The 57,671-nt window shown below is 43.1% G+C and carries 48 protein-coding genes and 5 pseudogenes (1 of these 53 running past the window's edge); 34 read left to right on the forward strand and 19 right to left on the reverse strand.

The window, feature by feature from the left end; genetic code table 11:
- The 3 genes and pseudogenes from CWO13_RS23765 to torT all read right to left on the reverse strand — a co-directional run.
- Positions 1-176 (reverse strand): annotated as a pseudogene (locus tag CWO13_RS23765) (helix-turn-helix domain-containing protein); the annotation flags it as partial.
- Positions 177-270: 94 nt separating this feature from the next.
- Positions 271-726: a methylglyoxal synthase gene (locus CWO13_RS07500; RefSeq protein ID WP_017064778.1), complete on the reverse strand. Its 456-nt coding sequence runs from the start codon at positions 724-726 to the stop codon at positions 271-273.
- A gap of 60 nt (positions 727-786) precedes the next feature.
- The gene (gene torT / locus CWO13_RS07505) at positions 787-1,734 is read right to left on the reverse strand and encodes a TMAO reductase system periplasmic protein TorT (RefSeq protein WP_243655950.1); all 948 of its coding nucleotides are present in this window, start codon (positions 1,732-1,734) and stop codon (positions 787-789) included.
- On the opposite strand from torT, the gene CWO13_RS23810 reads away from it, so the two are divergent.
- Complete coding sequence (locus CWO13_RS23810; protein WP_243655949.1) at positions 1,679-1,843, forward strand: hypothetical protein; 165 nt, start codon at positions 1,679-1,681, stop codon at positions 1,841-1,843. The genes torT and CWO13_RS23810 overlap by 56 nt on opposite strands.
- A gap of 64 nt (positions 1,844-1,907) precedes the next feature.
- A complete protein-coding gene (gene torS, locus CWO13_RS07510; RefSeq protein ID WP_108020055.1) occupies positions 1,908-4,925 on the forward strand; it encodes a TMAO reductase system sensor histidine kinase/response regulator TorS in 3,018 nt (1,005 codons plus the stop codon).
- Between the two features lie 174 nt (positions 4,926-5,099).
- Here torS and CWO13_RS07515 read toward each other — a convergent pair whose 3' ends face one another.
- From CWO13_RS07515 to CWO13_RS07525, 3 genes are all read right to left on the reverse strand, one after another.
- Positions 5,100-7,454, reverse strand: coding sequence for a fatty acid cis/trans isomerase (locus CWO13_RS07515; protein ID WP_048660374.1), 2,355 nt, complete (start codon positions 7,452-7,454; stop codon positions 5,100-5,102).
- Between the two features lie 200 nt (positions 7,455-7,654).
- Positions 7,655-9,319: a VRR-NUC domain-containing protein gene (locus CWO13_RS07520; RefSeq protein ID WP_108082709.1), complete on the reverse strand. Its 1,665-nt coding sequence runs from the start codon at positions 9,317-9,319 to the stop codon at positions 7,655-7,657.
- Between the two features lie 57 nt (positions 9,320-9,376).
- Positions 9,377-10,615 (reverse strand): L-lactate MFS transporter, encoded by a 1,239-nt coding sequence (locus tag CWO13_RS07525; RefSeq protein ID WP_102431516.1) that lies wholly within the window; start codon positions 10,613-10,615, stop codon positions 9,377-9,379.
- A 594-nt stretch (positions 10,616-11,209) separates the two neighbouring features.
- Between CWO13_RS07525 and CWO13_RS07530 the strand changes: the two genes are divergently transcribed.
- Positions 11,210-11,590: a hypothetical protein gene (locus CWO13_RS07530; RefSeq protein WP_048660371.1), complete on the forward strand. Its 381-nt coding sequence runs from the start codon at positions 11,210-11,212 to the stop codon at positions 11,588-11,590.
- Positions 11,591-11,770: 180 nt separating this feature from the next.
- Here CWO13_RS07530 and CWO13_RS07535 read toward each other — a convergent pair whose 3' ends face one another.
- Entirely contained in the window at positions 11,771-12,115 is a 345-nt protein-coding gene (locus CWO13_RS07535; RefSeq protein ID WP_017060876.1) for a YajD family HNH nuclease, read from the reverse strand.
- 275 nt (positions 12,116-12,390) lie between these two features.
- On the opposite strand from CWO13_RS07535, the gene yghU reads away from it, so the two are divergent.
- Together yghU and CWO13_RS07545 are read left to right on the forward strand one after the other, a co-directional pair.
- Positions 12,391-13,248 carry a glutathione-dependent disulfide-bond oxidoreductase gene (gene yghU, locus CWO13_RS07540; protein WP_108082710.1) on the forward strand — a complete coding sequence of 286 codons (858 nt, stop codon included), beginning with the start codon at positions 12,391-12,393 and terminating at the stop codon, positions 13,246-13,248.
- Between the two features lie 180 nt (positions 13,249-13,428).
- Positions 13,429-13,752 (forward strand): DOPA 4,5-dioxygenase family protein, encoded by a 324-nt coding sequence (locus tag CWO13_RS07545; RefSeq protein WP_108082711.1) that lies wholly within the window; start codon positions 13,429-13,431, stop codon positions 13,750-13,752.
- Positions 13,753-13,921: 169 nt separating this feature from the next.
- Here CWO13_RS07545 and fruA read toward each other — a convergent pair whose 3' ends face one another.
- From fruA to fruB, 3 genes are read right to left on the reverse strand one after another with little or no spacing between them, the layout of a single operon-like run.
- Positions 13,922-15,664, reverse strand: coding sequence for a PTS fructose transporter subunit IIBC (gene fruA, locus CWO13_RS07550; RefSeq protein ID WP_108082712.1), 1,743 nt, complete (start codon positions 15,662-15,664; stop codon positions 13,922-13,924).
- A 15-nt stretch (positions 15,665-15,679) separates the two neighbouring features.
- On the reverse strand, positions 15,680-16,657 hold the full coding sequence (gene pfkB, locus CWO13_RS07555) for a 1-phosphofructokinase (protein WP_108082713.1): 978 nt from the start codon (positions 16,655-16,657) through the stop codon (positions 15,680-15,682).
- A gap of 9 nt (positions 16,658-16,666) precedes the next feature.
- Complete coding sequence (gene fruB / locus CWO13_RS07560; RefSeq protein WP_102431520.1) at positions 16,667-17,800, reverse strand: fused PTS fructose transporter subunit IIA/HPr protein; 1,134 nt, start codon at positions 17,798-17,800, stop codon at positions 16,667-16,669.
- A 384-nt stretch (positions 17,801-18,184) separates the two neighbouring features.
- On the opposite strand from fruB, the gene cra reads away from it, so the two are divergent.
- Entirely contained in the window at positions 18,185-19,189 is a 1,005-nt protein-coding gene (cra, locus tag CWO13_RS07565) for a catabolite repressor/activator (RefSeq protein ID WP_108082714.1), read from the forward strand.
- Positions 19,190-19,294: 105 nt separating this feature from the next.
- On the opposite strand, the gene CWO13_RS07570 is transcribed toward cra, so the two are convergent.
- The 4 genes from CWO13_RS07570 to nirB form a co-directional block, all read right to left on the reverse strand.
- Positions 19,295-21,085, reverse strand: coding sequence for a bifunctional protein-serine/threonine kinase/phosphatase (locus CWO13_RS07570; RefSeq protein WP_108020048.1), 1,791 nt, complete (start codon positions 21,083-21,085; stop codon positions 19,295-19,297).
- Positions 21,086-21,249: 164 nt separating this feature from the next.
- Positions 21,250-22,719: a NarK family nitrate/nitrite MFS transporter gene (locus CWO13_RS07575; protein ID WP_048660355.1), complete on the reverse strand. Its 1,470-nt coding sequence runs from the start codon at positions 22,717-22,719 to the stop codon at positions 21,250-21,252.
- Between the two features lie 143 nt (positions 22,720-22,862).
- Positions 22,863-23,207 (reverse strand): nitrite reductase small subunit NirD, encoded by a 345-nt coding sequence (gene nirD / locus CWO13_RS07580; RefSeq protein WP_108082715.1) that lies wholly within the window; start codon positions 23,205-23,207, stop codon positions 22,863-22,865.
- Between the two features lie 138 nt (positions 23,208-23,345).
- On the reverse strand, positions 23,346-25,928 hold the full coding sequence (nirB, locus tag CWO13_RS07585) for a nitrite reductase large subunit NirB (RefSeq protein WP_108082716.1): 2,583 nt from the start codon (positions 25,926-25,928) through the stop codon (positions 23,346-23,348).
- A gap of 473 nt (positions 25,929-26,401) precedes the next feature.
- On the opposite strand from nirB, the gene CWO13_RS07590 reads away from it, so the two are divergent.
- From CWO13_RS07590 to CWO13_RS07660, 15 genes and pseudogenes are all read left to right on the forward strand, one after another.
- Positions 26,402-28,984, forward strand: coding sequence for a molybdopterin oxidoreductase family protein (locus CWO13_RS07590; RefSeq protein ID WP_108082717.1), 2,583 nt, complete (start codon positions 26,402-26,404; stop codon positions 28,982-28,984).
- A gap of 387 nt (positions 28,985-29,371) precedes the next feature.
- Positions 29,372-30,046 carry a hypothetical protein gene (locus CWO13_RS07595; RefSeq protein WP_108082853.1) on the forward strand — a complete coding sequence of 225 codons (675 nt, stop codon included), beginning with the start codon at positions 29,372-29,374 and terminating at the stop codon, positions 30,044-30,046.
- A gap of 355 nt (positions 30,047-30,401) precedes the next feature.
- Positions 30,402-30,860, forward strand: coding sequence for a hypothetical protein (locus CWO13_RS07600; RefSeq protein WP_107898817.1), 459 nt, complete (start codon positions 30,402-30,404; stop codon positions 30,858-30,860).
- A 316-nt stretch (positions 30,861-31,176) separates the two neighbouring features.
- Positions 31,177-31,803 (forward strand): hypothetical protein, encoded by a 627-nt coding sequence (locus CWO13_RS07605; RefSeq protein ID WP_108082718.1) that lies wholly within the window; start codon positions 31,177-31,179, stop codon positions 31,801-31,803.
- Positions 31,796-33,118 (forward strand): hypothetical protein, encoded by a 1,323-nt coding sequence (locus CWO13_RS07610; RefSeq protein WP_258186369.1) that lies wholly within the window; start codon positions 31,796-31,798, stop codon positions 33,116-33,118. The genes CWO13_RS07605 and CWO13_RS07610 overlap by 8 nt, the downstream gene beginning before the upstream one ends.
- Before the next feature lie 405 nt (positions 33,119-33,523).
- Entirely contained in the window at positions 33,524-34,015 is a 492-nt protein-coding gene (locus CWO13_RS07615) for a GNAT family N-acetyltransferase (RefSeq protein ID WP_017106677.1), read from the forward strand.
- A gap of 88 nt (positions 34,016-34,103) precedes the next feature.
- A complete protein-coding gene (locus CWO13_RS07620) occupies positions 34,104-34,460 on the forward strand; it encodes a DUF6404 family protein (RefSeq protein WP_102413573.1) in 357 nt (118 codons plus the stop codon).
- A gap of 59 nt (positions 34,461-34,519) precedes the next feature.
- Positions 34,520-34,843 (forward strand): hypothetical protein, encoded by a 324-nt coding sequence (locus tag CWO13_RS07625; protein ID WP_108082719.1) that lies wholly within the window; start codon positions 34,520-34,522, stop codon positions 34,841-34,843.
- A 66-nt stretch (positions 34,844-34,909) separates the two neighbouring features.
- The gene (locus CWO13_RS07630) at positions 34,910-35,248 is read left to right on the forward strand and encodes a DUF952 domain-containing protein (protein WP_108082720.1); all 339 of its coding nucleotides are present in this window, start codon (positions 34,910-34,912) and stop codon (positions 35,246-35,248) included.
- A 108-nt stretch (positions 35,249-35,356) separates the two neighbouring features.
- Positions 35,357-36,196 (forward strand): GNAT family N-acetyltransferase, encoded by an 840-nt coding sequence (locus tag CWO13_RS07635; protein WP_108082721.1) that lies wholly within the window; start codon positions 35,357-35,359, stop codon positions 36,194-36,196.
- A 28-nt stretch (positions 36,197-36,224) separates the two neighbouring features.
- A complete protein-coding gene (locus CWO13_RS07640; protein ID WP_102479341.1) occupies positions 36,225-36,995 on the forward strand; it encodes a GNAT family N-acetyltransferase in 771 nt (256 codons plus the stop codon).
- 21 nt (positions 36,996-37,016) lie between these two features.
- A complete protein-coding gene (locus tag CWO13_RS07645; protein ID WP_102442411.1) occupies positions 37,017-37,430 on the forward strand; it encodes a nucleotide triphosphate diphosphatase NUDT15 in 414 nt (137 codons plus the stop codon).
- 93 nt (positions 37,431-37,523) lie between these two features.
- The gene (gene def, locus CWO13_RS07650; RefSeq protein ID WP_108082722.1) at positions 37,524-38,027 is read left to right on the forward strand and encodes a peptide deformylase; all 504 of its coding nucleotides are present in this window, start codon (positions 37,524-37,526) and stop codon (positions 38,025-38,027) included.
- 223 nt (positions 38,028-38,250) lie between these two features.
- Entirely contained in the window at positions 38,251-38,673 is a 423-nt protein-coding gene (locus tag CWO13_RS07655; protein ID WP_108082723.1) for a GNAT family N-acetyltransferase, read from the forward strand.
- 164 nt (positions 38,674-38,837) lie between these two features.
- A pseudogene (locus CWO13_RS07660) lies at positions 38,838-39,602 on the forward strand (hypothetical protein).
- A gap of 62 nt (positions 39,603-39,664) precedes the next feature.
- Here the strand turns inward: CWO13_RS07660 and CWO13_RS07665 are convergent.
- Positions 39,665-39,952 (reverse strand): hypothetical protein, encoded by a 288-nt coding sequence (locus tag CWO13_RS07665; RefSeq protein ID WP_108082724.1) that lies wholly within the window; start codon positions 39,950-39,952, stop codon positions 39,665-39,667.
- Positions 39,953-41,055: 1,103 nt separating this feature from the next.
- Here CWO13_RS07665 and CWO13_RS07670 point away from each other — a divergent pair.
- The 8 genes and pseudogenes from CWO13_RS07670 (at position 41,056) to CWO13_RS07720 (ending at position 48,184) form a co-directional block, all read left to right on the forward strand.
- A complete protein-coding gene (locus CWO13_RS07670) occupies positions 41,056-42,612 on the forward strand; it encodes an RNA-directed DNA polymerase (protein WP_108082725.1) in 1,557 nt (518 codons plus the stop codon).
- A gap of 782 nt (positions 42,613-43,394) precedes the next feature.
- Entirely contained in the window at positions 43,395-43,886 is a 492-nt protein-coding gene (locus CWO13_RS07685) for a TIR domain-containing protein (protein ID WP_108082727.1), read from the forward strand.
- 156 nt (positions 43,887-44,042) lie between these two features.
- A complete protein-coding gene (locus CWO13_RS07690; RefSeq protein ID WP_108082728.1) occupies positions 44,043-45,104 on the forward strand; it encodes a hypothetical protein in 1,062 nt (353 codons plus the stop codon).
- Positions 45,105-45,241: 137 nt separating this feature from the next.
- Positions 45,242-45,673 carry a DUF2845 domain-containing protein gene (locus CWO13_RS07695; protein WP_108082729.1) on the forward strand — a complete coding sequence of 144 codons (432 nt, stop codon included), beginning with the start codon at positions 45,242-45,244 and terminating at the stop codon, positions 45,671-45,673.
- Between the two features lie 137 nt (positions 45,674-45,810).
- Positions 45,811-46,479, forward strand: coding sequence for a hypothetical protein (locus tag CWO13_RS07700; protein ID WP_108082730.1), 669 nt, complete (start codon positions 45,811-45,813; stop codon positions 46,477-46,479).
- Between the two features lie 233 nt (positions 46,480-46,712).
- The gene (locus tag CWO13_RS07710; protein WP_102432414.1) at positions 46,713-47,033 is read left to right on the forward strand and encodes a hypothetical protein; all 321 of its coding nucleotides are present in this window, start codon (positions 46,713-46,715) and stop codon (positions 47,031-47,033) included.
- An 89-nt stretch (positions 47,034-47,122) separates the two neighbouring features.
- Positions 47,123-47,386, forward strand: a pseudogene (locus CWO13_RS07715) (MerR family transcriptional regulator); the annotation flags it as partial.
- 126 nt (positions 47,387-47,512) lie between these two features.
- Positions 47,513-48,184, forward strand: coding sequence for a hypothetical protein (locus tag CWO13_RS07720; RefSeq protein ID WP_108082733.1), 672 nt, complete (start codon positions 47,513-47,515; stop codon positions 48,182-48,184).
- A 229-nt stretch (positions 48,185-48,413) separates the two neighbouring features.
- Here CWO13_RS07720 and CWO13_RS07725 read toward each other — a convergent pair whose 3' ends face one another.
- Positions 48,414-49,283, reverse strand: a complete 870-nt coding sequence (locus tag CWO13_RS07725; RefSeq protein ID WP_058118981.1) for a LysR substrate-binding domain-containing protein — start codon at positions 49,281-49,283, stop codon at positions 48,414-48,416.
- Between the two features lie 106 nt (positions 49,284-49,389).
- Between CWO13_RS07725 and CWO13_RS07730 the strand changes: the two genes are divergently transcribed.
- From CWO13_RS07730 to CWO13_RS07740, 3 genes are read left to right on the forward strand one after another with little or no spacing between them, the layout of a single operon-like run.
- Positions 49,390-49,725, forward strand: coding sequence for a carboxymuconolactone decarboxylase family protein (locus CWO13_RS07730; RefSeq protein ID WP_102431748.1), 336 nt, complete (start codon positions 49,390-49,392; stop codon positions 49,723-49,725).
- On the forward strand, positions 49,716-50,120 hold the full coding sequence (locus tag CWO13_RS07735; RefSeq protein ID WP_102431749.1) for a tautomerase family protein: 405 nt from the start codon (positions 49,716-49,718) through the stop codon (positions 50,118-50,120). The genes CWO13_RS07730 and CWO13_RS07735 overlap by 10 nt, the downstream gene beginning before the upstream one ends.
- A complete protein-coding gene (locus CWO13_RS07740; protein WP_102431750.1) occupies positions 50,117-50,614 on the forward strand; it encodes a DUF4865 family protein in 498 nt (165 codons plus the stop codon). Before CWO13_RS07735 ends, CWO13_RS07740 begins: the two co-directional genes overlap by 4 nt.
- Positions 50,615-50,810: 196 nt before the next feature.
- Here CWO13_RS07740 and CWO13_RS07745 read toward each other — a convergent pair.
- A pseudogene (locus tag CWO13_RS07745) lies at positions 50,811-52,054 on the reverse strand (ISL3 family transposase).
- A 496-nt stretch (positions 52,055-52,550) separates the two neighbouring features.
- Here CWO13_RS07745 and CWO13_RS07750 point away from each other — a divergent pair.
- Positions 52,551-53,462 carry an alpha/beta fold hydrolase gene (locus CWO13_RS07750; RefSeq protein ID WP_108082734.1) on the forward strand — a complete coding sequence of 304 codons (912 nt, stop codon included), beginning with the start codon at positions 52,551-52,553 and terminating at the stop codon, positions 53,460-53,462.
- Here the strand turns inward: CWO13_RS07750 and CWO13_RS07755 are convergent.
- Together CWO13_RS07755 and CWO13_RS07760 are read right to left on the reverse strand one after the other, a co-directional pair.
- Positions 53,440-54,483, reverse strand: a complete 1,044-nt coding sequence (locus tag CWO13_RS07755) for an AraC family transcriptional regulator (protein ID WP_102431681.1) — start codon at positions 54,481-54,483, stop codon at positions 53,440-53,442. The genes CWO13_RS07750 and CWO13_RS07755 overlap by 23 nt on opposite strands.
- Before the next feature lie 254 nt (positions 54,484-54,737).
- Positions 54,738-55,024, reverse strand: a pseudogene (locus CWO13_RS07760) (helix-turn-helix domain-containing protein); the annotation flags it as partial.
- 756 nt (positions 55,025-55,780) lie between these two features.
- Here CWO13_RS07760 and CWO13_RS07765 point away from each other — a divergent pair.
- A protein-coding gene (locus CWO13_RS07765) for an Ig-like domain-containing protein (protein ID WP_108082735.1) crosses the window boundary here: on the forward strand, positions 55,781-57,671 show its 5' portion. Its footprint extends 1,004 nt past the window's final position; the window shows 1,891 of its 2,895 coding nt (coding positions 1-1,891); it begins with the start codon at positions 55,781-55,783; its stop codon lies beyond the right edge, outside the window.

A 57,671-nucleotide genomic window follows, 5' to 3' on the forward strand; every position in this document is an offset into this window, starting at 1 on the left:
GTAGCAGCATGCTTAGTTGGTAAAAATGAATCAGTGCCATGGATGGCAAAAACTTGAGCCCAATACCGTATCTGTCTTGAAGAAATTGAATATTGTTTTGCTAAGTAGAGAGATGACGTGCCATCTAAGTATTGCTTAGCAATGATACATTTTAGCTCTCGGCTATATTTGGACATAAAAAGACCCCCAATAATTGGTGTCCAACTATTGGGGGTCAGTTCATTGTGCAGGCTTTTTAGTATGTAACGTATGATTCAGTCAAACTAAGCGTTAAGTACGTTCAGCAAGATACGCTTCGTAATCTGGGATTTCGATGATCACTTCTTCTTCAAGCAGTGAAGAGTTAAATAGGAAGTTAGCGGTAGCGCGGTTGGTTGCTACAGGAATGTTCCAAACACTTGCGATACGAAGCAGTGCTTTTACATCTGGGTCGTGTGGTACAGCATTAAGTGGATCCCAGAAGAAAATCAGCATATCGATTTTGCCTTCAGAGATAAGCGCGCCAAGTTGTTGGTCACCGCCCATAGGGCCGCTGATCATGCTCTTGATTGCTAAGCCTGTCTCTTTACTCAGCAGAGAACCAGTCGTGCCCGTTGCGTAAAGGAAGTGCTTTTGTAGTTTTTCTTTGTTCTCTTTGACCCATCTTAGTAGCTCAGGTTTGAAGTGGTCATGAGCGACCAAAGCGATATGCTTGTGCGTTGGCATAGTGCGCGTCGTTTTTTGCATGAATGTTCCCTAAATTGTTGTTTCGTTTTTATTGTTTTGAGTTCTTCAGCCAATATAGCACTAAGGATTCACACTGAATACCGGACGAAACTCAGAAGGTGACAATGAGTCGGCGATAATTTGATCTTTGAGTGTTGCTGGTGTCAGCGCCTCGATAATCGGTGCGCTGTGTTGCTCGTAAGGTTGACCGCGTAAGTAACTCGTGGCTTGTTTTACCGACAAGCGACCTTGCTCAACCATTTTATCTGTTGGTGCAAAAAGTACCTTGTTACGAAGTAAACCACGGTAGGTTCCGTGACTTAAGTAACTCGAAATTAACCCAATCTCTTCTGTTTTATCGGCCGCTCGTAGCTCACTGATCGCTGCTTCAATCGCGACGGCACTTCCCACAATATATTTAATATCCGGCTGCTCAATGACTTGCTGTACTAGGTTTCTCTGTAGTTCTTTATCGTTATCTGCCCAATAGCTGATCGCAATTTTGATATCGCTCGACTTGATCGCATCATAAAAGCCAAGTGCAACAGGCTTTGTACCGCCACTTGCTTGAGGGCCAAGTAGCAGGGCGATAGGCGTTTCGCCGGATCCCTTTGGGTGTCTCTTTGACAAAAACTCGCCGACTTGAAACCCCATTTGATACCAGTCGACACCGACGGTGCCTTTCAATACCTTTTGTTGCTCTTCATTGACGGTTAACTCATTGACTGTCGCAAACACAGGCGTTGAGCCAACCCAATCAGTAAGGTTGTCATGGTAAGCATCAGGTGAAACTGTGCCAAGAATAATGGCATCGGCTCCCCATTGTGTGCAAAGCACCAGTTGCGAGGCTTGTTTGGCCACGTTGGGGTAACCGCCAGCTTCCAAAACTCTTAGTTCCACTTGCTGCTTTTCTGCTTCAGAGATCATTCCATAGTTTACCGACAACCAATAAGAGTCTTTGAGGTGCGGATAAATGGCACAAATTTTCTCTTTGTGTGATGTGGCTTCGGCGGGTTTTATTGGGCTCAAAGGCTCGCTAGCACTTGCGACAGTAGTCACTGAGGCCAATAGTGAGAAAAGAATTTTTGAAGCGAAAGATCTAGATAGCATGAATTGCCGTTTTATTGGTTTTAGATAAGAAACACTGCAAAATATAGCGTATTCTGCATGGGTAAAGAAGAACGTTTTAAGGTTTAGAGTTTATGTTGTTAGCTTCAGCGAGTATTGGACGCAAGCTGCTGGCCTCATTCTTAGTGATGGCACTGTTGGTTCTATTGTCTGCATTGATTGGTGTTTCTGGTTTTAGCTTTGTAGCAAAAACCGAAAGAAACGTCGTTGATTCGGCGCTTCCTGCCATGATCGAAGCTCGTCAGGTTTCTGAGTTGAGTAACCGTATTATTTCGTCAGTACAAACGCTTTCTAATGCGAGAAATGAAGCACAAAGAAAAAAGGCTGGCACAGTACTATTCGACCAACTTGAGTCGCTTCTTCAGCATATCAAAGATCTTGGTGTCGATAGTTTCGATTCTCAACTTCTTAACAAACTCGAAAATAATGTTCAAAGCGTTATTAACACTCTGGCTGAGTTGGGTGTGTCGGTTGAGCGTAAGCTTTGGTTAAACAAAGAGCTGTCGTCTCGTGTCGAAGAGATGCGCTTACTTGCCGAAGAGCTAGAGCAGTTGACGCGAACCCAAGTTTTGAACACGGCTACCATCGCGGTTGCTAACGTAACGCACATCTATGACCTGCTAGAAACCAAAGAAACGGATAAAGCCTACCAAGCCTTAGATGCGCTTGTAGAGGTTGACCTTGATTTGTCAGAGCGTCTGCATGAATTGCATTTGCTGGCGTTCAAAATGCTTAACCAAATTGAAGAAACGCAAACCGTTACCAACGTTGAGCGTATTCATCAAATCCAATCTGAGTTTGAATCCAATCTAAGGATCATGGCACGCCGTGTTAAAGCGGTCGAAGATCCTACTCGTTCAGCGCAGATGTCTCAGCTACTTGAAGAGCTCAGAAAACGCCAAGTCGTGTTCGATATTTCATTAGAACAATATGAGAACACCAAAAAGTCAGAGTTTCTGATGCAAAATACGCTGGAGTTGTTCTCTCAATTGAATACAACAGTTAACCAACTGGTTGATGATTCGAACCGAAGCACCAAAAAAGCGGTTGATGAGCTGACCAGCACGTTGAATCTTGCTCAATGGTCACTGTCTGTGATTTCGGTTATTGGTTTGGTTATCGTCGCATTTATCGTGTGGCGAGTGGTGTATATCTCAGTCGTGAAACGCCTTACTGAATACTCATCGGCCTTGATGTCTATCGCACAAGGTCGCCTGAATATTGATATCTCGGTTAAGGGTAATGATGAGTTGGCTCATATGGGCGAGGCGATCATCACTGCTAGAAATACCGCGCAGGCGCTGCAAGTGGTTGCGGTGGGTGAAGCAAAGGCGAAACGCGAACTTGAAGAGCACAAAGAACACTTAGAAGAGTTGGTCACAGACCGAACCTATCAGCTGCAGAAGACCAATGAGAAGCTAAATATCGAGGTGGGCAATCACGCTAAGGCTCGCAACGCCGCAGAACAAGCAAGCCGAGCAAAGTCCGCTTTCCTTGCGACGATGAGTCATGAAATACGAACGCCGATGAACGGTGTATTAGGTACTGCAAGATTGCTCAAAGATACAGGGCTAGACCCGTTGCAATCCGGCTATGCTGACATCATTAACCGCAGCGGTAAGAACCTACTCGCGATTTTGAATGACGTGTTGGATTATTCCAAGATAGAAGCGGGGCATCTGGAAATCCGCACGGCGTCGTTTGACCTTCATCAGATGGTTCAAGATACCTACCAATTGATGGAAGGGCGTGCCGCTGAGAAGAAGCTGAATTTTGATTTCCATATTGAAAGTGACGTGCAACGCTATTGGCGTGGTGACGTAACTCGAATCAGCCAAATCTTGAATAATTTGGTCGGTAACGCGATTAAGTTTACAGAAAGTGGCTCGGTCGATATCTTTATCAGCTTAGATATCGAAGATGAAAATCGAGTGATGTTTGAAGTGTCAGATACTGGTGTCGGAATTGACACAAGCGAGCAAGCTTGTCTGTTTGATGCCTTTACCCAAACCGACAGCGGTCGCAACAAAACGGGTGGCACAGGGCTTGGGTTAGCGATCAGTAAAAGCATCATGTTGGCAATGAACGGGGATATTGGCGTTCATTCTGAAGAAGGCGAGGGCAGCCAGTTCTGGTTCTCACTGCCACTTGAAGCCGGTGAGAAAATTGAAACGAAAGTACCGGTCATTGAAGCTTGTATTCGAGCTAAAGTACTTCTGATTGAAGACAACCCTGTAAACTGCATCGTTGCTGAAGGCTTTTTGCATAATCTAGGCCACGAGGTCGTGATTGCGACAACTGGACAAGAAGGGAGAGCCATATTCAGTGAGCAAGAGTTTGATATTGCGCTGGTGGACATTAACTTACCGGACTGTGATGGCGTCGAGCTAATTCAACAGCTCAAAGACGATGCGAACCAGCAGAAAAATGAAGAAGGCGTGATACGCGAAGTACCACCAATGATCGCAGTATCGGCTCATGTGTTCAACGAGGAAGTCGAGAGTTATTTAGCCTCAGGGTTTGATGGTTTCTTGCCTAAACCGCTAGAAAAGGAAGCACTTTCTCAGCTCATCGTTGCTCAACTCGATGGTAAAACACTATTGTTGCCACAGCCCGATCCAAATGATGCTGTGTGTAAGCAAAATGGTAACCGTGTTATTAAGGGGAACAGTGATGAATTGTACTCGACACAGATGGTTGAACTTTTGGCTAAGCACACTACTATAACTGACTCTCAAGATGAAGGAGACGCTCCGGTGAAACTGATTGATTCCAAAGTGATAGAGGGTGACCTATCGATTCTTGGTTTAGAGAAAATGAAGCAAATCGTTGTGCTTTTCGAGGAGAGCAGCAACCTTACTTTGAATGAATTAGTCGAGGCGAGTGAAGCCGATAATGGACGAGAAGTGAAGTCTTTGGCGCACAAGCTTAAAGGATCTGCAGGTAGCTTGGGTTTATCAGCACTGTACAGTTTATGTCAGAGCATTGAAGCAAGTGAAGCCCCATTACTGCAGTACAGAGATAACGACCAAGCTTTATCTGAATTGGTTAAAGATTCGTTAGAGGCTCTCCTCCCTTATGTTTCTGCTTAATGGTGTAAGTTTGTTTTAAGCAATACCCAATCAGCAAGACCAACAAAAAATCCTCTGTACGAATATCGTCAGAGGATTTTTTATATCGAGCAAGTGAGCCTTCTTTCAGAACGACTAGCCTCTTAAAACTAATCTCTCCCAAGAGCTAGAACTAAAACCAAGGCTTATTACTTATTATCTATTTTCAAAGCGGTTGTAATCCAACAAACCAAACTCAATTGGTTGGTCTTGTTGATACCAACGATGCACTCGGTCACTGAATGGCCAGAACTCGCTAGAACTGCGTCGTACCGCAAACTTGTCTAGCAACGCCACGTAGTCTTCTTCTGTGTTTAAGTTTTGTAGCGCTTTAACCAGAGTCGGAATCTCGTTCTCAGTTAATGACAGGTAAGCCGCAGGGTAGCTACCGACAACGCCTCGTACGAGCGTAAGGTCATCATTGGCATAATCGCGGTTACCTTCTTCATTAAAAAGGCTAGAAATGTTGCTGTGAGCGTTATTGTGAATCATGGTGAACAGCTGCTCTTCGCCGTTTTCGCCTTCAATCATTATCATGACTAATTGAGGTACATGACGTAGGCCTTCTCCCTTAATCAAATTCACTTGATTAAGCAGTGCTTCATTCTTTTTACCAAAACCTGTTTCAACAATATCAAAGCGATTATCGAGGACAGGTGCGAGCTTATCTTTGATCATGTTAAGCAGTTCACGCTTAGGATCGGCCGTTTTGTAAACCACACTGGTTGGTTGTTCAAAAGGTGCAATATTACGCTGCAAGTAGTCGCTCAATTGTGTGCTTTGGTTTTTATACCAACTTGAGTGTTCAATATGTCGCACGTCTTTAGGAAGAAGGGTTAAGAAATTACTCTCACCTTCAAGGCGTAAGAAGTCCATGAACATGCGTGTAATCAGTTGGTGGCCAAAGTTACCGTAGACATCGAAGCCTGCGACGAGAAGATAATGAATGCGTTCTAAAAGAGCATAATCAAGAATCCATGCCGTCTTAGGTTGCGTGCCAACTAACCCTTGCACAACAGATGCGCTATCAAAATGTCTAAAGATGGTGAGGGCTGCATTTGGGTTGACGCCATCGCCATCCCAAATGATGTCAGTGTCCAGGTTTACGCCACTTTCAAACCATTGGTTGGTGAAGTCTGATTTGGCATTTAGGTATCGTGCTTGTTGCTTCGCGTATCTTACCCAATTAGTGACAGGAACCGTATTGCTGTCTAGCTCACTAGGTAGCTTTAAGTTTTTCTTTTGGCTCGCGTAGAAGGCGTTTATTTCTGGTAAGTCGGCTTTCTCAGGGTCAATGAAGAAAATCCAAAAACGATCGTTAATCACGTTTAGAGCAAGTTGACCTCGACACACTGGCCCTTTGATAAAGGCCATGATGGTGTTTTGAGCATTGTCCAACATGAAGTGGAAGCGCGAGTTTACTGGCAGCGCTTCAAACGAAGTCATTGGGTTAGCAGAAACATCAATGTTGTAACTAGGAAGTTGTTTTACTGAGTAATTCGCATCGACAAACCAGTTATTCCACTTTTGTAGACGTTCTTTATTAAGTGCGAAAGGCATGTGCGTTTTGTCGACGATGCTGCCTTGCTCTGGAATCAGGCGGTAGTAAACACGGTCTACTTTTGGATCGTCATAAGGGCGACGAGTCGTGATGCGTTTTACCGCTTCACCTGGTGGTGTTGCAGAGCGAACAACAGTGAAGAAACGTGTGGGTTGAGCTAAATCAGAAAAATAGACGTGAGATAAAAACAGGTGCTCATAGATGTAACGAGCTGAAAGTTGGCTCTTATTGTCACTTTTATTTAAAAAGCTTTCGTAGACATTAACGAGCTCTTGTTCCGTATCATTCAGCGGGATATGGTCGTTCATCAACGCGCCATTTTCTAACCAACTCATTAAAGTTGCGTATTCTGTTTTATCTAAATTTGGCATCCCATACGGCATTCCCCAAGTTGGGTAATCTCTCTCATATTGGGCATACTCTTCAATCGTTGGGCACTGTTGGTCTCGGTCGGTTGAAAAGTCGAAACCTTCTAGCTGGGTTTGATCGGGTAGAGGGTGATTCTCTTTCTGGATCAACATACGAGAAACAAGACCTGCATCGAGGTTAGCGGTTGAGTTCTGCATACGCTCATTGAGGACAGGATGAAAATCCGCATCACGCCACTCTTGTGTGGTTATAGCATCTTCAAACAAGCGAGTAGGGGCAGAAGCAGTTAAACGGGTACCTTGATAAACGAGTGCTTTGCTTGCACCTCGGTCTATACCTTCTACTGAAGACATCTTTAACTGGCAGGGCGCATCATAACAAGCGTGACAAACCACGCATCGGTTATCAATGATGGGTTTTACTTCGTTAATGAAGTGCTGTGCTTGAGCCGAAAGAATAGGGGCTTGGCGATCGCGTACTTGTTGCTCACCAAACAACTCGTCGAAGTTTAAACCCGCGTAGACGGCACAACCTGAGAAGACGCTAACAAAAGCTAAAATGAAGAGTTTTTTCAAATTCATACGTATTTATATATTAAGCATTTTCTCTAATTATATCGAAAATGATTGAAAATGCTCATGTTCTAACAATCTTATAGATAAGATCTTGATGGAACCGAGTAACTTGTCGATACAAGTCACTCGCTTTTGCTCATAAATTAGGGCTTAGACCTAGCCAGATTAAGCACTAAGAGCTAACAGCCATGAGCTAAGAGTAAGACTCATTGATTGACGTAACAAACAGAGAAAGGGACAGACAATCGCTCAAACTCTTTGATCCAGCGCCACTGGTTGTCTTGCAGCTTATCTCCTGGGCCTTTGACTTCAATCCAATGAAACCGTTCGTCTTTGAACGCAATCAAATCGGGCATCCCGGTTCTAAATAGCTTTAAGTCACTCAATAACACTTTGAACAGGTCGATAATCAAGGCGTTAGGAATAGCTTCCATGCTGTGTTCGATGAGTGCTTTAGGGAAATGATTCCAATGAACAAAGGGATTAGCCATGCCTTGCTTTTCATCGTAGTTCTCAAGTAAGTGGTTCAGCCCGTGTTCGGATAGGGTTTGGAACACAGCTTCAATTTGCTCGGCTCGTTTGTCTATAAAGTCTGAGTGATACAAGTCCAGTGGCCGATGTTGGTAACGATTGATAAAAGCACCTTCGACATCAGAGAAAATGACATCCCAAAAAGCCAAACCGAACAAACCACACAGAAAACTGTTTTCAGAAAAGTAGACATCCCAGCCTTGGCTTTCAAAATGTTGCTTTACCGCAAGCTCGACTCGCGTTTGGCTGAGGTCTAATTCCAGTTTTATCTGCGCGCAACTTGGCTTTGAAGGGCGAGGGACCTTGTGGCCCTGCTTCCGTAATAACCTCTGTTCAAGCTTAACCGCGACCTCTAGCTCTGACACATCCGATGGAGTAGCTTGTATTTGCGTGACAATGTCACACATTAAGTCTAACTCGCCTTGTTTGTCATAGATGCGCGCAAGTCGCTCTCTGTTCGGAGGAAGTTCCGATTGTTTGAACCAAAAGATAGCTTGGTCATTTTGGTTAAGCCTTTCTAGGTCACGTGCGAGGTCATTGATCAATCGCGATCGTTTTCTAGCAATGCTTTTGTGTTCTGACTCTTCAGAAATCGAGTTTAAAAGCAGCTCCAGAAACTCACCGTCTTTGCGTTCACCTTCTGAATACAAGCGTTGAATATCGCGTATCTGGAGCAATTGATTGAGTTGATCTCTAGAAGTGAAGAAGCGGCGCTGTTTGCTTAATGGATAGTTCTCAAAGGTATTGAACCCAAGGTCGCTTAACACGAATTGGCTTAAGTCTTGATAGGTGTTGGCAAAGAATAGCAACAGTAATACATCAATCACTTGAGATTGGACGACATAAATACAGTCGAAGGTTAGGTTTCGAAATTGGTCGAAAGGCTGCTGATCAAGCAGTAACAACAGCTTATCTTTCTTGGCAGATCTGTTGCTCTTAAGGGCGGGGAATACATTCAACAGCTCTGGTTTAGTGAGTAAGTGCAATCCGAGTTCGACCTCATTAATTACGAGGTTATGTTGCTTTGTGGGATGACTTAACATAATAAAGCCTGAGTCGCTCAGCTCTTGTAGTGTGCTATTTAAGTCAGGAATTTCTAGATAGTTGAGTTTATCGCTGCGAAACCAACAGCCTTTACGAGAAAGTAAACGAACCATTAAACATTGGCTTGAAACAGAAAGACGTTTGTATTCAGACAACCAACGGCACTCATCGTCACTCAGAAGATCAGGGTAGAGCGTTTGCGCGTGTTCAACCAATCGATTGAAGTTGTCGAGATAATAAGTAGGGGAGAGTTGGGGAGTAGTTTCGGTCGTCAATGGAGAAGTCGCTTGATACAAAAAGAGCCTAACCCTAAGGTTAAGCTCTTCAGTAACAAATTCAATCTTTTCTGTTGATTAAGCTTGTGATGCTTTTAGTTCAGCAACTTTAGCTTCAGAGATTGGCTTAGTGATGATTGCTAGAACAATACACACTGCCATCATAACTGCAGAGATTGTGTAAGCTAGGCCGTAACCTTCGCCGTTTGACATTGAGAAACCAACAACTGCTGCACCGATAGCGCCGCCGATACCCCATGCCGTGTAAAGCACGCCGTAGTTAGTACCGTAGTTTTTCAGGCCGTAGAACTCAGCAGTTAGTGTTGGGAATACTGCTAGAAGCGTACCGTAACCAACAGCTGCGATTGCTGTACCAATGATTAGCGTGAATTCAGAGTTGAACGTAGCGAATAGAGCCATGTTCGCGCCTTGAAGGATGAACGCTAGAAGTAGAGTACGTACGCCACCGATTTTATCTGCAAGCATACCCGCAGCAACACGGCCGCCTGAGTTGAATACAGCAAGGATAGACGCTAGGTAAACCGCGTTTGGTAGGTTCGCTTGAACGCTAGCAATCGTAGTGATGTTACCGATGATCATAAGACCAACAGAAGCAGCAAATGCGTACATGATCCATAGAGAGTAGAACTGAGGAGTCTTCAGCATTACTTTCCACGTTAGGTCTTCAGTCTTCTTAACCGCTTTAGGTGCTTGGCCTTCTTTTACTTTAGGCTCAGCTGGCGTGTAATCCGCTGGTGGGTTGTTGATCGTTGCCGCTAGAGGTACTGCGATTGCAAGTACACCAACACCAAGAATCATAAAGCTTGTTTGGATACCCATGCTATCGATTAGCGCAGAAGTTAGTGGTGCTAGGTAAATAGCAGCAAGACCGAAGCCAGCAGCGATTAGACCGTTAACCATACCTTTCTTAGAAGAATGGAACCACTTCATTGCTGATGGAGAAAGACATGCGTAACCGAAGCCGATACCAGCACCTGTCATCACGCCAAACGTTAGGTTTAGCATCATAGGTGTTGTTGCGAAACCAGAAGCAATCATACCTAGGCCAGTAAGCGCTGTACCTAGGATAAGGATCTTACGTGGACCCATACGGTCTTGTAGGATGCCCGCAACAAGAAGACAAACAGAGAATGTGATAGTTGCAATAGCGTAAGGTGAAGATGCTTCAGCAGCACTCCAACCAGCTTCAGTTACTAGCGCTTTGTTAAATACACTCCAAGCATACAGGATGCCAAGACAAAGGTTGATACAGAAGCCTGCTAGCAGGATACGTGTTGCTTTATCAATCTTGCTCATTTTTATTCTCAGTTTTGTCATCGGTTAGTGGAGAGCCACTTAACTAAAGACGGGTTATTGTGATTGTTTCTTCAAAATTAGTTTGCGTTTATCAACAGATAGCGCAAAAGAGCGCGGATTATAACCAATAAAAATGTGATTGGAATCTCTTTTTCCATTTTTGGTAAATTAAATTCAGTTTGTTAATGGGTTGTTTTTCATTGGTTTTCAAAATGTTTTTAACACCTTTCTATTTTGTTCTTTTTCGCCCTGTTACCCAATTATTCCTGGGATTTCGAGGTGATAAATTTTTAGTAGACTCGTATTCCGTGCGGATATCACAGAGTTGCAAAAAATTTTAATTAATTTCCAAGGTTAAATTTGTGTAACAAAATAAATCGAAGTAGTGCTTTTTTCATATGAGACAAGGAGTAACGGAGTTCTATTAGAAACAATATGTTAACCAATTGTTAATGGTGGTTTTTGAAGGTGCTTTTGCTTACATTTTGTTCGATCTGAGGGGTTGTGTTGTTGGGAAAAAGTGGGAAAATAGTACGCAAACTGAGATTCCAAAAATGAAAGGATGCGTTTCTAGTCTATTACGAGGCGAGTATTATGAAACTATTTTTAATTCTATTGATGTCGATTACTGGTGGTGTAGCAGCGGCTGATCATATTCATTCTTTCTTGTTCGGCTTCTACATCGCGGCATTGGCTGTAGGCAGTTGTTACTGGCTTGCATTCCGCAGCACGCGCTTCCCACAGTTGGCATTAGTGCTATTGATGTGTGGCTTTTTTGCAAAAATTGCAGTGACGGTTATCGGTGTTTCTTGGGGTATCTCGAACGATATCATTCAATCGCCGTTCATTTTCTCGTTGTCATACCTGTTCTTCTTAGTGGTTGTGTCTTACGTTTGGTTTGCATACCGCGATAAACTGACGATGAAAAAGCGCGCTAAACAGGTAGAAGAGTCTCGCAAACAAGCGGCAGCATAATTCGATTTGATTCTTATAAAGCCTTCTTCGGAAGGCTTTTTTGATCCTGCTTACCTGAACTCTATTATTTGGTTGTGACGGCAGATAAAAGAAACCCCAGTATGGTGACATACTGGGGTTTCTTGTTATTTATCTATTATCTAACAGTTACCATCTACCGAAGACAACTCTGAAGGCGTGTTACTTCTTCATCATCTTAGCGAGATCGGCGAACGGGTTGTGTGTCGCTGACTGATGATCATCTAAACTCGCTTTTGCATCCACACCATAACGTTCATGGTCAGTGTATTTTGAATGCTCATGATCGTGACAGTACAGGCACAATAGCTCCCAGTTACTGCCATCTTCAGGGTTGTTTGTATGGTCGTGATCCACGTGGTGAACGGTAAGCTCTCGGAGGTTTGAGTAAACAAATTCACGCGCACATTTACCACATACCCAAGGGTACAGTTTTAGTGCTTTTTCGCGGTAGCCTTTCTCTTGGCGAGCATACGCTGCACTCGAGCCTGTGAAATCAGAAGACATTGCCAAATCCTTATCAATTGTAATCTCCCGATTTTATCACAGCTTTCTTTAACCTGTAGGCATGTCGTGACCAAATCATATTTCGTACTAACCGTTATGTGGCTTAGGTTTGATTGGGCACTTATCTTTTACGTGTGCTACGTCATAAAGCAGGTTATGCCTTTCTGGAATAAGCCATGCTTAACAGTTTGAAAATAAATCGTATTCAGGGGTTTTAACCACAGGCATGTGACCTAATATCAGTTTGTGAGACCCTATATTAATAAGGAAATATCATGTCAGAACAATACACTCCGCCAAAAGTTTGGGTTAACGATACTGCTGGTGGTAACAAGTGGGCAAACATCAATAGTCCTGAATCTGGAGCTCGCTTTGATAAAGAGCTGCCTGTTGGTGACCATGCCTTTCAATTGTATTCTCTTGGCACACCTAACGGTCAAAAAGTCACTATCTTGCTGGAAGAGTTGTTAGCGGCGGGTGTTAAAGAAGCTGAATATGATGCGTACTTGATCAACATCGGTGAGGCCGATCAGTTCTCCTCTGGCTTTGTTGGAGTGAATCCAAATTCCAAAATACCAGCACTTGTCGATAAGTCTGGTGATGAAGACGTCAATGTTTTCGAATCGGCATCTATCTTGATGCACTTAGCTGAAAAATTTGGTCACTTCTTACCAAAAGAAGGGGCTTCAAGAACACAAACTATTAACTGGTTGTTTTGGGCACAAGGTTCTGCCCCATTCCTAGGCGGAGGCTTTGGCCATTTCTATGCTTACGCTGATGAAAAGCAAGAGTACCCAATTAACCGCTTTGCGATGGAAGCTAAGCGTCAACTAGACGTGTTAGACAAACAACTCGCAAATAACACATTTGTGGCGGGTGAGGAGCTAAGCATCGCTGATATAGCGATTTGGCCTTGGTATGGCAACCTTGTGCTGGGCAAAATATACGATGCTGCTGAGTTCCTACAGGTTGAGTCTTACACCAATGTTGTGCGCTGGGCGAAGCAACTAGAAGCGCGCGAAGGTTTCCAACGAGGCCGAGTGGTTAACCGTTCATTTGGCGAAGAGTGGGAGCAAGTACCAGAGCGCCATTCTGCGGAAGACATTGACCGAGTTTTGAAGCTTAAGCCTTAGTCGCTTCAAAATTAACTCGCTGTACATCACTAGAGTTTGTTGTTGATTACTTCGAATAACAGACTCTAGTTTTCTCATTTCAAATTGATCCTTCCGAAAGCAAGCTCACCTATTTAGATTTAGCTATTAAAGGCGGTTTAGGTATAAACTTGCGACATCATAATTCTAAAGGATGGTGCCATGTACCACGGTCATATCTATTTCCCTTTGCGATTTGCAGAGCATGCAGAAACACTGCGTCAGAAAATCCTCTCAGAACGTAAAGATGTGTTAGAAACTTTCCCATTAATCCAGCGTTTGGTTGGCCCGCATAAGATGCCGATGTTTGAAATTCACTTTGCTAACAAAGAGTCGGGTATTGTCGAGTGGCTTGAGCAAGAACGCGGTGATATGTCGGTGCTTATTCACCCGGTAACTGGCGGTGAAGAAACTTTGGATCACACAGTACGCGCGATTTGGCTTGGTCGTGAGCTGGGTGTCTTTGAAGAAACGCTAAGTAGCTAATCAAATATACCAATATTGTACTTAACTCATTCCGACCGGAAAATGCACGAATAATAAAAAGGCTCCTCAAATGAGGAGCCTTTGTTCTGTTTCAAGGAACCGTTTACCAAGAAACCGGTTATCAAGAGCCTCTGTTCGACGGGTTTAGCCGTTAAACAGAGTAGGGGGATTAAGCCTCTGCTGTCACTTTATCGCTGCTCATCTTTTTAAGAGCTGCGTAACCGAAGCCTGTTACTGCCGTACCTGCTGCAATCGCCACTAGGTACATAAGAACTGGAGAGATAGCACCAGGAATCAGTAGTACGAATAAGCCGCCGTGTGGAGCCATTAGCTGAGCACCAAACATCATTGATAGAGCACCAGTTAGTGCGCCACCTGCCATACAAGCTGGGATAACACGCATTGGATCTTTCGCTGCGAATGGGATTGCACCTTCAGAGATGAAACATAGACCAAGAACGAATGATGCTTTACCTGCTTCACGCTCGCCTGCTTCAAACTTGTCTTTCACTAGGAAAGTCGCAAGCCCCATACCTAGAGCTGGAACCATACCTGCTGCCATGATTGCTGCCATTGGTGCGTAAGTTTGCGAAGCCAGTAGACCAACACCGAATGTGTAAGCTGCTTTGTTTACAGGGCCACCAAGGTCGAAACACATCATAGCGCCTAGAATCACACCCAGAAGAATCGCATTAGACGTTCCCATGTTGTTTAGGAAAGTCGTCATTGCGCTCATCACGCCAGATACAGGGCCACCCACGATGTAAACCATCACAAGGCCAGTGAACAAACTCGCAATAAACGGAATGATCAGAATCGGCTTGAGGGCTTCCATGGATTGTGGAAGTTGAACCTTGTCGGCAATGAGTTTCGCTGCGTAACCGGCAATGAAACCTGCTGCGATACCACCTAGGAAACCTGCGCCCGTTGAGCTAGCCAACATACCGCCGATTAGACCTGGAGCCAGACCCGGACGGTCAGCAATTGAGAATGCAATGAAACCAGCAAGAACAGGAATCATTAGAGCGAATGCAGAACCACCACCGATAGTCATCAGTGCTGCTGCTAGTGTGCCTTCTTCTTTAAACGCTTCGATACCGAATACGAAAGATAGTGCAATGATCAAACCACCCGCAACCACCACAGGAAGCATGTGTGAAACACCTGTCATTAGGTGCTTGTACACGCCTTTCTTCTCGTCAGCAGGCGCTGAATTTGAAGAAGCTGTGTGCTGGTATGGCTTAGCTTCAGCAAAGGCTTTTTCAACTTCTTGCTTCGTCTTCTTAAGTGCAGGACCCGTTGTCGTTTTGTATAGCGCTTTGCCGTTAAAACGATCCAGTGGAACGTCGATGTCGGCTGCGATGATAACAAGATCAGCGTCTGCGATTTCTTGGTCTGTCAGTTGGTTCTTAGCACCTACAGAGCCGCGAGTTTCCACTTTGATTTGGTGACCTAGGCGTTTGCCTTCTGCTTCAAGCGCTTCAGCTGCCATAAAGGTGTGTGCAACACCCGTTGGGCAAGCCGTAATCGCTACGATCTTTTTGCTGCCTGTCGCTGGAGAAGTACCAGTAACTTCCACTGTAGTCTCAACTTGAGAAGCGTCTAGTACCGTTGCTTCTGCTACCGCTTTCTCTAGAAATGCTTTTGCATCTGCAGTGCATTCAGAGATAGCCGCTTGGTACACTTTCTTGCCAACAAAGCGCGCTTTATCAACGTTTGTGTTAGCTGCGATAACAACAACGTCGCTGCTGTCGATAGCGTCTTGCGATACTGGAGATTCAGGTAGTACGCTTGATTGACATTCAATAGCAGCGTTCCAACCCAGTGCTTTTGTCGCTTGCTCTAACAAGCCTGCGGCGATGATGCTGTTTGCTACGCCACTTGGGCAAGCTGTGATAATGGTAATATTCATAATAAACCTTTTGTCCTATTTGCTTGTGTCTAACTGGCAAGTTGGAGCACTAAGCGCCTGTAATTGGATATTTTGTAGTACTGAATCCAGCTCTTGTTGGCTGGTGATGCCCACGCCTACCTGTGAAACTGCTAGAGCAGATAGGGCGGTTGCGAATTTAATAAGTTCTGGTTTTGGCATCTGTTGCATGTGACCCCAACATAGGCCAGCAACTAAGGTGTCGCCTGCGCCTACCGTGCTCACCACTTGCATACGTGGCGGTTGAGCATGTAGCCATTCACCTTGGTTAAGCCACATCACGCCTTCAGCGCCAAGTGATACCACGATGTTATCGATGCCTTTTTCACTTAGGGCTTGGCCTGCGTGTTGGCATTGGTCACGTGTTGTCAGTTCTGCGTTGAACAGCTGAGACAGCTCTTCATCGTTTGGCTTAATTAACCAAGGTTGTGCATTGATACCGGCTTTAAGTGCGTCACGGCTGCTATCAAATAGCACCTTCTTACCTAAATCGCGTAAACGTTGAACCCAAGAAGCGCAAAGCTCTGGTGATACGCCTTGTGGCAAGCTGCCTGCAATCACGAAGTATTCGTGGTCTTCAGCCAGCTCTAGCAAGGTTTCTTCAAACGCTTTAATCGCTTCAGCGTCAACAGGAACACCTGGGAAGTTGATGTCGCTAACTTGGCCTGAGTTTTCTACCAATTTCACGTTGATACGAGTTGCGCCATCAACACGGATAAAGCGGTCAGTTGCGCCCATCTGTTCGAACAGTTGGCAGAACGCTTCTTCGTTATTGCGACCAAGGAAACCTGTTACGGTCACTTTAGCGCCAAGCTCTGAAAGCACTTTTGCTACGTTTACGCCTTTGCCTGCTGCATGCAGAGAGCCTTTGTTTACTAGGCTAACCGAGCCAACATTCAGTGCGTCGATAGCACCTGTTAGATCCAAAGCAGGGTTTAGCGTTACGGTAACGGCTTTGATTTGTTTATCAGACATATCGATTCCTTAACCTTCGCCAAGGCCTGAAGCGATAGCTTTGCCGATCGATTCAAGTGCTTGTGCTGCGTCATCACCTTCAGCAACAAACTGAAGCTGGTGGCCGTGTTTAACGCCAAGAGCGATCACTTTCATCAAGCTCTTCGCGTTCACTTCTTTTCCGTCACCATCTAGGTTTGAAACGCGGATTGTTGATTCGAATTTCTTCGCTTCAGCAACCAGCATTGCGCCCGGACGAGCGTGTAGGCCGTGTGCGTTTTTGATTTTGAATACTGCGCAGTTGTCATCGTCCTGAGAAGCTGTAGAAACCGCTTCACCTTTCAAAAGGCCAATCACTTGCGCTGCATCCGCGGTTAACAGTTGTTGCTGTTTACCTTCGAAAACCATCTTGCTTAGGTTTGCCAAAATAGATTGGTGCGCGCTGTTACAAGCCGCGAATGCCACTAGGGCTTTCACTGGTGTGCCTTCAAACTCACAATGGTTGGCCGTTGAAACAAACGATACGCCAGTGCGAGTTACGCCCTTGTCGCTGCCCAACAACCATAAGCCTTGGCCTAGGTGAGTCGGTGTCTTCGTTACTAGGTCAGCAACGAATGCGTTGTCTGTGCAACCTGTGTTCTTAAGCAGGCCGCCCGCAACTGCAGACATTTGAATCATGTCGCTTGCAGGGAATAGGAGCTGAACTAAAGAAGCGTCTAGGTCGGCTTCTAGCTGAACTTCGCCATTAAGTAGGGCGATGATTTCGTCTTCTGATTTCGCTTGTTTTAATTTCTCTTCAACACCGTCAGCTGCTAGAACCTTGGTTAGCTGCTTAAGGATGCCTAAGTGCTCGTCAGATTTCGCTGCAATACCAATTGCGACGTAAACACGGTTGCCGTCTGCCCAATCAATACCTTCAGGGAAGTGGTGTACTGCAACGCCTGTCTCTTTTACTAGGCTACGCGTGTCAGTGGTGCCGTGAGGAATCGCGATGCCGTTGCCTAAGAACGTAGAGTTCTGGTTTTCACGGTTCAGCATTCCTTCAACGTAGCCAGAGTCAACTAGGCCTTTCGCAGTTAGGTCGCCAGCAATGTTCTGGATAGCTTTGAATTTGTCATCTGCCGTTTGACCAAGAGTGATGTCAGATTTTGATAATTTAAGCATGGTGCCTCTTTAGCGTATCGCTTGAGAATTTGTGTATCGCTACGATTCAGTCTAGAGCAAGATTCATGGAGCTTAATTCTTTGCTTGCTCTTTGCTTTATGCTTGCTGAATCGGTTCAGCATTCAGTGTAAAAAAATTCAGCAAAGCCAATTCTGTCAACGAAAATAGTTTTGCTGCGTGTCGTAATTTCAGTTTCGTTAATAACGAGAAGTTGAATCACGACAAATGACGTTCAATCCATTCAAAAGGATGATTGAAGTCACTTTTCAGATTTTGCTGAATCCTTTCAGCTTTTATACTGAATCGATTCAGCATATAATTCAACTAATCCAAGGATCAGAAGATTGGTTATATGATCCTACGCACAAAATACAGGTCACCCATATGACACTAGATGAAATTGCCAAACTAGCCGGTGTGTCGAAAACGACAGCCAGTTATGTGATTAACGGCAAGGCGCAGAAATACAGAATCAGTGAGAAGACTCAGCAGAAAGTAATGGCGGTGGTAGACGAGTATAACTACCGTCCAGACCATGCTGCTTCATCGCTGCGTGCTGGTAATAGCCGTTCATTTGGTTTGATTATTCCTGACCTGGAAAACAGCAGTTACGCGCGTTTAGCAAAACTGATAGAGCAGAACTCACGTAAAGTGGGTTATCAAATCCTGATTGGCTGTTCTGATGATGATGCTGAAACCGAACGCAAAGTAGCGGAAGCGTTGGTGAGTCGTCGTATCGATGCCTTGCTGGTGGCGAGCTCTATGCCAGACGCTAACGAGTTTTACTTGAAGCTGCAAAACTCAGGTACACCCGTAATCGCGATTGACCGTCCGTTAGACGATGAACATTTTGCTTGCGTGATCAGTGAGGACTTTGAAGCCGCGTTTGAACTGACGCATTCAATCCTTGATGACAGTATTCACAGTGTCGGCTTGATAGGCGCATTGCCAGACCTGAACATTTCACGTGAACGTCAGTTGGGTTTTGAAGCGGCGAATAAGGCTCATACACAGCAAACAGGGCTCGATGAAAATAAGCCAACCGTTGTTGGTTACGGTGAGCACTTTGACCGTGAATCTGGACGAGAAGTGTTTGAAGAGTGGATTGCTAGAGGTACAGTCCCTGATGCGATCGTCACTATGTCTTACACCTTACTGGAAGGTGTGCTTGATGTGATGGTCGAAAAGCCAGAGTTAGTGAATCAGGTGAAGCTGGCGACATTTGGTGATAACCGTTTATTGGATTTCTTGCCTTTCAAAGTTCATTCACTGCCGCAGCAATTTGAAGTTATTGCAGACAGCGCGTTTGCTTTGGCATTGAACGCTTCAGCAAAACGTTACCAGTCGGGCATCGAACTGGTGCCGAGAAGCTTAGTGAAGCGAGGTTAGCTTGAGCTCAGCGGTTAGCTAGGACTAAGCAGCTAACTAGAACTAAAGCGGTTAACTAGGACTAAGTTTTTAACTAGGACTAAGCTTTTAACTAGGACTAAGCTTTTAACTAGGACTAAGTAATAAGCCTAACTCTACAATAGCGACCACGCCGAGTAACAGGGCCAACACCTTCCAAAACTGGATTGGATTTCGGTTTATCAATGGCTGCTTGGCTTTGTGTTTCATTAGGTTTTGATTGGGGGTGTAGAGATCGGCGACAAAATCACCCAAAATCGGGTATCGCTCGTTAGGTGATTCAGCACACGCCTTTTGTAACACCAAATCAATCCAAGCTGGTAAATCTGTTCGCTTTTGTGTCAGCGGCTGGTATTCCCATTGATGGTGGCGAGTTTGTTTTAGAGATTGAGCGCTCATCTCAGAGTAGGGCAACTCGCCTGTTAGCATCTCATAACCAATCACAGCGATAGAGAACAAGTCTGAGCTTGTCGTGGCCGTGTTGTATTTAATACTTTCTGGAGCGATGTAATTCACTGCGCCGAGTGGCGTGGGATCTTTGTCTGCTTGTTCTCCCTCCTCAATTCCCCTGACTAACACCGCACCAAGGTCGATGATTTTGATGTTGCCATCGCGTTGGATCATGATGTTCTCGGGCTTTAAGTCTCTGTGAACCATGTCGGCACGTTGTAATACACGAATACCTTGTGTGATTTTTTCTAGGATCTCGCGAACCTGTTCGAGCGAAGGCTTAGGGTTGTCGTACATCCATTGCCTTAGCGTCACTCCTTCAACCCATTCACAAATTTGATATAGGAATTGAGAGTGTTCAGGCGTTGGGTAAACCTTCATTACTTTCTTGTTATTCAACAAGATACCTGCCCATTGCTCGTTAAAGAAAGCTCTCAGCTGTGCTGGGTCGTCATGATATTGAACTGAAGGCACTTTGAGCACGAACTCGGTTTGCGTTTCTTTTTGCATGACTCGGTATACGTGACTTCTAGATCCAGCATACAACACCTCAAGCACCATAAAGTTGTCGATACTTTGCCCAAGCTTTAAAGCGGGTGGGATGGCACGTTTAGCCAGCTTCTCATGGAATTCAATGAGCGAAGGTTTAGGTAGATGACTTACTTGAACAATCAAGCAGCTTACGTTGTCCGAACTGTTGTGGCTTAACGCTGTGTTACATATGGTTTGAGCGGCGTATTCGAAATCCACTCCGGGCTTATCGATGTGTTCTTTAAAGGTATTTGGAGACACAAACTCGTGTACGCCATCAGATGTCAGGATAAAACAGTCGTTTTTTTTAATAGGAAGCGTTTGATAGTCAACGTTGAGTTGGTTATCCATGCCTAAGGCGCGTGTTAGATAATGCTTCTGTCCCATATTTTTACGGGTGTGGTCACGGGTCAGTTGGCGTAGTTCTCCATCTCTTAATAGGTAAACTCGACTGTCACCGACATGGAAGATATGTGCGGTGTTCGATTTTAATATCACGCTGCTGAACGTCGAAACGAGGGCATTGTGGTTCACTTGTTGTGCGGGATGAATATTTGAAACAGACGTGTTGAACAGCCAAGAATTGAGGGACGTTAAGACCTTTTGCGCCGAACGTTGGATGCTCCAGCTTTTGGGAGTGGCGTAATAGTCGTCGATAAACTGCATCACGCTGGTGTGACTGGCTTTCTGGCCATGTTCACTGCAACTTGCGCCGTCTGCTATGCAGGCAACACTACCTTTCAACTCTTGCTCTACGCGAGTTTTGGGGTGTTTTACGATGATGGCGTCTTGGTTTTCATCACGTATGCCTTTATTCGAATAACCACCAAACTTGAGTGTGAGTTGGTTGTTTGATTCCGGCGTGACGACTTGCCCTTGGCTGAATGAAATTGTCATAACTGTTCTTCTTCTTAACTGTTCTTCTTGCGTCCTTGAGAGAACATCCTAGGAAGAACAAAAGCCCTAGTGAACCTAGAGCCTTTGAACGCAGTACCAAAGTGGTGAAACACACCTTGGTACCACTCCCGATTCAATAATATCAATGCTTCATAGTACTGAGGCTAGTTCGATACGTTAATCAAGGTCACACTACCGTCGTCGTTTACTTCAGCGATTTGACCGTTAGGCTCTTCCATGAACAGTAGAGTCACAAAGCCAAGTACCGCTGTTGCAGCAATCACTAAGAAGAAGGTTTGGTAGCTCACGAATGACAACACAGTTAGGTAAACTACCGCACCCACGTTACCGTAAGCACCTGTCATACCTGCAATTTGACCTGTCATACGTCGTTTAATTAGAGGAACCGTCGCAAATACCGCACCTTCACCCGCTTGCACGAAGAAAGAACACGCCATCGCCGCGACAACCGCTAGCCATACAGGCCATGTGCTATCTACTTGACCCATTGCGAAGTAACCCACAGCAAGACCAATCGTTAGAATAAGCAGTGTTGGTTTACGACCAAATTTATCTGAAATCCAACCGCCACCTGGGCGAGACATTAGGTTCATAAAGGCATAAGCCGATGCAACCATACCTGCAAGAACCGGTGTTAATTCAAAGGTTTCAGAGAAGAACAGTGGCAGCATAGAAACCACAGCCAGTTCAGAACCAAATGTCGCGAAGTACAATACGTTCAGTACCGCAACTTGTTTGAATTTGTACTGGTGAATCTCTGGTACTTCTTCTTTGAATACGTTCTTGTTTACTTTCCAAACTTGCGACACTTCGTACACGTAAAGTGCTGCTAAACCTGCATACACAGAGTAAACCGCCATGTCAGACAACATGTTGATGTTGCTTGGTGATAGTTTCCAAGTCAGTAGCGCTAAAGCGGCATACATAGGGATCTTCATAATAAGTAGGAAGAAAAAGTCACCCTTTGATGTCACTTCCATTGCTGTTACTTGAGCAGGCTTGAAGTAAGTAGAACCTTTTGGTGTATCTGACACGTTTTTGTAGAAGATAAACGAGAACGCTAAGCTCATTACGCCAGTAATACCAACCGCATAACGCCAACCGTCTTCACCACCAAACGCTAGAGCGAGAGTTGGAAGTGTGAACGCTGCTGCTGCTGAACCGAAGTTACCCCAGCCGCCGTAAATACCTTCTGCTGTACCCAGTTCGTTGTGTGGGAACCACTCAGACACAAGACGAATACCGACAACGAAACCTGCACCAATGAAACCGAGTAGGAAACGAGCGATTGCCGCTTGAATGAAAGAGTCTGCCATAGCAAACATGAAACAAGGGATAGAACAGACCGCGAGTAGCGAAGAGTAGACCAACCTTGGGCCGTATCTATCGGTTAGCATGCCTATTGCGACACGCGCTGGAATGGTCAATGCAACGTTGAGGATCAGGAGTGTTTTGATCTCTTCAGTAGAAAGACCAAGTGTGGTTTTCACCATTTGCAGTAGTGGGGCAAAGTTGAACCACACAACAAAGGTAATGAAAAAGGCCATCCAACTTAGGTGTAAGACCTTCATCTTACCCGTAAATGAAAGCAGCGAAAATTTTGTGTTATCCATGGTTTAAATCCTTTAAATCTGGAAAATTACCCGGTTTTAGCATCTGCGTTACTTCCGAACTTCGAACGCTTTTTATGTGCATAAACCCTGTGCCGAAATTGCGCACGCCGATAAGCGTTTGCATGATGGTGTCGGCGTTTGAGTTAACTGGCGATAGCAAGCGGTGCGAGAACTTGAACTTGTTCTCCTTGCTTGCGAACTTCAAATTTCACGAGCTTGAGATCAGGCTGTTCAAGACATTCGCCAGTTTCTAAGTGGTAATGCTGCTTGTATAAAGGTGAGGCCACGTAAGGCTCACCGCTTAATGAACCAATTATACCACGTGACATCACATTCGCCTTGCCGATGGGGTCGTAATTAGAGAGCCCATAAAGTGTGTCGCTGCGCTTGCAGTAAAAAATAGCCACTTGGTTATCGTCTACTTTGGCGCAAATTCCCCCGTTTGGGGTTAGGTCGCGGGTGCTGCATACGGTTGTCCAATTTTTCATGACTTTCTCCTAGTCTAAACATAAAGCTAATAATCAATTTAATTAGGGTGATAGCCGACAGCAGTTTTCTTGGGCTGCGCCACTGTCGACTATCGATATTGGTTTAGTTGTTACTGATTCACTCACCATTCATTCGGTTTACGAAACTTCCGTAACTTCGATTTGGTCGGCTTTAGTAAGCTTTTCATCGCGTTGTGAATTCGAAGAATCACTCAAGCTCGGCTTAGGAAAGCGTTGCTCTCGCTCTTTGATGAAGGAGAGGCTAGTGTCCATTTCTTCACTGTTGATGTAGTGCTGGAAGCGCTTCATCTTCTCAGGGCTTTCAATGGTGGTTTTCCATTCACACTGGTACTTCTCGATGTTGAGTGCGATGTCCGCTTCGAGTTCTTCAGCAACGTTGAGCTTGTCTTCAATCACGACTTGCTTGAGGTATTCAATGCCGCCTTCAAGGTTCTCCATCCATACCGATGTGCGTTGTAGGCGGTCTGCGGTACGTGTGTAGAACATCAAAACGCGGTCGATGTATTTAAGGAGTGTGGTTTCGTCCAAATCAGTGGCGAATAGGTCTGCATGGCGAGGGCGCATGCCGCCGTTACCACAGATGTAGAGGTTCCAACCTTTGTCTGTTGCGATAACACCAATGTCTTTCGATTGTGCTTCTGCACATTCACGAGTACAGCCAGAAACCGCAAACTTGATCTTGTGTGGCGAGCGCAAACCTTTGTAGCGGTTCTCTAGTCGAATCGCTAAGCCAACACTGTCGTCGACACCGTATCGACACCAAGTGCTACCCACACACGATTTCACGGTACGAACCGATTTTCCGTAGGCGTGACCCGTTTCGAAACCTGCATCAATCAGCTTTTTCCAGATGATAGGCAGTTCGTTAAGTTGTGCGCCAAACAAGTCGACACGCTGACCACCGGTGATTTTGGTGTACAGGTCGAACTCTTTAGCGACTTCACCAAGTACGATCAATTTATCCGGTGTGATTTCACCGCCAGCAATACGCGGAACCACTGAGTAGGTACCGTCTTTTTGCATGTTGCCAAGGTAGATGTCGTTGGTGTCTTGCAGTTCGATGTGTTGATCTTCAAGGATGTAATCGTTCCAGTACGAAGCCAGAATCGAACCGACTGCCGGTTTACACACAGTACAACCCAATCCGTTGCCGTGAGAATCTAACAGCTCATCGAAGGTCTTGATTTTGTTGACGCGGATGATGTCAGTCAGCTCTTGGCGAGAGTAAGCAAAGTGCTCACAGATATCGTTAGAGACTTCAACACCCAAGTTACTCAGTTCGCTATCGAGAACTTGTTTCGCAAGAGCAGAACAACCGCCACAACCTGTTGAAGCATTGGTGGTTTCTTTCAGTGCAGCCATAGTGGTGCAGCCAGCAGATACCGCGTCTTTAATGTCGCCTTTAGTCACATCAAAACATGAACAAATCACAGCGCTATCAGGCAGAGCTTCAACACCCATTGCAGAGCCTGAATCATCGGCCACATTAGGCAAAATCAACACTGATGGGTTTTCAGGAAGGGGCATATCGTTTTGCTTGATTTGCAGTAGCGAGCCATAAGCTTCTGCATCACCGACCAATACCGCACCGACAATCTTTGTGCCGTCAGCTGAGATGATTAGGCGCTTATACACTTGTTCGATTTCATCGTTATAGGTATACGATTGAGCGCCTTCCGTCTTGCCGTGTACTTCACCAATACTGGCAACATCGACGCCAAGCAGTTTGAGCTTAGTGCTCATGTCTGCGCCAGTGAATGCAGCGTCGTCAGTACCGCCAGAGACAATATGCGAAGCCGCGATTTTTGCCATCGAATAACCGGGCGCGACTAAGCCGAAGATCTTGTTATCCCAAAGGGCACATTCACCAATGGCGTAGACGTTGTCGATATTGGTTTGGCAGTGGTTGTTGATGACAATACCGCCACGTTCGCCAATTTCGACATCAGAGCTTCTTGCTAACTCATCTTGAGGGCGAATACCCGCAGAGAATACGATCATATCGGTTTCTAAATGGGTGCCATCGGCGAAGTTCATGCGGTAGCGAGCATTTTCGCCATCGACTATTTCAGAGGTCGCTTTCTCGGTATGAACTTGCACACCAAGGTCTTCAATTTTTCTGCGTAATAGGGCACCGCCACCGTCATCTAATTGAACCGCCATCAGGCGAGGCGCAAATTCAACCACATGGGTTTCTAAGCCAAGGTTTTTGACTGCGTTTGCGGCCTCTAAGCCAAGCAGACCACCACCAATCACCACGCCAGACTTGCTACCTTTGCTTGATAGTTCAATTGCGTCTAAGTCTTCAATAGTACGATAAACGTGACAGTGTTCTTGGTCGTTACCGGGAATAGGGGGAACAAAAGGGAAAGAGCCCGTCGCCAAGATTAGCTTGTCGTAACTTTCAACGTGGCCACTTTCAGTGATGACTTGTTGATTGGCAGTGTCTAGCTTGGCAACCTTCTGGTTCAACAAGTAGTTCACGCCGTTACTTTGGTAATACTCTTCACTGGTCAATGACAGGTCATCAGCACTTTTACCATTAAAGTAAGCCGTCAGTTGAACACGGTCGTACGCTAACCTTGGCTCTTCACTAAAAGTAATTACATCAAACTCATCACTGTCTGACTGCAGGATGTTGTCGATAAATTTGTGTCCAACCATGCCGTTACCAACAACGACGATTTTCTTCTTGCTCATAATCCATTCCTTATTCTCGGCGTTATCATCACTAGCATCTAATTTCTAGTAGTTAGTAAATGAATACCGGGTTGAGATTCCACTCAATTCATAATCATCAAGAAAAACAAAAAATGTTTTTTCTAACTCTTGGTTTTTAGTTGAGCAAGGAGGGTGCCAGATTACGGTTTGTTCATTTAAATAAAAATTAATTCATGTTTTTCAATGTCTTAGAAAATGCGAGTGGCACGCAATTACCCCTAAAGTGGTATGTAAAATTTTTGTTAGATTTATATAAATGAGCATTTGTGGTGCAACTTTCTGCAAGATGGTGCAAAAATTAAGTTTCTGTCTTGGTTAATTTCTATTTTGATCATTTTTGATAGGCTTGCCTTTGTTAAATTTTTGTTTTTATTGATGAATATTTCTTGTTTGTTGATTGCTATGAAGTGGCGTGTTATTTGCTTGGTTTGAATTATTACAATTATGGATAATTGAGCGAGAAACGGATGACCAATTCAAACAGCGGCTGGATAAAATCAACCTGTGCTTATTGTGGTGTAGGATGTGGAATAGAAGCGAGACCGACATCGCTAGGAAAACTAGAAGTACGTGGTGATAAAGATCATCCATCTAATTACGGAAAGCTGTGTACTAAAGGGATTGCGCTCGGTGACACCGTCACGCCTTTAGGTCGTCTTACACAACCTGCTCATATTCAGAATGAGCAAAAACAATCACTGGATTGGAACAGTGCCACGCAGTTAGTCGCAGATAAATTCAATCAAACGATCGAAGAATTTGGGGCCGATTCGGTTGCTTTCTATGTATCTGGTCAGCTGCTTACCGAAGACTATTACGTTGCCAATAAACTGATGAAAGGCTTCATCGGCAGTGGCAATATCGACAGTAACTCTCGCCTTTGCATGGCATCGAGTGTGGTTGGGCATAAACGCGCGTTCGGCACCGATACCGTTCCTGTCTGTTATGAAGATTTAGAACAAGCAGAAGTCGTCGTTATCACTGGCTCAAACCTCGCTTGGTGTCACCCGGTACTTTTCCAAAGATTAAGATCCGCGAAACAAACCAACCCTGCATTGAAAGTTATTGTCATAGATCCGCGTTATACCGACACATGTGAAATTGCAGACATTCACTTGGCATTGGAATCCGGCTCAGATGTGGCGCTGTTCAATGGTTTATTAGGCTACCTCGATGATAACGATAAGCTTGATTCCGACTACATAGAAAATCACACCCAAGGCTTTACCGAATCGATTCGATCTGCAACTCAATATCGCTATACCGAATCTGGCTGGGGCAACAAAAGCGTTCCTGAGCTCACAGGGTTAACAGAGCAGCAGCTAAAACAGTTCTACAGTTTGTTTGCATCGAACGAAAAGGTGCTGACCATTTACTCCCAAGGCGTGAACCAATCGACACAAGGGTGTGACAAGGTGAATGCCATTATTAACTGCCATTTAGCCACCGGAAAAATCGGTAAGCCGGGTATGGGGCCATTCTCTGTAACGGGTCAGCCGAACGCAATGGGCGGGCGAGAGGTGGGCGGTTTAGCCAATACTTTAGCAGCGCACTTTGAATTTGGTGATCCGCAATCACACCAAACGGTGAGCGAGTTCTGGCAAACCGACAGCTTAGCCACACATGCGGGTTTAAAAGCGATTGACCTGTTTGATGCCATGAATGAAGGAAAAATCAAAGCGGTGTGGATCATGGCAACTAACCCAGTCGTGAGCCTGCCTGATAGCGAAAAGATCAAAGCGGCATTAGAGAAGTGCCCATTTGTGGTAGTGTCGGATTGTATTGCCGATACTGAAACCACTCGCTTGGCTGATGTGGTGTTACCTGCGCAAGGGTGGAGCGAGAAGTCGGGCACCGTGACTAACTCTGAGCGTCGAATCTCACGCCAACGCCGTATATTACCAAGCCCAGGGGAAGCCAAACCTGATTGGTGGATATTAAAAGAAGTCGCGCAAAAAATGGGATTCAAAGAGCAGTTTGATTACCGTCACGAAGGCGAGATCTTCAAAGAGTATTGCGAGATGACAGCGCTCGGCAATGAAACAGGTAAAGCGCGTGACTTGTGCTTAATTGGACTCACGCAACTGGATGAGAAAGGTTATGGCGAACTCACTCCACAGCAATGGCCAGTATTAGAGTATCAACCAGAGATCATTGAGCAGCGCATGTTTACCAATGGTGAGTTCTTTACTGAATCTGGCAAAGCGCAGTTTCTTGCAGTCGAGCACGACAAACCGATTGCCGATACCAGTCTTGAATTCCCGCTTATCATGAACACAGGTCGAATCCGAGACCAATGGCACACCATGAGCCGCACAGGCTTGGCTGCGGGTTTAGGTGAACACACCCCAGAGCCGTTTGTTGCCATGCACCCAGATACGGTTGCAGAGCTTGGTTTAGATGAATTTGGGCTAGATGCCTTCAACCACGCGACTATAAACCCAGTGGTGAAAGTGCGCAGCGCACAAGGCGAGTGCCAAGCGCGCTTAGTGGTAACCAAAGAGATGCGCCGTGAACAAGTTTTCATGCCTATCCACTGGAACGCACCGACCGCCAAAGACAGCAAACCGTGTGACTTGATCTTGCCTCATACCGATGCAGCCTCTGGTCAGCCAGAATTCAAACACACACCTGTTGTGGTAGAGCCGTGTGGTTATCGCAGTGAAGCCGCACTGGTCAGCGACAAGGTGATGGATTGCAGCGGCTTTGATTATTGGGTTCGCCAAAGAGTGGAGGGCGGTTTTCTGTATCGCATCTCATCATCTAAGAACCCAATGGAGCTGGTGATTCAGCTTGCCAACACACTCGATGCTTTACCAGAACCCAACGCGGAGGCGATCAAATCACTCCATTACCACGGCAACAAATCATTCAAGAACTATGGTTCTGCAAAGCTGGGTCAGTCTGGTGTAAAGCAAGCCTTTGTGGTGAACAGTAAGCTAGACCATGAAAGCATAGATTGGCTGGTAGAATGTCTAACCCGAGAAGCCGATGAAGAGTTCGAAGCCGAGTTTTTGAGTACTATGGCAAAGTAGCTGACTACCTCTAACCTATTAATACATAGAGTTAAGCGCCGACAATTACGTCGGCGTTTTTGTTTTCTGATGAACATTTCTGAACATATTTACCAATCATCGTGCCAAATGAAAAACTGAACGAATACCTCGGTTCGCCAGAAGAGTCATATAAAAAATGACAAGTAACACACATATTCATGCTGTTTCTTTATTTTTTCGTGAATATATACAATATTTCTATTTATTAGTGGTGTATGATGTCAGGGTTTTCGTAAGGTACTGTTATTAAATGATTTATTTGTCAATTTAATCGGTGGTGAGATTGCTTTGCGAAGTGCCTCGGAACTACCCAATGCTTATTGGGTGATGAATCCTGTTCAAAATACATTAAATAAAGACCAGTTTATGAGAACTCTTCTATCTGAATGCTTACATTTCACTTGCTCAAATTTTAAAAGCATATTTAAAATTTTCGGCGGTTTCATCATCACGATGTCATGTTTAGGCGTGTGGCTTGAACATTCATTTTATGTATCAGAAAACCTCTGGGCCTACGCGGTGTATCTATGTGTATATTCTTCTATTTACACTTATCTAATCGCTATTTTTATCAATTTTATGGCTTCGTCTACTAATGGGTTTGATATTGAACGCTCCGTATCTTGGAGAGTTTGGTCCAGATTAATGATCGTTTATATTATTTATTCTTTAATTGTTTTAGTTGGAACGATAGCACTGGTTATCCCGGGGTTGTATCTAGCTGCGCGATACAGTTTCGTAGAGTTCGAAGCTGTACTAAATAATAAATCTCCACTGTTTGCGTTGGAAAAAAGTTGGCGAGATACCAAAGGTATCACTATGAAGTTGATTAAAATATCGATGTTGTTGGGGGGGCTTAATTTTATCCTTAATTTCGTGATTGGGTATATTGGAGAGGTTTACCCGACGTTACAAGTAGCTACAGGGATACTCACATCAATCTTGTCCCCTCTTTTATTGATATTTGGCTCTATTGTCTACTTTAGAGTCTACATTACGAATGTTGATACGACTGAAATGCCACTAGGACATGAGGCATAACAAGGGTGGTAAACAGCCTAAATAATTAGGTTTTGATAGGGTCTAAAACCTAAATTTAAAAATAAACCAAGAAAGGTGGGGTTAACTTCCCGTATTAACTAAATATCTTCGAACTATCATCTAGAAAAATAATATCAAATTTAAATTTGGTGAGCCGGTTATATTCGGGTTCTTGTATCAGAGAACCTAAGTTTTCCGTCATGCCTTAGCTGCCTATTCTCTATAAACACTTAATTGAGTTAGAAGTAAATTCTGACGAAGATTCCCCCTGTGTGACGTAAAAGATGGGTATTTATCTACGACTTATTAATAATTAAAAAGTCATCATTAAAACAATAATATAAAGGACAAATCCATGTTCAAAAGAGCAATTGTTGCTTCAGCCTTACTTTTAAGTTCTTCTGCATTCGCTAATATTGCCGTTGAGGTTAAGAATGAATCTAGAATCTATGATGTAGAATTAACCAGTAAAGATTATCAAACATCTAGATACTCACCAAACCCTCAAGACACCATTATCGCTAAATCAATTGACCGTTTTAATGTCTCTAGTAATTATCCCAATGTAGTTCGTTTGGTTGATTTTGAATATCAGTATAGTGATAGTTCAGTCTATGACGCACCGCGCTGTCATTTCCGTTTTGTTGCTTTAATCGATCCGCGAACAGGCACTATGTTGCCTCAAAAAGTAATCGCAGAGAATGAGAGCAGAAGTTACCGAGATCGTGCGATTTGTACCGGAAAACTTGATTATTTCAATGTTGTAACCGGAGACGCAAAAGTTACCTTCACTATTAATCGTAGAAAATACTAGTTTTGTAAATAGTAGTAATTTAGCTAGATAAACAACCAAACGCCGACAACCATATCGGCGTTCTTTGACAACTTGTCAGCGACTAGCTTAGCCGCCATTTCAGCGCCACTTACTAACTATCACTCCATATGGAAAACCTAGATCTCAATATCCGTGCTAGGTGAAATTGGAGGCATGTTTGATGGGTGAAAAGCTAGTTATAAACATAAGTTCAAATAACAAAAATGATTCGTTATGCATGGCATTTATACTTTTTGTACTCAATGAGTAAAGAGCATGCGTCAGAATTAGCAGTCAGTTAAGAAAGCAGATTTATATGAAAATAAGGTTTTTAATTGTCCCATTAGTTTCCATGTTTGTGGGATGTCATGATTTAAGAAAAACGGAGGAGGTACCTAATGATGAGTTGTCTCCTGCTGCACCAGTATCAGAAGAACAACCGATCAATACGTTGCCTCCTGTTGCACCAGTATCAGAAGAAGAACCGAGCAATACGTTGCCTCCTGCTGCGTCAGGATCAGAAGAAGAACTGGAGTTACCAGAAACCCTCCCTAATTTGGAAAGAGAGCCGACACTTGTTGGTGTGGATAATGACGATAATGGCATTAGGGATGATATTGAAAGATATATCGATAATAACTACATCGAACTGAACCAGAAACAGGCAGTTGAGCAGTATGTTAAAGCACTACAGCAAACTTTGATCACTGATCTAACAGATATCAACGCGGTCAAAAGTGCCAATAGAAAACTTTCAGAAGCTGATCATTGTATTTATAGCCGCTTTGATGGAAGTAATAATAGTAAGCAACCGGCGCAAGTATCCCAAGAGCTTGAGTCCATAACAACGAATACAAAAGAAAGACTATTAGCGTATCTCGCCTTTGCCAGAGCCTTGAATGGTACTTCCTGGTCGATTCCAAAAGGAGATACCTGTGAATAAAATTATTCAATACATCTCATCTTTTAGTATTGGTCTATTCCTCTCATCTGTATTGACTTTTACAGCGTCTGCACAGGTAACCACTGAAGGAGATATTTGTAGAAACACAGATGTGGTCGTCGCTTTTTTTAATGGTGTTAACACTACGCCAAGTGGAGCAAACAGAGCAAAAGAAGAGTTAAAAAGAATCCATGGCGAAAAGTCGGTTACAGGAGACTCCATCCAGTATGAGGTTTTTTACAACTACACCGATGGTTTTGAAGACTTTGTTGAAACCTTCGAACAACGTCTTTTGGAGCAAGACCAAATATTGGAAGGGCGTTATGAGCTCTTTTTTGAAATTATGAGAGGCGATGGCCCTTGGTGGTCGAGTATTATTGAAGCTGCCTCTTCGACTGCTGCTCTATATGAAGCTATTGGTGATAAATTTCGGGCTGATACTATTCAAAGTCTTACTTCATTGATGGGAAATCCACCTACTACCACTAACTATTCAGAACATCAAGCCAAGATCGATAACTGGGTCCTTAAAGGCTTTAAGCTACTTTTTGTAGCCCATTCTCAGGGTAACCTTTTTGCGAATGCGGCCTACGAATATACAACAACAAAGGTAAATGAAGACTCCGTTAAAGTTGTTCACGTAGCTCCGGCATCACCGTCTCTTAATGGTGAGCATACATTGGCTGATCTGGATTTGGTGATAAATGGGTTAAGACTTGTGGGCAGTGTACCGAACATTACAGACAATATTCCAGGCTACTTGTTCAGGCCGAGTGGTGTTAATGGTAGTAAGGATATTCTCGGTCATGGTTTTATTGAAATATATATCAACCAAAAGCTAGATATATCGAACAGAGTGAGAACGCAGATCAATGATGCATTGAATACACTGACCGCTCCTCCTGCGGAAGCGTCTCAAGGTTTCTTTACCGCACAATTAACATGGGACGGCAAAGGAGATGCGGATCTTCATGTGACAGAGCCTAGTGGGGATCATGTTTATTACAGAAACAAGCAAGGTTCATCAGGGTATTTAGATGTAGACAATACTAGGGAGTACGGTCCTGAGCATTATTTTAGTTCGTGTGATCCAGCTAGTCTTAAAACAGGACTTTATTCAGTGTCTGTCGCGAACTATTCTGGTGCCAATGACCGGTTAGCAACCGTACAGATTGATTCGACGACTAATGGAGCACTTGGCACAAAAAGTGTGAGATTAGGTGGAGCGACAAATTCTAAGCCTGAGTACCACTTGTTTAATGTGCTAGTTACTAAAAACGAAGAAACGGGAAAATATACCGCAAGTATTGAGTAAGGTGTGCACTCGTTAAATAAACACAACACGCTGAAAAACAAACGCCGACAGCTCTGTTGGCGTTTTTCCATTCGTCACGGCAACGCTAGCTTTCATCTATCGAACCTCACGTCGTCTATCCATCATCGCGTCACAAACAAACTTAAAATCAACTATCCCGTCTGAACAAGGAGGTGTATGGATAAAATGATAAGTAATACACACATTCACATAATTTCTGCATTCAATTTTAGCTATACGGAATACTTCTGCTTTTCGTCATGTATGATGCGATTATCTTGGTAAGATACTGTTATTAAATGAGTTATTTAACTAAGTATGAGATGGTTTAATTACTAGACAGAAATGCTCTAGTGATAAAACTCATAATTATTCAGTTTATTAACTGCTGTGTTTGGAGAGGAAATGGTCAGGGAAGCGACAAAAGACGATTGTGTAAAATTAGCGGCATTGTCCATTAAAGTCTGGCTAGACACATATGCGAGAGAAGGGGTCAAAACTGAATACGCTGAGTATGTCTTGTCTACTTTCACGGCAGCCTACTTCTTTGAAATATTGAATACTACTAAATATCGTGTGTTTGTAAGTGAAGAAAATGAGGTTATTCAAGGCTACGTAATGGTTAACCTTGAATCGCACTACCAAACGCCTGGCAATGGCTTTGAAGTAGAAAAACTTTATGTAGATAACATTTTCAAAGGTAAAGGGATAGGCCGAAAGCTTTTGAATGGAATCGAGAATCAGTTTGGTAATAAATACTGGCTGTACACGTGGGTAGAAAATGAATCGAATGGCTTTTATGAACATTTAGGTTTTAGTCGAATAGGTTTACTGACTTTTGAGTTTTCTGGAGCGTTAATAGAAAACAATGTGTATCAATCAGCCCACACACATTGAACCAGGTTAGTCCTTTAGTGGGTAACACTTCTCGATAAATCGTCGCATAGTCATAGAATTCAAGTGACATAGGCATAGTGAGGTAAAGATGGACAAGGCGAAATTCATTCAGCAGCACCTTATTGAAAAGGGCGTCCCTGCAGACTTAACGAGGCCAAATGCCTTTATTTGGTCAAAATACACTAACGTGTCTCAAACGCCTATGGTGTTTCAATCGCTTCAAAAAGTATTCTTGATTTATGGATTATCGATGGCCGTAATTTGGGGGTCTTTGATGTGGATGTTTACTTGGCACTCAGAGCCCGAACATTGGAAAACTTACCTTATTTCATCTGCTATTTTCGGTTTCTTTATGGGACTTGTTAATGTATTCAGAATCGTCAAGGCACGAAAAAAATTGGGTGAAAAGAGTTGGGAAAATTGGTGTAAGAAAAACTACGGATAAGCGCAATAACAAGCAATTAAAATGATTCGTAATACTTGGCATTTAGGAGTTTGAATTAGATGTATAAACTAGAGATTTTCTGTACGCCTGAGCAACAAGATCTAGTTTTGAGCACCTTACATGAGTCGGGTGTCGACAGGATTGGAAACTATGATCACTGTTGGGCTATTGGTTCTGTTATCGGTTCTCACCGAGCGCTTGATGGATCTACGCCTGTGTTTGGGAGCAAAGGAAAAGTCGAAAATTACCCGCTATTAAAAATTGAAATCAACGTGGCAAAGAGCCAAGTGAAACCAATTGTTGATCAGCTTAGAGAGTCCCTCGGCTGGGAGGAACCTTTAGTCAATGTTTTCAAAATCTATAACTCTGAGTTCGATCTTTGAAGGTACTTTGGTGGCCGCTAAACGGCTTAAGTAGACTCAAAGTCTTAGCAAGTAGGATAAATAAAAATGCTATACCACTTACTGACCGAAAGTGATTACAAAGAATACCAAAGTACAGAAACCTATGAACCCGCATCCTTGAAGGACGAAGGCTTTATCCACTTCGCTTATGAAGAGCAACTGCAAAAAATTGTAGATTGTTTCTTTGTGGGAGTGGCGCAAGCATATCTTCTAGAAATCGACAAAAGCGCGATTGCTAAAGACTTAAGAGATGAGCCGCCAGTAGGGGGGGAAGATGATGGGGCGCTTTACCCACATTTATACAGTCCACTTTCTAAGCAAGCCGTGATTAGAATAATAAAGTTAGTCGCGGATTCATCAGGTGCACTAAAAGTAAACCTGTAACAATCGCAGTATTCCTATCGGCTCTGTACCATTCAAAACACGCAGCACTTAATCGTGTGTTGTTTTGGCTCTACAGAGCTTTTTGTTTCCATCAAGTTAAGGAAAACAATGCAAGTTAAAGCAGTTAAAGCAGTTAAAGACGCATATAACGCATACTTTTATTTTAATAACGAGCGAACCCTTTCAACCGATTTAGCCAGTGAACTGATTTTAATTGAAGATGATGGCTTCACTGTTTTTATCGATAAAACACGTAAGTACGACAACCAGATCCTCATTGATGGTGTTTGCAATTCCGCGAGCTTAGAGGCAGACCTCAAACTATTTAAAGATGGTATCTCACCTGAGATTTCTATTGCGCCTAACGCTTTGACTACAGAGCTGAGATCATGGTTATCGAAACATCAGTTTGTGCCTGCTTTTGAGCATGAGTTTCTTGAGTTACCCGCAGAAGGCTATGTAGAAAAGCCGAGTTCTGAAAAATCAAGCGCAGAACCATTGATTGCAGAAACATCCAGCGTAGAACCATTGAGCGATGTAGGTAAAGTCACGATTGAGCGATGGACACAAGATAATGCCGATGAGTTTTTGGCTTTGCTCAAAACATCCGGTTTAGAGTGTTCAGACCAAATTTGGCAGCAGAAACGCGCGCTCTATTGCACGGATACTTTCCGCTGTTACGTTGCGAAAATAGAGGGTAAACCGTGCGCTTGGGCGACGAGTTTCATCAACAACGAACACGCAATACTTGCCAATGCGTATACACAAGAGAGCTATCGTTCAAAGGGGGGCCAAACGGCGCTGTTAAGATCTCGAATCGAAGATGCCATCGCCTTAGGGGCAAAAGTACTTTTAACCGACGTAATGCCAAACAGCACCAGTTGCAAAAATTGTAAATCGATCGGTTTTCGCTCGGTTGGCGTACGAAGTGTATGGTGTAAAGATTAGAGATAGGGCTATCTACTAAGAGAAAATTATGAATACAACGGATGTAATGCAAGAGTACAACGAGTTCGAGCGGAAACGTTTTAACTCATTCAATGGTATTAAGGTAACAGAGAACAACCTGACTAAGTTCGTATCTAACGATCGTCATGGTAGCTATATCTCCTTTTTCGACTTCGATGAAAGCCTCACAGACTCTATCGTCAAAGAGCAACTCGCGTACTTTAAGCAGCGTAACCTATGTTTTGAATGGAAGATGTACAGTACCGACACACCAACAAACATCAGTGCTGTATTGCTCGAGAATGGTTTTGAGCAGGACGAGCGCGAGTCATTCATGGTGTTGGACTTGTCTAAGGCCACCTGCAAGCCCTTTGATGAAGGTAAGATCACCGAGGTGACGAGCAGCAAAGGCATTCGCGATGCAATCAAAGTCCAAGAGCAAGTTTGGGGTGGCGATTTCGAATGGCATTACAACCATTTAGTCAGCCTTAAACAGCACGCTCCCGATTCAGTGTCTATCTATGTCGTGTATGTCGACGACCAGCCTGTGACCTCAGCGTGGATCATATTTAATGGTAATAGCCCGTTTGCAGGTATTTGGGGCGGAAGCACCATCGAAGCATTTCGAGGTAATGGCTATTACAGTTTGCTACTGAACAAGCGTATTGAGGAAGCCAAGTCGAGAGGGGTTAAATACCTTACTATCGATGCTTCTGATATGAGTAAACCCATTGTTTCCAAACGTGGTTTTGAAGTGATCGCGACAACCACAGGGTATACCTCACCAAGTAGCGAGTAATGTGTTTTAAAGGAGTAAAGAGTGAATAATCAAGTACGTGTAGGTGTGGCAGCGGTCATTTTCCGGGAAGGACGCATTCTACTTGGAGAGCGCATAGGCTCACATGGTGCGAATACGTGGGCGACGCCTGGCGGGCACCTTGAACTGGGTGAAAGCATTGAAGAGTGCGCGCAGCGAGAAACCCTTGAAGAGACAGGGTTAGAGGTCGGCGCTTTTAAGAAGCTCGGCTTTACCAATGATATCTTCGAAAAAGAAGGCAAGCACTACGTCACCTTGTACGTTGTCGCGACCAGTTCTCGTGGTGAGCCTCAAGTCATGGAGCCTCATCAGTGCAAGCAGTGGCAATGGTTCGACTTAGATGAACTGCCAGAACCTCTGTTCTTGCCTTTGGTGAACTTGTTGAAGGAACCGGTAAACTTCAAGAATTTTGACTAGTCAGAACGCCCATACTTGGTACTGAAAGAACATTGGGTTATCTTGTTCTCTCTGTTATAACGTAATGATTCAATTGAAAATTCAAAGGAAAGCATGGCAGTTTTAGACATTCTTACCGCACCAGATCCAAGGCTTAAAGTGAAAGCGGAAGAGGTGCAAGATGTATCGACGGTACAAACACTCATCGACGATATGTTAGAAACACTCTATGCCACGGATAATGGTATCGGTTTGGCATCCACTCAAATCGGTCGTAAAGAGGCCGTGGTAGTTATCGATATTTCAGAGAGCCGAGACCAACCGTTAGTCTTGGTGAACCCGGTAGTTGCTAGTGGTTCCAACAAAGCTTTGGGACAAGAAGGCTGCTTATCAGTGCCTGACTATTACGCGGATGTCGAGCGTTTTACGTCTGTGGTTGTTTCTGCTCTCGACCGAGAGGGGAAGCCAATCACCATTGAAAGCGATGACTTTCTCGCTATCGTAATGCAGCATGAAATTGACCATTTATCGGGTAACCTATTTATTGATTACCTGTCGCCACTAAAGCGTCAAATGGCGATGAAAAAAGTTAAAAAGTACCTCAAAGCGCACGCTTAATCCGGCTTATAAACCATTATCTCTTCAAACCCAACGCGTGAATTTCAACACATCAGCGTTGGGTTTTGTCGCTATCCTTCTCAATTTTGTGTGCTACTCCTTTCATGTTACACGGCTTTTCAATAGGTTGATCCGTTCCCTTAGTTATGTTGCATATGCAAGCGAGTGCTTTTAGTTTGGTTTTCGTGTTTCATTCAGTTTTAACGTTCACAAAAGGTAAATGATGATCCAAGTAAAAAATGTAGCTTTTGATAGTGAAAATGAACAATCAATTCGTTCTATTCGCGAGAACGTTTTTATTAACGAGCAATCTATCGCACCTGAAATAGAGTTCGATGGGTTAGACAGTTCGGCCATCCATGCCGTGGTGACTGTTGATGGAAAGCCTGTCGGCACAGGTCGTATTTTAAGCGACGGTCACATTGGCCGTATTGCCATCATGAGAGATTTTAGAGGACAGGGGCTTGGCTCGAAGATTGTTTTATCGCTCATCGATGAAGCGAAGAAGAGCGGTTACAAGCGCGTGTATCTTGGCTCACAAAAGCAAGCCATCGACTTCTATACCAAGCTGGGCTTCACGCCATTTGGAGAAGAGTTCATGGAAGCAGGTATTGTGCACTTGTCTATGGAAAAAGCGTTAGCTTAATGGGTTCATGTAACTAGCATCATCAAGACACTGATGGCAGCAGTGTAACGCTCTTGCCCTCATCGAAACATGGTTTGATAAGCACTAAGCACACAAGCAATAAATAGTAAGCACCGAAGCTATAAAAAGTAAGTAATAAAGCGATAAGGCAATAAAGGAATATAATGAAGAAAAACCTCGTGGTTGGCGGCACTTTGCTGGGTGTTGTGGCACTCTTTTTCGTTGGTAAACACAGAGGCGAAGAACTGACCCTTGCCCCTTGTGAAATGGGTGAAAAAGTCGAAACTCCCGTTCACTTCTTTACTGACGTATCGATGAGCGAGTCAAAAATTCAGAAGATGATAGGCTACTCTAATCTTGTTCTTCAAAACTCGTGCATACCAATGGAGAGAACATTATCAGGCATCACGAGAATCGACCTTTCCGGTTTCCAAGATGCGGAAAGTAGCAAGCTGCACAAACAGTTAGTCAAGTTGGTTGGTGACGAGGTGTTGGAACCCATGCAGCGAGAGGGAAGCTATTATGCACTGATTCTTCCTGAAGACCACGAGTTCTCAGACGAAGGAGCCGTGGGTTCGGTTGATCTGAATTTAAGCCGCAGCTTTTTGGTGCTGTCATCTGCTGCAGAGGTAGAGGTACTTGAGCATGAACTGGGTCACTTGGCTTAGGCGTGGCACAACGACACCCCAGACTACTGGCTCAAAGGTATGTTGCTACAAGAAAGCCATGATTATATAAAACCTTACTCTTTCGGCGCTTTGTGCCGGGAAGCGGGCACCGTGATGACCTATGCTGAAAAAGTATTGCCCGTGTATTCCTCGCCAAACATTCAATACTACGGTAAAGCATGTGGTGATGCAGAAAAAGCAGACAACGCAAGGCACATGCGAGAGTTTGCTCAGTCACTCGCTTTACATGCCGCAACATAGGCATCTAAGACAATAATTGAATAAATACCGACCCCAGAGGTCGGTATTTTTATTCGTCAGCTCTAATTAGAGCCACACTCCAACATAAAGCCACCTTCAGTGCGGCGTAAAGTGATCGTCGTGCTGGCCTCTAATTCCCCCTCCGGTAAATAAACCGCGCAGTTTTCGAACCCAGCAGAGTTAGTTGAATTGATCGTTTCATATACCTCTTCTGAGCTGTCTACATTTTCACCTGCGTAAACAATAACGTTATCGATTTGGGCAAGCATCTGGTCTGAATTTTGTGTTGCTTTAGCGTGAGCGAAAACAGAAAGAGAACCAAGAGCAAGAAACAGTAAAGCCTTTTTCATTGTATACCTCGTAAGAGTTTAGGGTTGGTGTTGAGGGGGTAATATACATCGGAATATTTGTAGATCAGCAAAAAATTATTGAATAACAATAAATTTTTGTTGTTTTGTGTTTGTTTTACCATGCGCAAAATGGTGAAAGCCTTCGGTTTTATTGGGCTGTTCGCTCTTAACTAACCCTTTGCTCGGTTGTGAAATTTTTTAGCGCCTGCGTTCTCGCTCCGTCATTTTTTGACGCAGCAAAACCGCTTGATGACTTTTAATGTATCCGTTCTGTGGGGCGATTCGCTGGTGGTGGGGGCTATTGGCTAAACGTGTGGAGTCGTCGATCAAGATTGATTCACAACACATGGTATTTAGTGCTGAATCTGTGCGGCTCAGAACGTGAGTAGTTGAGTGGATAGTTCACCTCAACACGCGTTGCACCTTTCTAGCATTAATCGTGATGACAAAAATTATCAGTGCACAAAAGGCTTCATGGCTACGGAGTTTTAGGTATAGAATTCAGGAAGATAAAGACCATTAAATTTACAAGGATAAATACTAAGCTCTGCCAGCGTGTTGAAAGCTGCGATGTAACGCCATAGAAAACCTAAGCCAAGTGGACGAGTAACAAGACTTTGTGAGCCACCAAAAATGAACCGTTACACGCGGCGTTAAAGTGTTAGAAATATCAATAAGGTAATTCGGTTTTGAGTATGAAATACTGATTGATTAAACGATCAGTTTTACATACCATCTCTCGAAAAATGAATGTCGTTCTGTAAATTTATCAGCAAGAGACTCGCCGAGACTGCGGCTTAATCATCATGCTACCAACAGTTCTGGAACCAAAATGCTAAGACGGCGGGGAAGAAATCAACCTGCAAGATGACGACTCACTCACACATTGCGCCATTTTCTGTATTTTGCCGAAACTATGTCGAAAATGTCTGTGTTTCATCATGTTCGCTTTAGAAGCAAACAGGTAAGTTGTTGTTATTAAATTAGTTATTAGACAGAGCCTGAGCAGTTCAATTTACTAGACAGAACAGTCTCGGGGACAAAATGTAGAATTATTATGTCTAATATAGCTGTTAGCCGCCAAAATTTGAATTAAGAGAAATATGACATTACTAGAAACGTTATTGGCTAGGGGATACTTCCCAAAGGAAGCATTACCTGCGTTTACAACGGAGCATTATGCTAAAGCTATTGCCGACAATTACGATACGTTACCTAACTTGTTTAGGAATAATAAGTATATCTCAACGTGTGGGATTCACAATGTATCGAGAAAGGGGACTTTAAGAAGAAAGTTAGGGATACCAAACCCTGTGAGCTACTTTCGATTAGCAGATGTAATCACAGAAAATTGGTATGACATAGATGAATGTGTTCGAAAGTCTCACCTTTCTCTCACAACACCAACTTCATCTGCTTCTGGAGAGCGGGCTTTTGATCGTAAATATCCCTTAAGTGAGTTACCTGAGTTACATGCACATCTAAGAAGTCGCTATAAATATATTTTAAAAACTGATATTAGCCGTTTCTACCATTCTATTTATACTCATAGTGTTGCATGGACCTATCACACTAAAGCTACAGCTAAGAGAAATCGAAGTTACTCACTGTTTGGTAATTTGGTTGACAAGTGCTTACAGGACTCTCAAGACGGGCAAACTATTGGGATACCAATCGGTCCAGATTCGTCGTTACTTATAGCAGAATCAATTCTAGCCAGAATTGACGAGCAGTTGAAAGATAAAGGAATTGATTCTGGTTTGAGGTATATAGATGATTATTACCTCGGTTTTCACTCGTTGGGTGAAGCAGAGTCAGCATTGACTGTAATGCAGGAGTTGTTGAATGAGTATGAGCTTGCCCTGAACCCCCTGAAAACAGAAATAATACAGTTACCTGACGAGTTTGAGCCTTTACCGATTTCAGAAATGCGTTCATTCTCTTTTCGCTCTACAGAGGGAGGTCAAAAATCCGATCTCATCCATTACTTTAATTTAGCGTTTCGAGCGGCACGAGAAATGCCAACGGAATCTATTTTGAAGTATGCAGTATCAAGAGTCTATGAGATTGATGTAACGGAAAATAACTACCCTATATTCGAGAGCTTTATCCTACAGTGCGCAACCGCAGATAGTAGTACACTCCGATTTGTTGCTAATCAACTGATTAAGTATAAACGCAAGGGGTATGAACTTAGTGTAGCGAAAGTATCTCAGGTTCTCCGTCAGCTTTCTTTAGCCGAAAGCTCTTTGGGTCATGGAAATGAGGTGGCTTATTGTTTGTGGCTTCATTTGGTATTAAATATTGATGTACCAGAGGATGTAACCAAAAGTATCGTTACGATGAGAGATTCCTTTGTAGCCATCTTACTTTGTGATTGCTTTGACAAAGGACTAATGCCTTACACACCAGACTTTGCGAAGTATGAAAACTTAATGACAAAGGATGAGCTTTTAGGTGATATGTGGCTTTTTGTATACGAGGCTTTATCTAGGAAATGGTTTAAACCTGTAGCTAGGCAAAACCCGGTAAAGCAGAATGAATGCTTTAACTTTTTACTACGCACCGATGTCCTCTTCTATGATGATTCGATCTCATCGACAGTAATGGCTGAAAGTCCATTTGAAATCGAGCTGGTAAATGGCGGGTTTAGCGGCTAACAAAGCATTTAAGAATGATTCCCAACGCTTGGCACTTTTCATTCCATCGTTGGGTTTTGTGTTTACGGTGGTGTGGTTAGGTTTCGTGGTAGCGTTGCTCACACCTTAATGCGGCGTTAAATGCTAATAGAAACTAAGGAAGCAGAAAACATAATGAAGAATGGATTTATTTATCCACTTTTTGATTCGTTGGTTAGATTTGCATACTACTGTAATCTTGTTGAACTGTTCAAATTTCTAGCAAAAATCTGTCTCGGCGTGTGTAAAAAGAGCGAGGTTTCAGTTGGTGACAAAATTCAGGCGTGCAATATTGCAATTGATACATATCAGATTTTTAAGTGGTTAATCCTACTTGTATTCTGGAAACTTGGTATTGATCATCAAGCTTCGTTATTAGCTACTTACTATTTGCTAGTAAGCAATCTATTCACATATTTCTATTATCACGTTTGGGGCAGTCAGTATAGGCAGCGAGTTGATCGTGAAGCTCTTAATCGCAAGTTTTTAAATGCGATGTTGGCAATTAGTTACTATCTAGCTTGTTACGCATACTTGTATAACGTTCACTTCAGTTCGGAAATATCGTGGCCAGACAATCTAGTTGATAGCACTAATGCGTTCTATCTGAGTGTTGCCAATGCATTCACTTTAACTTATGGAGGGTTCAGCCCCCTAACGCAAGAAATTAGGGTGGTATTTATGAGCCAACTAATAAATACATTTTTGTTTTTTACAATCATCATTTCCAACTCAATTCCAAATCATGCAGGCAAGGAGTAGTAATGAGTTATAGAAATAAAACTTATGTAATGTTTGACGCAGATACTGACATCAGTAAATATCGCCTAATGACCGCTTGGAATGCGAACTCTAGGTTCGATTTTAACTTCCATGACGCTCATGATTTAAACAACTTGCGAGCTACGGCCTCTGAAGAAACCATTAAGAGGCGTCTACGAGAAAGACTTAACAACACTAAACAAGCAATTCTACTCGTGGGTGAGAACACCAAAAACTTGTATAAATTTGTTCGTTGGGAAATTGAAGTTGCAATGAGTCTTGATATACCAGTTATTGCGGTGAACCTATGCAACTCAAATCGAGAAACGACCCGAACGCCCCCAATATTGATAAATAATGGATACTTTGTATCAGTGCCTTTTGAAGTAAAGAAAATCAAGTATGCGTTAGATAACTTCCCTAATGAATATCATCGAGAAAAATCTAATGCTCCAAGCCCAAGGCATTATGATTGGGCGAAAATTAGCATTTAAAAATTTTCTTAAGATTGATTTGTTACGCGTGGCATTTTAACTATGTGTTGCGTACCTCTTCACAGCGTTTTATAAGTTTTGGGTAAAATGCGTTTAGTTTAGTTGTGGCTTGAAGCCTAAGTAAAAAGAAAATTCACAAAAAGGAAGTTAAAATAAATGATGAGAATAGTCATGTTAATTGTGGCTTTGCTAGTTGGTCTATTCGCTGGTTTTCTTGTGGCGTCCATGATTTCAAGCTCAAGCGAGTATTCCAATTTAATTTCAGCAATTGTTGGTGCAGTAGTAGCGTTGTTGATACCTATCTGGCAAACCTATTTCGTCCAAAAATCTAAGCTAACCCTTGAGGTTAATGGTATTAATAGAAAAGTATCAGATAAAGCTAAGTTATCCTTAGATGAATATTCGGAATTATCATATTTGAAAAAAGTAAGACAAAATGATTTCCCTTCACTCATATTTTCTAACGGATTTCCGAAGCGACCACATCAAGATAAATCGATAAGTCTAGATGAGTTGCTTGAATTACTTGAGCGAGCCAAGCAAGAGTTAAAAGAGTTTCCTGATAAACTATCAGAGAGAAAAAATGATTTGGAGAAAATTAGTAGCTACGCTCCAGAAACGTTCACTAAGCATGAGTGCAACAAACTAAATCGCCGTCTTGATCCTGAAGTGGATTACGATGGTTCAAATGTTTCTGCAACTTTGGATGATTTCAAGAAAATATACGAAGAAAGATATGCTTCGGTTAAAGAAAAATATGAGGAGTTACAGTCATCTTTACCAGAAATAGAAAGGAAAGTTGCACAAATTAAAAGTGATCTTATTGAAAATAATTCTTTTTTTGAAATGTCAGTTACTTTAATTAATTCGGGAAGACTTAACACCTCGATTAAGAAGCCAGCTCTTTTCCGCGTTTATATTGGTAAAGAGAATTATATTGACTTGAAGCTCACATTGAATGACTTTGAAAATAAATCGGAGATCTCTCCTAATTCTACGGTAGTTGGGACGTTTTCATCGACAGATATATCCCAGTTACCTGAAGAAGATAGAAAACTTATTAATACATACTGGGGTCAAAGTGTCCAATGTAGGCTTTTTGTTGAGGATGTTCATGGTGTTGCTGCATCTTCAAATTCCATTGCTTTTTCAGAGGGGTTGTATCAAAAAATAATATTTGATCGTTTAGCCATCGTAGCTACAAATCAAAATAAATAACGATTGTTTTAAAACTGACTCTTGATGCGTGGAATTTTACCATCCCTTAAGTGTAGTGATTTAGGTGGTATACGGAAACATAGTGTTGCATTGCTCACAACTTGAGCGTGCGTTATGTTTTATTAAATGGAGTAAAAATGGTGAAACGAACAAGTAAAGCAGAGACACAAGGCATCTTATTGCTTGTAGTAATTGGGCTCCCTATCTACTGGGTATCTCAAGTTGGAGAGTTTGTCGGGTGGCTGCCTCTTATTTTATTAGTGTTGGCTGTTATTGGGGGGATCTTTTGGTACCAATATGCTCAAAAGAAACAACGCAGAGAAGCCCTTATGGCTAAGTATCAGGATGAGCAGCTAGTAAGTGATCTAATGAATGAAAGCTTTTGGCAGGGACAAACAGCCGAACAACTGATGGATTCATTGGGTAGACCCCATGATATTGATCAGAAGTTACTCAAAACGAAGAAGAAAGAAGTTTGGAAATATAATCATCGGGGTGGCAATAGATATGGAATTCGCATCACCCTCGATAATGATCTGGTCGTCGGTTGGGACCAAAAGACTTCTTAATATCGAAGCATTCAAGAGTGATCACCAACGTATGGTATTTTTAATACAGTCGTTGGGCTATCTAAATTTATCGCATAAGTGACGTAAACTAGTTACCATACAGTTCACTGTTCTATAAATATTCAAAAGGCAAATATATGCGTAAATACCTATTGGTCTTAGCTAGTTTTAGTATTTTATCTGGTTGTACATCGCTTAAGCATAATGGTGGTGGTGTTGAGGAAACATTAATTGACCATCCGCCTATAGGCGTTGAAACTGTTGCTTATGTAGGTGATGAAATGCTCGCCAAAGGAAAGCAAACCACAGTAAACGCAATCTCGCTAAAGCATAGTGTTTCTGTGGGTGTTTTAGGTGGTTATACTTTCGCACCTGGTCTCTATACTCAAATAGGGCATAGCAAAAACAAAATCTTCTACACACCAACTCAGCACGGTATGGTACAAGCTAGCGCATTAGCTGATCCTTATGGTGGCATGTACGTTGATCAAAAAAATCATGAAATTTGTGGTGTTTCAACTTTAGGTGGTACGGTTTGTACATCTGCCGACTTTAAAGAAGTGAAGCATACTACGAATGATATGTTATCTTTTCAGCAGACATTACTTTATTCAGGAAAAGTCGGAAATAAAGTTAACATTAGCTATCGTGAATTTAGTAATGGTCAAGCACGAGCAGCGTTTACAAATGATGTTGAGTATGATCTAAATTCTTCAAAAGTTGTTGGCTATAAAGGCGCGCAGTTGGAGATTATCGAGGCGAATAACCACAGTGTTAAGTACAAAGTACTGAGAAACTTTCGATAACTTACTTGCCTAGCAAATTGTTCAAGAGTGATTCCCAACACATGGCATTTTAAATGCACTATTTTAGTGTTTAAGGTAGTTTGCTCTGGCTTCGATATTGCGTTACTCAAATCTTAATTGGACGTGAGTAACGCAATTTGTGGATTGTGTCATAGGTTGCATAGTCTGGCTAAGTATATGTTTATCATCATGATAAGGTAACTCGTATACATCAAACTACGGGCAACCTTATTATGAAAAAAGTTCTATTAGCACTTACCTTTGCTTTGTCAGCTACATCATTCAATTCTTCGGCTGCATTTGGGCTAAGTGATTTAAAGCAAGACAAGATCTGTCATTTTGCCAATGGTGATGAAGCGAATGCTAAATGTAAAGATGGTGATGTAGCCATGTGGACACCAAATTCATTTGGTAACGAACAGCTACCAATTTTGTATATCTCACTGTTTTGCGATTTTGAAGCTCCAATTACTCATACCGTGGGCGGTGTTTCTTGTATTTTTACCACCAAGCGTAAAGCTCAATGGAGCGATTTTGGTATCACAGTTAAGTAACAAAGCGTTATAACCCGCATTTAAGAGTAGAGCCCAACGGCAGCAAGCTATCGTTGGGTTTTTGTGTTTTTAGCGTAACGCGTTCTTGGATGATAGTTTCTGGCTTGGTGGGTTTGTCGGCTCATACGCTTAGGTACTATGAAAAAATCGGTTTGCTTAAAAATGTTCAGTGTAATAGCAGTGGGCACCGAGTGTATACCGCGAAAGACGTAAAGTGGCTTGAGTTTGTCATTCGCCTAAAAGAAACGGCCATGCCACTCGAAGAGATATTGGAATACGCTCGATTAAGGGAGCAGGGCAGCAGTACGATACTTGAACGTCAAGCTTTGCTAGAAAAGCACCAACAGAGTTTAGAGTTACTCTTTTTATGTTCAGAGGTGTCGCCTTCGTATTTTCCCCTCAAGGATTTTATCGAAGTGATAAGGGAACTTATAAGAATTAGGCGTCGTAAGCTATAGAGGGAGGCAAGCTTAAAAGGTATGAAAAAATATATTTTTAGTTCGTTATTTTTACTGATCGTTGTTGTTGGTGCCTACTTATCGTTTGGCGTTTATCGGAACTCTGCTTTCTCAACCAATATTGAAAATGGCAGCTATGGTGAGTGTCTGAATGACTCTGCGATAAAGAAATACAGTATTGAACTGTGGAATCGAGAGGATGCTTTTGATGTTCGTTTTGTCGAATCAGGTAATTCTCATTGCTTTGCGCCAAAGTTTCCAGCAATTGAGGTTTCGTCCTCAAAAGTGACACACTGGCTACATATTGTGGAAACATCGAGCGGCGCGCAGTTTTCAGGTAAACATTCGTCCTTGGGAAATTTTGGTCCCAATTGGGTTTTTGTTGATGTTGGTAGCCAAGAGAAGCGTGATAGTAGTTACCCATTTTATAGTTTGGGAAAGGTTTTTCGAGATAATCCTGGTTGGACTTCGGCTCCCCATATCACTTTAACTTGGAATGGAAAGTTGTTTGGGCTATCTGAAGTAGAAGGGGTATTCTATCCAGTTGGCGCGGTGTCTTGGGGTTTTAATCTAAAAAGTTGGTCTTTAGCTCCAGAAGCTCTTTCCCCTAAATTACTCGATAAAAGTGCGTGGTTGGAAGTGGTGGAAACACTTAATGATGAGTATCCGGGCTATGTATTCAGTGCTGAATAGGCCATGCATATAACAAACGACTAAGGCTCAAGATACTTTTACTAATGTTCACGGTATGAGTTAGAGCTTCGCCCCTAACTCACTTTTGCCCCAAAGCTTGTTAGAGCAAATACTCATTCACATCGAATTAATGTGATTTTAGATTAGTTTACCTAATCATTAGATCTGACTCAGGCTTGCTCATAGTGTGGACTTTTATGTCCCCAATTCTGTCAGCAATTCAATCACTTTACTTTTTGATATAGAGTGTAAGCTGTTGTTTTAATTCGTCATACAATTGTTCCTGTACTTTTTCTAACTTATATTGATTACGATCGAGGCACAACCTAAGTTTTCCAAGGACCGGCAAACCATCCAACTTACTAATAGTATCCGGGTGACTGAAAGAAGAGCGAACCGTAACTCCTAAGCCAGCATCAACAGCGCTCCATAAGTTACTCAGACTTCGGCCAACAAAGGTAATTTTCCATGGAATCCCCTCGCGATCTAATGCTGCTATGGCTTGTTGTCTGATAATGCAAGAACCATCAAGCATGACTAGTGGTACAGGTTTAGAAATATTAATGGATTCTTTAAGATATTTATTTGATGGCCCATACCAGTACAGTGGTAATTCTGCCAGAAGTTCACTATATGGCGCCGATTTTTCACCTCTCCAGCCCAATGAAAAGTCTAACTCACCAGATTGAATGCCATCCATCAACTCCTGATGGCGCCCAACAATGGATTGCAATTGTAAATTTGGATGTGAGCGAGAGAATACACCTAGCAACTGAGGCAATAGTACGTCACTAAAATCTTCTTGTAAGCCAAAAACCACTTTCCCCGTCAATGAATTTTCCACTAACTGGTTTAAAGCTTCGTCATTTAACTGAAGCATGCGACGGGCATAAGCCAGAATAATTTCACCTGCTTCAGTCGGCTCTAGATGGCGGCCGATTTTGGTCACTAATGACGTGTGGCACTGCTGTTCGAGCTTTTTTAACTGGGCACTGGCCGCAGAGGGTGAACGATTAAGTCGTTCAGCTGCAGCTGCAAAGCTGCCTAACTCAATTCCTAAGACAAAACATCGTAAGGCATCTAAATCCAGACTCCGCATGTTCAACTATCCTGAAAATCGAAACTGTATATCAAAATAGTTTTGATTTTTTATATTAAAAAATCAACTTATTCTTTTCCAGTAGACGAAAAAACAGGGGAAATATATGGATACAAAAGAACAATACTTAATGAAACTGTTTGCTGAAATTGCTCCACAATTTCATAAAGTTACGGAAGATATCTTATTTGGACAGATATGGCGTGATGAGAGTCTGAGCACTCGTGATAGAAGTCTGATAACCATCACCGCGTTAGTGGTCTTAAATCGTGTGGAACAACTACCGGGTCATTTAGCTCGGGCATTCAGCAACGGGCTGACAGTAAAAGAACTGAGTGCAACAATGACTCATCTTGCTTTTTATGCAGGTTGGCCTGTAACGGCTTCTGCACTTGAGCGGTTAGATGAGATGGACCACAAGAGGAATGACAAATGCCAATGACACGAATTTCTATAGGTAATGAGTTATTTGAAAAATATAAGCATCAAATATCATACATTCTCCAGCAATGTTTAGAAGCTTATTTTGCAGTACCGAATGGAGACTGTTTTCAAATATTCGACATTCATGCCCCACAGCAAAAGGTTTTTAATTCGAATTATCCAAATCTGGCTCAAAGTCGTAGTGAATCTGGAATTTTGTTTCACATATTCGCTGGAAAATCACGTGACCATGAACAAAAGCGAGCCTTGTACAAAGCGTTGTGTGAGCAACTTCAGGCCCAACCCCCCATTCGTAAAGAAGATATCATGGTCATTGTTCAATTCAATGGCCCAGAAGACTGGTCTTTTTCCTCTGGTCAGTCATGGAAAGATGAAATGGAGATAATACAATGATAGCAATGCAATATAAAATCGTTCTCCCGTCTGATTATCCTATGGAAAAAATAGAAGCTCGTATCAAGGAAAAAGGTCACTTATTAGATGGGTTCCCAGGGTTAATTTTTAAAGCCTATCTTTATTCGCGTAAAGACGCGAAAAGTTATGAAAATCAGATGAATAGCTACGCCCCGTTTTATGTTTGGAGAGATCATCACGCAATGGTCTTATTTCTCCAAAGTGATGGATTCAAAGCTCTTTGCGAACAATTCGGTCGCCCAAAGGTTGATATTTGGTTCGTTGACGACGAGCCAAACGTTCCTGATTCGCACCATTCTCTTGCGTGTATTCATAATAAAGTCAACCAACATACAGATGTACACGGCTTAGATTATATCTCGTGGGAAACGCTCGGTTTAACGTGGTTGAGTAGCTCAGAAGGTATTGATGATAGTAGCGGTGAAGTTTACTCTGTGGGGTATGTTGCTCATGGTCAAAATAATATTGAGTAATGAGATGCATTAGGTTCACTAACATAATTAAGTGTGTTTTGACCTAAGCCAAAACACACTTTTGTCCAAAAGCTTCTCAGGTTGAATTTTTACCCGTGGCACTTTCTAGCTCGAAAGTATCCCATTACTAGTTTCGCCAAAACACTTACGCTCTATGTTGGCGGAATTTTGATCAAATATAACGGCTCTTCTCCGCTTAGATGAGCTTGACAGAAGGGTATAACATTGAATTCACCTCAGGTACTGAAAGCTGTTTAATCTTCAGTTTGAAGTATTCGGTATCTCTTATCCCGCGAGCTCTTCTGCGCAACAATCCTATTGATACATTGCCTGCCTCGATTACAGAGCTGGTTAATCGGTCATACTTTGCAAAGTTACAGATGCCTTCTTTGTGGTCTTGCAGCATGGATACAAAACCTTGCACGCTCATTATTCTTGTCGCTTTGGCTAACTGACACCAAACGTCTAAACGGTAAGCCATTTGCTGATAGGTTTCCGCTCGCCAGATACTTTTTAGCTGCTCTTTAAGAACGTAGATTTCACTCAGGCGGCGATTAGCTTTGAGTAACATTTTCAGTTTGTCCGTTTGGTTTTTGACAGCCTTTCTGGATTCTTTAATAGAAGGTAAAGCGAGCCTTTAATCAGCATTTTATCTTCTCTACAGACCGCTTTTTTGAACTCATACGAACGCTCTCGTCGAATGAGTTGGCTATATTGTTGGACGACATGGAATCGGTCAAAAACGATGTCAGCATTCGGCAGGTTTTCTCTGACGGCTTTTTGGTAAGCCTTCCCCATATCCATTGCAACGGCCTGAACCCCTTGGGCAGTTTGTTCGGTAAGTTGTGTGAGAAAGGCTTCGAGGACGCGGTGTGTACGACCATGCTCGACCCAAATCAATTGGCCGTTATCCATGTTATACACCACAGTCATATAGTCGTGCCCTTTGGCTTTTGCGACTTCATCAACGCCAATCCGTTTTAATCCACGGAGTTTTGACGGCTCAGAGGGTGGCAACGTTCGACGCAGCGCCGCTTTGTCAATATTCTTAATCGTTTCCCAGCGAAGTCCATAGTGTCTCGCAATCACACTGATGGGCATGTGACGGCACAAACCACTAATTTGTTCACAGAATCGTTTGGAATAACGTACACCTTTTTCTACAAAGTCACACTCTTCAATACGTCGCTCACCTTCGGTTGTACGGATTTGCGCAAGCTCAATATGAATTCGACAACACCGGCCACTTATCGGCAAGTCATAAATGGTTCGAGAAACGTAAGTATTGACGGTGCAAGCTTGGTTAGACTTTGGGTCGGTCACTTTAAATCGTCGGTCTCGACGACAGTAAACGTCAACAGTTTGAGTGGATTCATCGACCTTAATCGACTGGATTGCCTGCCCCTGAATATGTAAAAGCTGAGAAAGTAACTGGGTCAAAATAGGATTCATCCATACTGACTAAAAAAGGGTTATTAGTCAGTATGGTAGAAGTCATAAGTATTGCGTTATGACTCAACAAAGCGGAGAAGAGCCAATATAACTAATCTGACGTCCAACACTTACAAAGTTTAAACTTACCTATAAGCCAATACTTCTCAGCTAGCGGCAATATTGCGGACTACGTTGCGCAATACACGTAACAAATCCATCAAACATCTCCCCCCTTCGGGGGTTAGACTCGTAAAATGCTCGATTTTTCATCTTGTTAATGTTTCAAAAGTCAGCTACCTAGCCGAGCATAAACCAAGCTTTCATGGCTTGGTTCGTGTGTCAAATCGCTCTTTCTCTTGAACTCCTTCTTTCTTCTTCCCCCATTAAAGTCAAATGAGTCCTAAAAACACAATATTGCAACCTTAAGACCTATTTCTCACCACCATAGTCTCTACACTCAAGTCTCCAGGCTAGAAAGCACATTAAATGAGGAGAGGGAAGTATGAATTGGAATGTGGCACCAATAATGGCTTTGGTCATTTTTCTGCAAGGATGTGGCGCACAAAATAGCTCGCAAGCCATTGAACAGAAATACACAAATCACGCTTCTAAATTTGCCACTGTTGAAGGCAAACGAGTGCATTATCGAGATGAAGGACAGGGTGAGGTGGTGATTTTATTGCATGGCACTTCGTCATCACTTCACGCGTGGGAGCAATGGACTCAAATCCTCAAACAAGACTATCGCGTCGTACGTATGGACTTACCGGGTTTTGGCTTAACTGGGCATCTGCCTCAAAACCAGTACGAAATCGCTGACGATATTGCCTTTTTAAGTGCCTTTATGAGAGAGATCGACATCGAACAAGCACATTTTGTCGGTAGCTCTTTAGGAGGACGCATAGTTTGGGAATACGGTTTACAACATCCAGAGCAGGTTATAACCCTTACGTTGATAAATTCCTTAGGGTATCCACAAAAATCGTGGCCACCAGGCATTGCGATGGCCCAGTGGCCAGTCATCGACAAAATAATGGAACATGTCACTCCAAGGTTTATGTTCGAAGATGGGCTTAAAGAAGTTTACTTCGACCCGCTACTTGTGGATGCGGCGTTGATTGATCGATACTACGAACTGACTACCTACCAACAAAATCGACAGGGATTCACACGTCGCGTCAAGGCATCGCTGGATCAGGACTCGGATAAGATAACACAAATTGCCAAGCCGACTCTTATTCTGTGGGGGAAGGAAGACCGTTATTTTCCAGCTGAAAATGCGAGAAAGTTTGAGCGTGATATTCGAGGCTCTTATGCTGTAGTGTATGACGACGTTGGACACTTACCGATGGAAGAGGTCCCTGAGCGATCCGCAGAGGCGTTTAAACAGTTTATCTCGAAAGGTAAGCCTTAGGACTAACCTGGTGCCAGCGCTTGAACGCTTTGTAGAAGCTGCTGGTATCTTTAAAACCAAGACGATAGCTCAACTCGGTAACGCTTGGAGGCGGGGTTTGAGTCAGCCAACGGACTGCTAACTGCTTTCTTGTATCATCAAGAATACTCTGGAAAGAGGTATGCTCTCTTTCCAGTTTCCGGTAGAGCGTTTGTCGGCTGAAGTGTAATTGCTGTGCAACCTTGTCTATGCTAAGTAGTTCTCCATTTTCTAGTCCGTTTACTACTATGGTCCTGACTTGCTGCTGGAGAGGCTGGGTTTGCGTTAATGTCTCAAGGTGGCTTTGTGCGGTTTTTGCCATCATCGTTTTCAGATACTCACTACTTGTCGCAATGGGAAGGTTAAGCCATTTCGATTCAAATATCAGCTGGTGATAAGCACTGTTAAATTCAATGGTTTCTCCAAAAACTGGTTGATATTTATCCACATAGTGCGGAGCTAAATACCCAAACTTAGCTATGGTTAGCGGGAAGGAATGGGCACTCAGCATTCTTGCCCACATCACCACTGCACTCATGCTGCGTTCAATGGCGGCTCTAGGGTAATCATGGCGTGATTCAATGGAGAGGGTTAAGCGGCACTGCTGTCCATCGTCATCCACTTGCCAACATTCCGAAGAATTCATCAGAAAAATATTACTTTGGAACGTGTTGAATGCGTCCCTTAACGTCGCGCATTGGCTCACCCAACTCGCGAGCACACCTTTTGATTCATGGGATATAGTTCGCCCAATGATGAGTCCAATTTCGGGCGACGGATGGTGCTGTTCGAGCAGTGACCATAAGGCAACCATTTGGCTTTCTGGAAGCCGATTCGATAGCGATAGCTTAGCGCTATTTTTAATGGCCTCAAGGATTATACCGTTAAGGTGATTAGATGCTTCGACCTGTTTACGCAAAGCGGCAGGCAACAGTGAATAGGCATTTACTAAATCAATGACAGAGGCGAATGAAACGGATTTTTCGATAGTGTTATCTGCCATGAGTGTTACCAAAATCTTAAGTCATAGCTAACTAATATCGCAATTTTCATCGTCTATCAATCTAGAGTGCTTCTAAAAAGTGGTCAGTTCACAACATGTTAGCTGATTGAGGTTATCAACCATTCTCTCAAAGATCGAACTATGTCCGATATTCAAGTTGGGCTAGGGGCGCATTTGCCCCACAAAAGGTTAGGTAAGAGTCACATCATCACAGGTGTCATTTGGGTTTGTAAAACAACGAATCAGAATACGTGCTAAAGGTTTGCTGTTCGGTATTTTTTTGTGTCTGATTAAACAATTTCTTAAATGCCTGTACATAAGCGGAATCAGAAGAATATCCCGATTTGATAGCAATTTCTTGAATGCTCATTTTCGAGCTTAACAACTGCAAAGATAAAACTAGCCTAATGTTTTGTCGCCATTGTGAAAAAGATTGAGAAAACTCTTTCGAGCATAATCGAGACAGCGTGCGTTCATATGCACCGACTGTTGTCGCCCATTCTTTTAATGTAAACGGTAAATCAGGCTGTTTTTGAAGTTGTGAGAGGCGGGTTTCGGCTTGCCTTTTTAATCGTCGGGTAAAATAAATACAGAACAAGCATAAAACACAGGCGTGACGTTCGGTTTTTAATGGAAGACATTGAAGTCATAGAGAGATAATTAAATTTCTAATTGAATAATTCAGTTGGAAATAGAACTAATACTCTAAATAATACCGTTTTATACATGACTCTTTCTCATGAATAAGTTGTGACTTTAATTCAAAATAAAAATAAAACCCAACTTGGAGTTGTTACTGTTATTTTAATTTAAACGTCATATTAAAATTTGGTATTTAGATGGGAGTTAGTGTTCGATGAACCTTTTTTAGCGAAATAGACTTCATGGTTAGTATGAGAATTGTTCTTTTTATAGATGCTTTTAGATGAGTGTTTTTATTTAAGTTATTGTAATGTTTGGGTTTGTTCGTGGTTTTCTTTGTCTGCTAGTTATGCTGACAAGACCTTTTCTTATCCAGCTTAATTTAATCACTCCTCCCTTTTATAAATTAGTTTAACCTAATTTAGTTCATTCTAAGTGCATGGTTTAAAGGGGCCTTACATAATTGTATTTTCAGAAATTTTGGGCTTTATCTCATAATTAAATAAACTTTGATATTTATTCAATAAGTAAAAGTTAAATTCCTTGCTGGTTAATTTCTTGTATAAATTAAGTGTGCTTGCAAGGGTGGGATTAATTTCAAATTGAAGGTTTATTGCAGAAATAAAATAATTAATATAAAACTAAGGAATCAAGTATGTATCTAAGAAAGAGCAGTGCTAAACAGATTCACTCTATTGGATATCGCGCGTTAGGGCTAACAATGCTTTGCTCTGGCTTATTGTTGAATCCAATTTCACAAGCCATGGCTAGTGAGTTCAGTACTGATGCAGTAGCTCAGTCAGAAAGTGAATACTGGAGCACCTATAAGCTAGATATCACAAATACAGGCTCAGATAGCGCAGATATGCGTGAAGCCGTGATCGAATTTTTATTGCCAGTAGCGATTAACGAGATCAACTGGGCGTCGAACCATCTTTCTTACCCATCATGGGAAATCTCTCATACGACGCAAGTGGATGGGGTATTGAACGCCGTGACGTTGACGTTCCCAGAAGGCTCTTGGGTTGATAGTGAGCTGGCCTCAGGTGAATCTGCGGCATTGACTATCTCTTTCGGTGGCGAACTGACAGATCTGAACGCATTTGAGAATTCTGTTGTGGTGAAAGTGGATGGCGAAGTGGTTCCTCCACCAGAATTTTCACTGGATATTTTAGCGCCTGCTCAAAACTCAGTGGTTTACACAGGTACGAATGTTGACATCATTACGGGTGTCGAAGGTGAGGGTGCAAGCAAACTCGAGTTCTGGGCAAACAGTACCAAATTAGGTGAGCAAAACGTTGTAGAAGGTACAACAGAATACCAACAAGCTTGGCTTCCAAGCGAAGTTGGTGCAGCATCGATCACTGTGATGGCTTTCAATGACAGTGGCGATAAACTCACAGAAAAAGCAGTTCAAGTGACGGTAGAGTCAGAATCGACGGCGCCAAATCCACCTGTGATTGAGTTTATCTCGCCAGACGCAGGCTCTTCTCACCAAAAAGGTGACAGCATCACAATTTCAGCGCATGTAACAGATGCAGATGATGACTTAGCGACGGTTAAGTTCTTCGCTAACGATTCAGAAGTGTGTTCTCTTGATGCGAAAACGACCCAAGATTTCTCTTGTGACTGGACAACGCAAACGGCAGGCTCTACTACGCTTCGTGCGGAAGCAAAAGATGACGAGCAACATGTCTCTAGTAAGAACTTAACCATCACGGTGACAGATACAAGCACCAGCTGTGGTGACATACCTCAGTACAAAGATGGTCTGGCCTATAAAGTCGGTGATGAAGTCACTAACATTGGCAATATCTACTCATGTACGGTAGCGGGTTGGTGTGGTAACCCGGTATGGACACCAGGAACCGGTCATCCAAGTTATCCTGATGCGTGGAAAGATGCATGGGATGAAGCGGGTGAGTGTGATCCGAACCCTATGCCAGTGGTGGACGTTCAATCACCGCAAGATGGACAGAAAATCGCACCTAACCAAGCATTCGAAGTTGTAGTCGATGCATCGGATGATACTGAAGTTGCTCGCGTTGATGTTCAATTGAATGGTCAAGTGGTTGCGACATCAAACACGCCTTCACAAGGAGATACTTACACCATCACGGTGCCTGCCCAAGTTGAAGGCCAATACACATTGACGGTTGTTGCCTACGATGACCAAGGTGCGAGTGCGGAGGCGGCGCCAATTTCTTTAGCGATTACCGATAAAGACTTGGTTGTTTCTTTGGCATCTCCTGTTGACGGCTCAAGCTACTTCGAAGGTCGTGCGATTTCGATCAAAGCAGACGCGAAGAGTTACGAAGGGGATATTTCCTCGGTTAGCTTCATCGCGAACGGTAACGAGCTGTTTAAAGACTCGGAAGCACCTTATGAATATGAATGGCTAGGTGCTCAGCAGGGTACATATGCTGTAACGGCAAAAGCGGTGAATACGTCCAACCAAGAGCAAACCTCTGCAACGTCTAACATTACGGTCAAAGAAAGCACAGGCGGTGGCGGCTTAGTCGATAACCCTGATCGCTCTATCAGTT

Origin of the sequence: Vibrio sp. ZF 223 (genome assembly GCF_003050585.1) — a bacterium.
GTDB classification, from domain to species: Bacteria; Pseudomonadota; Gammaproteobacteria; order Enterobacterales; family Vibrionaceae; genus Vibrio; species Vibrio crassostreae.

Bases quoted from the DNA above. Each gene is read 5' to 3' on its own strand.
- CWO13_RS07685 (WP_108082727.1), top strand. From the start codon at position 43,395: ATGAGTTATAGAAATAAAACTTATGTAATGTTTGACGCAGATACTGAC.
- CWO13_RS07535 (WP_017060876.1), bottom strand. From the start codon at position 12,115: ATGTCTTCTGATTTCACAGGCTCGAGTGCAGCGTATGCTCGCCAAGAG.
- yghU (WP_108082710.1), top strand. From the start codon at position 12,391: ATGTCAGAACAATACACTCCGCCAAAAGTTTGGGTTAACGATACTGCT.
- CWO13_RS07670 (WP_108082725.1), top strand. From the start codon at position 41,056: ATGACATTACTAGAAACGTTATTGGCTAGGGGATACTTCCCAAAGGAA.
- def (WP_108082722.1), top strand. From the start codon at position 37,524: ATGGCAGTTTTAGACATTCTTACCGCACCAGATCCAAGGCTTAAAGTG.
- CWO13_RS07755 (WP_102431681.1), bottom strand. From the start codon at position 54,483: ATGGCAGATAACACTATCGAAAAATCCGTTTCATTCGCCTCTGTCATT.
- CWO13_RS07595 (WP_108082853.1), top strand. From the start codon at position 29,372: ATGAGAACTCTTCTATCTGAATGCTTACATTTCACTTGCTCAAATTTT.
- CWO13_RS07640 (WP_102479341.1), top strand. From the start codon at position 36,225: ATGAATACAACGGATGTAATGCAAGAGTACAACGAGTTCGAGCGGAAA.
- CWO13_RS07530 (WP_048660371.1), top strand. From the start codon at position 11,210: ATGAAACTATTTTTAATTCTATTGATGTCGATTACTGGTGGTGTAGCA.
- CWO13_RS07710 (WP_102432414.1), top strand. From the start codon at position 46,713: ATGAAAAAAGTTCTATTAGCACTTACCTTTGCTTTGTCAGCTACATCA.
- CWO13_RS07605 (WP_108082718.1), top strand. From the start codon at position 31,177: ATGAAAATAAGGTTTTTAATTGTCCCATTAGTTTCCATGTTTGTGGGA.
- CWO13_RS07700 (WP_108082730.1), top strand. From the start codon at position 45,811: ATGCGTAAATACCTATTGGTCTTAGCTAGTTTTAGTATTTTATCTGGT.
- CWO13_RS07690 (WP_108082728.1), top strand. From the start codon at position 44,043: ATGATGAGAATAGTCATGTTAATTGTGGCTTTGCTAGTTGGTCTATTC.
- nirB (WP_108082716.1), bottom strand. From the start codon at position 25,928: ATGAGCAAGAAGAAAATCGTCGTTGTTGGTAACGGCATGGTTGGACAC.
- CWO13_RS07600 (WP_107898817.1), top strand. From the start codon at position 30,402: ATGTTCAAAAGAGCAATTGTTGCTTCAGCCTTACTTTTAAGTTCTTCT.
- CWO13_RS07575 (WP_048660355.1), bottom strand. From the start codon at position 22,719: ATGGATAACACAAAATTTTCGCTGCTTTCATTTACGGGTAAGATGAAG.
- CWO13_RS07570 (WP_108020048.1), bottom strand. From the start codon at position 21,085: ATGACAATTTCATTCAGCCAAGGGCAAGTCGTCACGCCGGAATCAAAC.
- CWO13_RS07620 (WP_102413573.1), top strand. From the start codon at position 34,104: ATGGACAAGGCGAAATTCATTCAGCAGCACCTTATTGAAAAGGGCGTC.
- cra (WP_108082714.1), top strand. From the start codon at position 18,185: ATGACACTAGATGAAATTGCCAAACTAGCCGGTGTGTCGAAAACGACA.
- CWO13_RS07720 (WP_108082733.1), top strand. From the start codon at position 47,513: ATGAAAAAATATATTTTTAGTTCGTTATTTTTACTGATCGTTGTTGTT.
- CWO13_RS07695 (WP_108082729.1), top strand. From the start codon at position 45,242: ATGGTGAAACGAACAAGTAAAGCAGAGACACAAGGCATCTTATTGCTT.
- CWO13_RS07615 (WP_017106677.1), top strand. From the start codon at position 33,524: ATGGTCAGGGAAGCGACAAAAGACGATTGTGTAAAATTAGCGGCATTG.
- CWO13_RS07515 (WP_048660374.1), bottom strand. From the start codon at position 7,454: ATGAATTTGAAAAAACTCTTCATTTTAGCTTTTGTTAGCGTCTTCTCA.
- CWO13_RS07735 (WP_102431749.1), top strand. From the start codon at position 49,716: ATGCCAATGACACGAATTTCTATAGGTAATGAGTTATTTGAAAAATAT.
- CWO13_RS07500 (WP_017064778.1), bottom strand. From the start codon at position 726: ATGCAAAAAACGACGCGCACTATGCCAACGCACAAGCATATCGCTTTG.
- nirD (WP_108082715.1), bottom strand. From the start codon at position 23,207: ATGAAAAATTGGACAACCGTATGCAGCACCCGCGACCTAACCCCAAAC.
- CWO13_RS07750 (WP_108082734.1), top strand. From the start codon at position 52,551: ATGAATTGGAATGTGGCACCAATAATGGCTTTGGTCATTTTTCTGCAA.
- CWO13_RS23810 (WP_243655949.1), top strand. From the start codon at position 1,679: ATGGCACAAATTTTCTCTTTGTGTGATGTGGCTTCGGCGGGTTTTATT.
- CWO13_RS07630 (WP_108082720.1), top strand. From the start codon at position 34,910: ATGCTATACCACTTACTGACCGAAAGTGATTACAAAGAATACCAAAGT.
- CWO13_RS07730 (WP_102431748.1), top strand. From the start codon at position 49,390: ATGGATACAAAAGAACAATACTTAATGAAACTGTTTGCTGAAATTGCT.
- CWO13_RS07625 (WP_108082719.1), top strand. From the start codon at position 34,520: ATGTATAAACTAGAGATTTTCTGTACGCCTGAGCAACAAGATCTAGTT.
- CWO13_RS07635 (WP_108082721.1), top strand. From the start codon at position 35,357: ATGCAAGTTAAAGCAGTTAAAGCAGTTAAAGACGCATATAACGCATAC.
- CWO13_RS07740 (WP_102431750.1), top strand. From the start codon at position 50,117: ATGATAGCAATGCAATATAAAATCGTTCTCCCGTCTGATTATCCTATG.
- fruB (WP_102431520.1), bottom strand. From the start codon at position 17,800: ATGCTTAAATTATCAAAATCTGACATCACTCTTGGTCAAACGGCAGAT.
- CWO13_RS07525 (WP_102431516.1), bottom strand. From the start codon at position 10,615: ATGAGCAAGATTGATAAAGCAACACGTATCCTGCTAGCAGGCTTCTGT.
- CWO13_RS07655 (WP_108082723.1), top strand. From the start codon at position 38,251: ATGATCCAAGTAAAAAATGTAGCTTTTGATAGTGAAAATGAACAATCA.
- torS (WP_108020055.1), top strand. From the start codon at position 1,908: ATGTTGTTAGCTTCAGCGAGTATTGGACGCAAGCTGCTGGCCTCATTC.
- CWO13_RS07545 (WP_108082711.1), top strand. From the start codon at position 13,429: ATGTACCACGGTCATATCTATTTCCCTTTGCGATTTGCAGAGCATGCA.
- fruA (WP_108082712.1), bottom strand. From the start codon at position 15,664: ATGAATATTACCATTATCACAGCTTGCCCAAGTGGCGTAGCAAACAGC.
- CWO13_RS07665 (WP_108082724.1), bottom strand. From the start codon at position 39,952: ATGAAAAAGGCTTTACTGTTTCTTGCTCTTGGTTCTCTTTCTGTTTTC.
- CWO13_RS07725 (WP_058118981.1), bottom strand. From the start codon at position 49,283: ATGCGGAGTCTGGATTTAGATGCCTTACGATGTTTTGTCTTAGGAATT.
- pfkB (WP_108082713.1), bottom strand. From the start codon at position 16,657: ATGTCTGATAAACAAATCAAAGCCGTTACCGTAACGCTAAACCCTGCT.